The following is a 56805-nucleotide window of genomic DNA, read 5'->3' on the forward strand; positions in this document are numbered from 1 at the left end:
GGCTTTTTCCAGTCAGACGGAGCGGCACGCCCGCACATCACCGCGGGTGCCAAGCGCGTGCTGATTTCAGCGCCTGCAAAGGGTGTTTCCAAGACCATCGTTTACGGTGTGAACCATGAAACGCTGACCGCTGAAGACGATGTGATCTCCAATGCGAGCTGCACCACGAACTGCCTGTCGCCAGTGGCGAAGGTCTTGAATGATCTGGTGGGTATCGAGCGCGGTTTCATGACCACGATCCACTCCTACACCAATGACCAGCGCATGCTTGACCAGATGCATGGCGACATGCGCCGTGCGCGCGGTGGTGCGCAGAACATGATCCCGACGACTACCGGCGCTGCTCGCGCGGTTGGCCTCGTACTGCCGGAACTCGCTGGCAAGCTCGACGGCTCATCGGTCCGTGTGCCAACGCCAAACGTCAGCTTGGTCGATCTTGTATTCACGCCGGGCCGCGACACGTCGGCCGAAGAGCTGAACGCTGCGCTGAAAGCTGCCGCCGAAGGTGCAATGAAGGGCGTACTCGATTACACCGACCAGCCGCTGGTATCTTCGGACTTCAATCATCATCCGGCGAGCTCGACGGTCGACAGCCTTGAGACGTCTGTGATGGAAGGCAAGCTCGCCCGCGTGGTAAGCTGGTACGACAATGAATGGGGCTTCTCCAACCGCATGATCGATACTGCGGGCGTGATGGCGAAGTTCCTGTAAGGAAAACGGTATGGCTGCTTTCAAGACACTCGACGATCTTGGGGATGTAACCGGCAAGGTCGCGTTGGTGCGCGTCGATCTGAACCTTCCGATGAAGGATGGTTCAGCCTCCGATGTGACGCGGGTGGAAGCAGCCAAGCCAACTATTCTCGAATTGAGCGAGAAGGGCGCAAAGGTCCTGCTGCTCGCGCACTTCGGTCGCCCGGGGGGCAAGCGTTCCTCGGTGCTCTCTACCAGCATGGTCGTGGGCGATGTTGAAGGCGTGCTCGGCAAGGAGCTGATGTTCATTCCTGAGGTTGCTGGGCCAGTGGTCGAGCAATCCATCGGCATTTTGCGCAATGGCGATATTGGCTTGCTCGACAATGTCCGCTTCTGGGCAGGCGAGGAAGCCAACGATGCGGAGTTCGCGAAAGCGATTGCGGCCAATGGCGATTTCTACGTCAACGATGCTTTCTCGGCCGCGCACCGTGCGCATGCGACGACTGAAGGGCTTGCGCATCATTTGCCAGCCTATGCCGGGCGCGCAATGGAAGCGGAGCTGAAAGCGCTTGATGCTGCTTTAGGCACACCTGAACCCCCTGTAGCCGCCGTTGTAGGCGGGGCAAAGGTATCGACCAAATTGGCCGTGCTGGAGAATCTGGTCGGACGCGTGCAGCACTTGATCATTGGCGGCGGCATGGCGAACACCTTCCTCGCCGCGCGCGGGGTCGATGTGGGCAAGTCGCTTTGCGAGCATGACCTGACTGAGACTGCCAACCGCATCATGGATGAAGCAGACCATGCGGGGTGCACAGTCCATCTGCCTTACGATGTTGTGGTCGCTAGGGAATTTGCGGAGAATCCGGCGAGCCTACGCACCTGCAACGTCCACGAAGTCGCAGAAGACGAAATGATCCTAGATGTTGGCCCAAGCGCAGTCGAAGCGCTTGCGGACGTGCTCAAGACCTGTCGCACCCTCGTGTGGAATGGCCCAATGGGTGCGTTCGAGACCGAGCCGTTCGATGCAGCGACCGTAGCTTTGGCGAAAACCGCCGCTGCGCTGACGCAGGAAGGCTCGCTTACCTCAGTGGCGGGAGGCGGCGACACTGTTGCGGCGCTCGCCCATACCGGCGTGAAAGACGACTTCACATTTGTTTCAACCGCTGGCGGCGCGTTCCTCGAATGGATGGAAGGTCGCGAGCTTCCCGGCGTGGCTGCGCTCACCACATGAGCGAGACCGGCTATGGCAGTGCAGTGCGCTGTGATGAGGGCGAATTTGCCGGTTGGTATCACTGGAAACATGACCCGTTTGAAACGGGTGCAGGGCCGTTCTTCATGCAGCGCCAGGATGATGGCAGCTATCTGAGCGCCTTTCGTGCTGAGGCGCGCCATATGAACGGCGCAGGCTTCATGCATGGCGGCTGCCTGATGACCTTTGCGGACTTCGCTCTGTTCGCCATCGCGACCGACCATATGCGCGACCAGATGGGCGTCACCATGAACCTTTCGAGCGACTTTCTTGGCGCGGTGCAGCCAAGCGCTCTCGTTGAAGCGCGCGGCGAAGTCACACGCGGTGGCGGTAAAACGCTGTTCGTGCGCGGGCTCGTGACTGCCGATGGTGAACCGGCGCTCAGTTTCGCCGGCATCATCCGCAAGGTTGGCCCCAAGAAGTCATAAATCCGGCAGAGCTGACCCAAATCGTGTCAGGTCTTGGAAAATTGGCCATTTGACGGTGCGGATCGGTTGCCGGAGCAGGGCCGTCTGGCTACACCGCCTCGCAACGCATTCGTATGCAAGAATCGCCATCCAAGAGGCCTGAGACTGATGAATTTCGACCAAATGACCGCTCAAATCGCAACCGGTGCAGGCTTTATCGCTGCGCTTGACCAATCCGGCGGCTCCACGCCCAAGGCGCTGCGTGGCTACGGCGTTGAAGACAATGAGTGGGACGGCGACGAAGAAATGTTCGCTCGCATCCACGAGATGCGCAGCCGTGTGATTACTTCGCCCAGCTTCGGCAATGGCAAGGTCATCGGTGCAATCCTGTTTGAAAAGACCATGGATGGTGAAGTCGACGGTCTTCCGACGCCTGGCGCGCTCAAGAAGCGTGGTGTTGTCCCATTCATCAAGGTCGATCAGGGCTTGGCGGATGAGGAGAACGGCGTCCAGCTGATGAAGCCATTGGACAAGCTGCCAGCGCTGCTGGAGAAGTCAGTCGCCAAGGGCATGTTCGGCACGAAGATGCGTTCTGTCATCAAGTCTGCCAATGCCGAAGGCATCGCCGCGATTGTCGCGCAGCAGTTTGAAGTCGGCAATCAGATCGCCGATGCGGGTCTCGTGCCGATGCTTGAGCCGGAATATGACATCACGGCAAGCGACAGGGCCGAAGGCGAGCAGATCCTGCTAGCCGAGATCATGAAGGGCCTCGATGCGCTGCCTGAAGGCCGTAAGGTCATGCTGAAGCTCTCCATCCCGGTTGAGCCGGGCCTCTATACACCAGCGATCAACCATCCGAACGTATTGCGCGTTGTCGCGCTGTCCGGTGGTTACTCGACCGATGATGCATGCGAGCATCTCGCGAAGAACCCCGGCATGATCGCGAGCTTCAGCCGCGGGCTCCTGCAGGACCTTCGCAAAGGCCAGTCGGATGAGGAATTCGATGGCGCGCTAGGCGGCGCGATCGACAAGATCTGCGCCGCGTCCTGCGCGGGCTAGATCCCTGTCAGTTGAGTAGCGTCAGTTATCCGGCTGGAATTCAAAGTCCAGCCGATAGCGTTTCAACTGGATTGCGCCCTGGCTGCTCGCCGGGGTTGCCGTTCCGGTCAGTGTCAGTGTTCCGCCATTGAGGCGCAGCGGCTCGCCCAGAGCCAACGACACTTCGCGATCCTGCCCGCGGTAATGGACAACCGCGGCGATGACCAAGCGGTCTTCGTCAAAGCAGAACCGTTCCCCAGAACAGCGTGAATCTTCGATAATGCCAAAGCTGGTGACAGCCAGTTCGTCAGTCAGCTGAGCGCGTTCGAAGATCGCGACATTGTCTACCGCTGCCGGAGCGCCCGTATTGGCAATCGCGAGAAGTGCGCTGGTAAAGGCGAGATGGGGCATTGCGGACTCCTTGGACTTCAGCGCGGGTCATAACATGGTTTCGGAAATCCTAACCTCTGAGCTATCCACTGTGCCAATCGGGTACAATTTCTCCTGCTTGGCGAGCGCGCAGACGGGCGCTATCACGCGCGGCCATGAGTGATACCGCGATTGCAACGCAGCTATATCTGATTTCCCCGCTGGACGTGTCCGGCGAATTTCCCGAGCGGCTTGAGCGCGCATTGGAAGCGGGGAAGGGCGTGGTGACAGCTTTCCAGTTCCGCGTGAAAGGCCTCGACAATCATGAGGCCGCACGGCTGGCAGAGCCATTACAGGCAATCTGCGCAGCCCATGATGTGGCGTTCATCGTCAATGACAGCGTCGCGCTCGCCAAACGCCTGAAGGCAGACGGTGTGCATCTGGGGCAGGACGATGGTGACCCGCGCGAGGCTCGCGAGGAGCTGGGCCGTGAAGCGCAGATCGGCGTAACGTGCCATGCAAGCAAGCACATGGCGATGGAAGCAGGCGAATCAGGCGCGGACTATGTCGCTTTCGGCGCGTTCTTCGAGAGCTCCACCAAGGATAAAGGCGATGCGGAGCGGCCTGCGCCCGACATCCTCGAATGGTGGTCTTCGCTATTCGAAATTCCTTGCGTCGCGATTGGCGGGATCACGCCTGACAATTGCGCGCCACTGGTCGCAGCAGGCGCAGACTTTCTCGCGGTATCAGGCGCAGTCTGGAGTGGTGACGAAGCAGCGGCAGTCAAAGCATTCGCAAAGCATTTGGAATGATCGCGTACATCGGGAGGGGAGCAGACATGAGATCAATCTTTCTTCTGACATTGCTGTTTCTGTTGATGCCTGCAGTTCAAGCGCACCCGGGTTGGGGTGTGGCTGAGGATAGCGAAGGCAATTTGTACTACACTGATCTGGAGCATGTCTGGCGAGTGGCGCCCGACGGCACACGCACCATCGCAGTTCGAGACGTCCACACGCATGAGCTCTTCATTGATGCCGATGGCAATCTGCTAGGTGAGAACCTTTGGTACTCAGGCGGAGAGGACGGACAATTCTCGCACCATGTGTGGCAAATGGACTCTGCCGAGAATGTGACGGTCCTGCGGGAATCGCCGGGTTTTCGCACGGACGACAGCTTCGTTCGTGACGCTGCGGGAACTGCGTATTGGCACGACGGCAGCGAGCTGTTCCGCAAGGCATCAACAGGAGAGAACGTTCCGCACGGCGCGCAATCTATTGACGCAATTCAGGCAATGACTGCTGCGCAAGATGGATCGCTGTTTGTGATGAGCAATGGCGATCTCCAGATGTTGGGGCCCGACGGATCTATAAGGCGATCGCTGGAAGGTTTTGCCCAAGGAAGGCTGACACAGCCTATGGTTCCCGAGCAGCACCGGGTGCTGGGGCTTTGGCCAGCATCCGATGGAGGCGTCTATGCAGCGCAATACGGCGCGAGGAGAGCGGACAAAGTCAGCGTTGATGGGACGGTGGAAACCATCGCATCGACCTGGTTACCATGGTCGCCAACTGGGGGAATAGAAACGCGCGATGGCGACGTTTGGTTGCTTGAATATTCGTTGTTCAATCAGGCACGCTTGCGAAAAGTCGGAGAAACGCAACCGATAAGCTGGAGCTTTTGGGGCGGGTTGTTGCTGCCCATTCTCCTCGCTGGATGGGGTGCACTGGCGTTTCTGCGGCGACGCCATGAATCCCGTTAACTTCAACTACCGCGTCGCACGCAGAGCAGCCGCGTCGCATTGCCCGCATTGTCCAGCTTGCGCAGGCGGTTCTCGCCTTCGCGGATAAATCGCTCGCCCTTTTTGGGGCCGCGCGTAAATGTGAAGATATCGCCTTTGAGAAGATAGGTGCCGCGTCCTTCTTCATTGCGGTAACGCGATGCGCTGCTCAGCCGGAAATCCTCCGCTTCTTCGCGTTCAATTGCAGCTCCTGCAGCAGAGCCGGGATACGCGCATTCATAGGTGCCATGCGGCATAGTGCGCAGCATCCCTCCATCCTGCGCAAGCGCTGGCGCGGATAGCGCGATGGCACATCCGGCCGCAAAAATCGAAAGCGTCTTCATCATGTGTTGGCTTAGCATGGTGCGCGTCTTACCTCCACTAGCCTTGCGCTACGCTTTACGTGGGACCAGCCCTCGGCTAAGGGCGCGCGAGATATGTCAGAGCGTGGCTCTGCAGGTTCCTTGAAAAGGTTGGTTCCCATGAAGATCAGCGGCGTCGATATTCGCCCCGGTAACATTCTCGAATATGAGAACGGCATCTGGAAAGTTGCCAAAATCCAGCACACGCAGCCCGGCAAAGGCGGCGCTTATATGCAGGTCGAAATGAAGAACCTGCAGGATGGCCGCAAGACCAATGTCCGTTTCCGCAGCGCTGATACCGTCGAGAAAGTGCGTCTCGATACGCGCGAATACCAGTTCCTCTATGAGGACGGCGACATGCTCGTCTTCATGGATCAGGAAAGCTACGAGCAGATTATGCTGCCGTCTGACTTGCTGGGCGATGCGCGTCCGTTCTTGCAGGACGGCATGCAGGTCCAGCTGGAGCTGTGGGAAGAAAAGCCGATCAGCGTGCAGCTGCCGCAGCAGATCGAAGCCGAGATCGTCGAAGCCGACGCAGTGGTGAAGGGGCAGACTGCCTCTTCCAGCTACAAGCCGGCTGTGCTCGATAATGGCGTTCGCATCATGGTCCCGCCGCATATTGAAAGCGGTACGCGGATCGTGGTTGACGTTTACGAACAAACTTACGTCGGAAAAGCGAGCTAAGCGCGATGTCGATGTTTTCTGGCCTCATTCGCGTGATGGAAAAGGCTGCCCGCAAGGCGGGTAACCGCTTGCGCCGCGACTTTGGCGAAGTCGAACACTTGCAGGTGAGCCGCAAAGGCCCCGCCGACTTTGTGTCGAAAGCCGATATGCGCGCAGAGCGTGCGATTTATGACGAGCTGCTTCACGCACGGCCCGATTGGGGTTTCGTGCTTGAGGAAGCGGGCATCATCGAAGGCGACCCTGCAAAACCGCGCTGGATCATCGATCCTTTGGACGGGACCAGCAATTTCCTCCACGGCATCCCACATTTCGCGATTAGCATCGCTGTGCAGGAGCCCAAGCTCGATGGTTCAGGCTGGGGCGAGGTTACGGCTGGTGTCATCTACCAGCCGATCCACGATGAGACCTATTGGGCAGAGAAGTCGCGCGGTGCATGGCTGATGGATGGCCGCTTGCGGGTTTCATCTCGCTCAAGCCTTTCGGACGCGCTGATTTCGACCGGCATCCCCTTTCAGGGCGCTGGCGATCCCGAGGAATGGATGAAAATTTACGCCGCTATCGGTCCTCAAGTGGCGGGAATCCGCCGATTTGGAGCTGCATCGCTCGATCTCGCTTGGCTCGCTGCAGGCCGCTATGATGGCTTCTGGGAAAGCGGGCTGTCTGACTGGGATACAGCCGCGGGTTGCTTGCTCGTGCGCGAAGCGGGCGGTTTTGTGACCGACTATCGCGGACGCAGCGAGCCGATCCATTCGCGCCAAGTCCTGGCTGCGAATGACGCGTTGCACTCGCGGTTGCACAAATTGCTGGTAAACGCATTGAAGGCTTGAAGCTTCCGATAAGGGCGGCTATCCGCGCCCTCCTATTGCAGTGCCCCTGTGGTGGAATTGGTAGACGCGCTCGACTCAAAATCGAGTTCCTAACGGAGTGCCCGTTCGAGTCGGGCCAGGGGCACCACAACTCTCCTGACATCACAGATTTCGCAGCCGAGCGGAATTCGCTTGTAATTCCGGCTGAGCTTTGGGATTTCCGCATTCACGCATGATTGAAATGCCATCCCTTCACGCAATTGCAGCCATGGGCGTGACGATCTGGATGTTCGTCGCGTTTGCGCGCGGCCGGATGTCGATAGAGATCGTCTCGCTGCTGACCATCGCGGTCATCGCGGTGGGCCTGTATTTCTTTCCGCTCGACGGGACGAGCAAAACAGATGGCTTGGTCCTTGCCTTTGAAGGTTTCGGTCACCCCGCACTGATCACAATTTGCGCGCTCATGGTTATGGGCAGGGGACTTGTTGTCACGGGAGCGCTCGAGCCTGCGGCGCGCTTTCTCGGACGGATGTTCCAGATCAATTTGCAATTGGGCTTGCTCATTTCGCTGCTGATCGCGTTTTCCTTCTCGATGGTCATCAACAACACGCCAGTGCTTGTCCTGATGATCCCGATCTTTGCGGCGCTTGCGCATCGCGGGGCTATGGCCTCTTCCAGAACACTGATGCCTTTGAATGCGGCATCCCTCTTGGGCGGACTAGCGACCACCATCGGCACGTCGACCAACATTCTGGTTGTGTCGATCGCGGTCGATTTGGGCATGCGGCAGATGGGCGTGTTCGACTTCACACCGATTGTGCTGATGGCGTCACTGGTAGCGCTTCCCTATATCTGGCTCGTCATGCCGCGGATGTTGAAGGACAACCGTGTCGCTGCTGAGTATGCGGATCGGCGTTTTCACACACGGTTGCGTATTGGCGGCGAAAGTGAGCTGATCGGTCAGGAATTTGCAGCGATCCAGCCCAAGCTGCCTGACGACATTAAATTTCACGATAAGAACACCGGCCCCGTCCAAGCCCAGCAGCGCTTGCACATATCCGGTACGCATGAAGCGTTGGAAGATGCTGTCCGCGTATTGAAAGGCGAGCTTGCTCCAAGCTGGGTGCTGGATCGCATCCGGCGCGAATCATCGGCCAAGGGGCAGGACATGCTGGCGGTCGAGATGACAGTCACTGCCGATTCCCGCCTCATCAATCGAACGCTGCCGACATCGGGCATCGCAGACCTTTATGGCGTGGCAGTCCTCGGCATTCACCGCCCCGACCGCTTGATGGGCGAGAAGGACCAGTACAGCGAAGGCGGCGACCTGCGCATTTCAGAAGGCGATGTGCTGCTGGTTATGGGCCTGCCCGATGATCTGCAGACATTCTCGCGCAGCGATAGCTTGCTGATGCTTGAAGGCGCGCGCGAACTGCCACGTAAGTCGAAGGCGGTTCTGGCAGCGGTTGTCATGGGCGTTGCCGTTTTCACGGCTTCAATCGGTGTTTTCCCGATTGCAATCTCTGCGCTGGCCGGTGCGATCCTGATGTTTGTCACAGGCTGCGTGAAGTTCGACCGGGTGGGGAGGGCTTTATCCGGTCAGGTAATCGTCTTGATTGCAGCGAGCATCGCGCTTGGGCGCATCATTCTTGAAAGCGGTGCTGCGGGCTGGCTTGGGACCGTGCTATCCGCAGGCCTGCAGTTCCTGCCGCCTGCAGGTGTGATCGCAGCCATCATGCTGTTTGTGACGATCCTTACGAACTTTGCCTCCAACGCGACGGCAGCGACAGTCGGAACGCCTATTGCTTTCGCCATTGCCGCACAGCTCGGTATGCCGGCAGAGCCGCTGGTGCTGGCTGTCCTGTTCGGCTGTAACCTCTGCTATGCGACGCCAATCGCCTATCAGACGAACATGCTGATCATGTCGGAAGGCAGCTACAACTTTGCTGATTATGTCCGCACCGGCGTGCCGCTGGTGCTGATCATGGTTACGACGCTCTCGATCCTGCTCTCGCTGACTTACGGGATGTAGAGTAGGGGCGGGTTCAGGCCCTCGTATCCGCACTTACGACTTGCCGCAGCAGCGTTACGATGGGTGGAAGCGACGCTTTCCTACTTTGCTGACATTTGGCAGCCAAGCGCGATGGATTCTCCGCGCAATTCCCAGGGGTTTGAGAGTGATTGCGGGTGCTTTGAGCCTGCGAAAGTTTTTTGTCCCTGGACTGTGTAACATGCGTATCCAACATGGCAGTGGGACAGGCGGATTCCGCGGCCGAATCAATGACGGCCGCCAGAGCGTTTGGGGTGCTCTGACGGCCGTGCTCTCCTCCCCAGGAGAACTGGTTGTAGCGGCGTTCCGCTTATCCGTAATTGCCGAGGCGGTGGTGAAGCGCGTTGATCTTCGCGAGCTCTTCACGGTCCTCGGTTGCCTTGGCATGGCTTTCCAGCGCGCGCCGAAGCAGCTTGAAGTCTGCTGTCGACAAAAGGGCGCGGGCCCGGCCTGGTTCTCTGGCGGTTGTTTCTTCAGTCATAATCACTCTCCATGGCTGTCTCTAAGACGACTGTTGCCGTCTGGGTTGGTTCCCGGTGAAGCCTGTGTGCTTCACCGGTCTCCTCTCCAATCAGGCAGCCGCAAACTGGTTCATGGTGTTGTCCTTGCCGCCCGCTTTCAGAGCAGCTTCACCAGCGAAGTATTCCTTGTGGTCATCGCCAATGTCCGAACCGGCCATGTTCTGGTGCTTCACACAAGCGATACCCTGACGGATCTCTTCACGCTGGACGTTCTTGACGTAGCCCAGCATGGCCTGCTCGCCGAAGTATTCCTTCGCAAGATTGTCCGTGCTCAGCGCAGCCGTGTGATAGGTCGGCAGCGTGATCAGATGGTGGAAGATACCGGCACGCTTCGCAGCATCAGCCTGGAACGTACGGATCTTCTCATCAGCTTCCTGAGCCAGCTCTGTGCTGTCATAGTCAGCGCTCATCAACAGGTCGCGATCGAATTCAGACACGTCCTTGCCGGCTTCGGCCCATGCGTCATAGACTTGCTGGCGGAAGTTCAGCGTCCAGTTGAACGAAGGTGAGTTGTTGTAAACAAGCTTTGCGTTCGGGATGACTTCGCGCACACGGTCCACCATGCCGGCGATCTGTTCGACGTGAGGCTTTTCGGTTTCGATCCAGAGCAGGTCAGCGCCGTTCTGGAGCGAGGTGATGCAGTCGAGAACGCAGCGGTCTTCACCCGTGCCAGCGCGGAACTGGTAAAGGTTGGACGGCAGACGCTTCGGTGCCATCAGCTTGCCATCGCGGCTGATGAAGACCTGTCCATTAGTGATGTTCGCCGGATCGACTTCGTCGCAATCCAGGAACGCGTTGTACTGGTCGCCCAGATCGCCTGGCTCTTTCGAGAATGCGATCTGCTTGGTGAGGCCTGCGCCGAGCGAGTCCGTGCGCGCAACGATGATTCCGTCTTCAACGCCCATTTCGAGGAAAGCGTGGCGACATGCACGGATCTTCTGCAGGAAGTCCTCGTGCGGAACAGTAACCTTGCCATCCTGGTGGCCGCACTGCTTCTCGTCCGACACCTGGTTTTCAATCTGGAGCGCACAGGCACCGGCTTCGATCATTTTCTTGGCAAGCAGGTATGTCGCTTCTGCGTTACCAAAGCCTGCATCGATGTCAGCGATGATTGGAACAACATGCGTTTCATGTTCGTCGATCATGCGCATCAGGCGGTGGGTGTTGACCGCGTCGCCAGCTGCCTTCGCTTCGTCAAGTTCGCGGAACAAGCCGCCAAGCTCGCGCGCATCGGCTTGCTTGAGGAAAGTGTACAGCTCTTCGATCAGCGCAGGGACGCTGGTTTTCTCATGCATCGACTGGTCAGGCAGCGGACCGAATTCGCTGCGCAGAGCTGCAACCATCCAGCCGGAGAGGTAGAGGTAGCGCTGCTTGGTCGTACCGAAATGCTTCTTGATGGAGATCATCTTCTGCTGCGCGATGAAACCGTGCCAGCAACCCAAGGACTGCGTGTAGTTCGCAGGGTCAGCATCATAGGCTTCCATATCGGCGCGCATGATCTTTGCGGTGTACTTCGCGATATCGAGGCCGGTCGGGAAGCGGTTCTGGATCGCCATGCGAGCAGCGCTCTCTGGATCGATCGCGCCCCAGCTCGGGCCGTTGCCTTCGATGGTCTCGCGGAATTTCTGGATAGTGGCTGTGTACGTCATGTTTTTGGTTCTCCTGTCAGGGCGGGGAGGCGCCCTTTGCTTGACCGTGATGACGTGCAGACGCGCGATTCGACAGGAAATTCACAAAAAAACTTGTCTCAAATGCGCAAAATGGCGAGAATCTCGTGTAATGAAGTAAATAAAGTTACAACTCTGAGGTATTGCTGTTAGAGGTATTGCGCCGCTTGAATGAAAGGACATGCGCATGGCAGACGGCTCAGTCTTTGCAGGACCGGCGATCCGCCGGCTGCGCAAACGCAAGGGTTTGACGCAAGCCTCCATGGCGAGCGCGCTGGGCATCAGCCCCAGTTACCTCAACCTCATTGAACGCAATCAGCGTCCGTTATCCGCACGCGTTCTTGTCCAGGTTATCGAGCAATTCGAATTCGACCCGCGCACACTACGTGAAGACGAAGCGATTGGCGGGCTTGATGGTCTTGCGCGTCGACTGAATGACGAGCGGTTCAGCGACCTTGGCATTGATCGCGAAGAGATCGACGAGTTTCTCGCTACAGCACCGCAAGTGGCCGCCGCTTTTGTCCGTCTATATGACAAGGCCGCGCCCGAGCCAGGCGGGGTCAATTCCTCGCTTGCTGCTTCGCGCCGCGAGATCGAGCGCTGGCAGGGGCACTTCGCTGACCTTGATGCCGAAGCTGAGAAGCTAGCCGATGAATTGCGCTTGTCCCGCGGCGATATTGGTGCGGCTCTGACAGAGCGCTTGCGTGAACGGCACCAACTTTCAGTACGCATCCTGCCCTTGGAGGTGATGCCAGAGGCAATGCGGCGGCTCGATCTGCATGCGCGGCAGCTGCAACTTTCCGAAATGCTCGATCGCTCATCGCGCAGCTTTCAGATCGCGCTTCAGATCGCCCAATTGGAACAGCGCGAAGCGATCACGAACCTCGTCGCTGGTTCACAGCTAACCGATGACGCCTCGAAGCAATTGTTCGAACATCACCTCTACAGCTACTTCGCAGCCGCTATCCTGATGCCGTACGGCCGCTTTCTGAGAGCATGCGATCAGACCGGCTACGATATTACGATCCTGCAGCGACGGTTCGGAGTAGGGTTTGAACAGGTCGCGCACCGCCTCACGACTTTGCAGCGCGTTGGCCAGCGCGGCTTGCCGTTTTTCATGGTGCGGATCGACAAGGCGGGGCAATTCTCCAAGCGCTTTTCCGGCGCAAGCGGCGCGACCTGGCTGGAAAGCGATGCGAGCTGCCCGCTTTGGATCCCGCATCAGGCGTTCGAGCGGCGCGGTCAACTTTGCGTCCAGAACGTCACTGTCGATGGTGCTGACGCCGGACCTTCGCACTGGTTCACTGTGGCACGCACAGTCGAAGCGATTGGCGCTGGAACAACAGCAAGCTTTGTCATCGTGCTGGGTGTCGAAGCGCGGCTGGCTGGCAATCTGGCGTCGGCGCAAGGCGTGCGGCTTGATCCGGATGCGGCGCAGACCATCGGTCAAGGCTGTGCCCGCTGCTTTGTTCAGGCCTGCCGCCAGCGCTCTCTGCCACCACGCGGTGCAGCCTTGCGGATTGACCGAGTTAAGCGCGGAGTAACGCCGTTTGCCTTTGGCGAGCCGCGTCCACCGGGCCAGTAATCTCCTGTTTACCCTCGAAAGTTCATAAAAACAGGCGTTTAATTGCGAGTGTAAAGTTTACCGACAGGTAACTTCTCGGCGTTAATTTACGCAGCCTGTCATGTTGAGTGAGACATTCCTCGTCGGCCTGAGCTTTGCCGGATATTTCGCCAGCGCAATCATATGCGCGTTTGGCGCGATAGTGATCGTCCAGCGCGGCGACCGCAGCAGACCTGACCGCAGCGCGCAGATCGCAACGCTGATCCTGCTGGCGGTGTGGAGCGCGTTGGCCGCGACGTCGGATGCAGCATCAATCCTCGCTCTATTCGCCGAGACGATCCGTATCCTCGCAACCATTTGGTTGCTTCAACGCATGTTCGCCAATGATGGACGCGATGAAAGCGTGAGCCTGGTCAAGCCGGTCGTCGCAGCGCTGGTGTTCGTCGAACTGCTTCAACCCTTGCTTATGCTGATGGCGGTCACGGGCACGGAGTATGCGCTCGCTTTCCAGATGGCGATGGCGCTGCGGATGCTGGGCGCAATGGGCGCGCTGGTCTTGCTGCATAACCTCTATTCAGGCGCTGCCGGTTCGTCGCGATTGCTCCTGCGGTCCAGCGCGATTGCGTTAGCGTGTCTTTGGGCGTTCGATCTGAATTATCATTTGCTTGCCTGGTTGAGTGGCAGTCCACCAGCTCTCCTCAGCGCCTTGCGTGGGTTCGCCGTCGCGCTGATCGCTATTCCATTGGCGCTGGGCGCAAGCAATGCGACACCCGAACTGGAGTTTCGCCCGAGCCGAAAAGTCACCTTCCAGTCGCTCTCTTTGCTGCTGATCAGCTTCTACATCCTCGCCATGCTCATCATGGCGCGCTCGCTCGACAGCGCGGGCGGCGATCTCAGCCGGTTCACGCAAGTCGCTTTCCTTGTGGTCGCGAGCTTGGTGGCACTTCTTTGGCTGCCTTCGCAGCGCTTGCGTTCATGGCTTCGGGTAACTGTCACAAAGCACCTTTTTGCCCATCGCTATGACTATCGCGAGGAGTGGCTACGCTTCACCAATACGATTGGACGCGGCGGCGGTGCCGACGAAACTCTGCATGAGCGCGCGGTAAAGGCGCTTGCAGACATTACCGATAGCAATGCTGGCCTCTTGCTCGCGCCCAATGAAAAGGCAGAGCTGGAGCTTGTTGCTCGCTGGCAATGGCCAAACGTAGAAGTGCCGGCGATTGCTGCGCCTTATCAACTCGCCGCGCTGCTGGAAGAGAACAGTTATATCCTCAATCTGGATGAGCTTCGCCAAGGCGTCGATCGGCATGGCGAGGCGCAACATGCGCCATCGTGGTTGACGGAAGCGGAGGACGCATGGGCGATGGTTCCGCTGCTTCACTATGACCGTCTGGTTGGCGCTGTTGTCCTTGCCCGGCCAAAAGCGCATCGGCCGCTCGATTGGGAAGATTTGGATCTTTTGCGGGTCGTTGGCCAGCAATTGGCGAGCTATTTGGCTGAGCAAAGCGGGCAGGAAGCGTTGATGGAAGCGTCACGCTTTGACGAGTTCAACCGCCGTATCGCGTTTGTGATGCACGACATCAAGAACCTTGCGAGCCAGCTCAGCCTGCTCGCGCGCAATGCGGAAAAGCATAGCGATAATCCGGATTTCCGTGCGGATATGCTGGTGACACTCAAGAACAGCTCGGACAAATTGAACGCACTGATTGCGCGTCTTTCACGCTATGGCTCGGGTCAGGCAGGCGGACGAGAGATGGTCGATCTCAGCCGCATTGCTCGCGCACTCACAGAACAATTCAAGCACGCGCATAAGGTGGAACTTGTCCGCGGCGACGAATGCCCGGTCCATGCTGATCCTGAAGCGCTGGAGCAAGCGCTCATACACGTCGTCCAGAACGCGATTGATGCGACTGATAACGACCAGCCTGTATTCCTTGATGTGACCAATGACGGAATGTTCGGCCGGATCGAGATTGTCGACAGCGGCAAGGGCATGACGCCGGGCTTTGTGCGCAGCGGCCTGTTCAAACCGTTCGTCTCTTCCAAGGAAGGAGGCTTTGGCATCGGCGCATTCGAAGCGCGCGAACTGGTGCGCGCCATGGGCGGCGAGATGGAAGTGGAATCGCGCGAGGGGCTCGGCACACGGTTCTGCGTCAAACTCCCGAAATTCAACACAGAACATCTGACTGGAAGCAGTCAGGACAGCATTCAAAGTGAGGTAGCGTAATGGCCGACAAGAAACCGGCTCTTCTGGTTGTCGAGGACGATCCAGGTCTGCAGGCTCAGCTTAAGTGGGCCTATGAGGATTTCGAGGTTGTGATTGCAGGCGATCGTGATGCGGCGATTACCGCGCTGCGTCAGCTCGAACCTGCTGTTATCACGTTGGATCTGGGCCTGCCGCCTGATCCGGACGGCACAAGCGAAGGCTTTGCGGTGCTTGATGCGATCATGGCGATGAAGCCCGACACGAAGGTTGTGGTCGCTTCCGGCCACGGCGCGCGTGAAAGCACGTTGCAAGCGATCGAACGCGGCGCTTATGACTTTTACCAGAAGCCGGTCGACATCGATGCGCTCGGACTGATCGTTCGCCGGGCTTACAATCTCCATCAGATCGAAGCGGAGAACCGTCGTCTGACCGCCAAAGCAGGCGAAGACAATCGCGTGCTGGGCCGCTTGATCACAGATGCGCCTGAGATGGTTCAGGTGGCGCGCACAATCGAGCGCGTTGCCAAGACCAACGTCTCAGTCATGCTGCTGGGCGCTAGTGGCACAGGCAAGGAATTGCTGGCGCAAGGCCTGCATGATGCGAGCGACCGCAAGGACGGTCCATTTGTGGCGATCAATTGCGCGGCGATCCCGGAAAACCTGCTGGAAAGCGAGCTGTTCGGTCACGAGAAAGGCGCGTTTACCGGCGCTGTCAAAACGACCGAAGGCAAGATCGAAAGCGCCAACGGCGGCACGCTTTTCCTTGACGAGGTCGGCGATATTCCGCTGCCGCTGCAGGTGAAGCTGCTCCGCTTCCTGCAAGAGCGCACGATCGAGCGAATTGGTGGCCGCAAGGAGATTGCGGTCGATACGCGGATCGTTTGCGCAACCCACCAGAACCTGGAAGCGATGATCACAGATGGCGGCTTCCGCGAGGACCTCTATTATCGCCTCGCAGAAATCGTCGTGAAGATCCCGACGCTTGCAGAACGGCATGGCGATGCGACTCTGCTCGCAAAAGCATTCCTCAAACGCTTTGCAAACGAGATGAACCCTGCCGTTCAAGGCTTCGCGCCTGATGCGCTCGCGGCAATTGATGGTCACGGCTGGCCGGGCAATGTGCGCGAGCTTGAGAACCGCGTGAAGCGCGCAGTGATCATGGCGGATGGCAAGCTGGTTTCTGCAGGCGATCTCGACTTGCAGGACAGCGGCGAGGAACGCGATGATGTGCTTAACATCAAGACAGCACGCGAGGAAGCGGACCGTCGGGTCATTCGCCATGCATTGGCGCGGAGCGAAGGCAATATTTCCAGTACCGCCAAAATGCTCGGAATCAGTCGTCCGACGCTCTACGATCTGCTGAAACAATACGACCTGTCAGCGTAAGTCGGGACGCAATCTCTCGACATTGCGGGCGGGCGAGGGCAGGGCGATCGCATAATGCTTCAGCGCTTGGCTCCTCTTGCTGACCCTATGATAGCCGTCTTGCTGGTGGCGACTCTGGCGGGCTTTGTGCTGCCTGCGACAGGCGAGATGCGCGAGCCTGCGCAGCTTGTGACCAATGTGGCGATATTTGTCCTGTTTCTTGTCAACGGGATGCGCGTTGCGCGTTCCGAGATCGCGCGTGGCTTTGTCAATTGGCGCTTCTTCCTGCCCCTAATGCTGTTTGTGTTCGGCGCAATGGCGCTGATGGGGCTTGGGCTTTCATTGGTCGCAGCGGCGGTCTTGCCGCCTATGGTCGCAATCGGGTTCCTCTATCTCGGCACGCTTCCGTCAACGATCCAGTCTGCGATTTCCTACACCACTTTGGCGGAGGGAAATGTCGCGTTGTCGGTCATCGGCGCAGCCCTGATCAATATCGCCGGAGTGTTCGTCACCGCGCCTCTTTTTGCAGCGCTCGGCGGAGGAGAGCTTGCCGAGATCGGTAGCGAAACGATCCTGCGCATTGGCTTGATCCTGATTCTGCCCTTCGCAATCGGTCAGGCAGTGCAAGGCTGGACGCGTGGCTGGGTGCTTAAGCACAAGGCACGCATCGTTTGGCTCGACCGGATTGTGATCGGCATCGCTGTCTATGTCGCGTTTTCCGGTGCAGTCGAGCAAGGACTGATGAGCATGTTTGGCGGGATTGAGTGGGGAGCGCTGCTCGGCCTTGTCGTGGCGTTCCTGTTTGCAGCGAACGTTTCAGCCTGGCTCAGCAGCGGCGTGCTCGGGTTCGCCATGGCTGACCGCAAGGCATTCCTCTTCGCAGCATCACAAAAGAGCGTTGCGATTGGCGCGCCGCTGGCAGCGATCCTGTTCGCGCCTGAGATCGCAGGCTTCGTGATTGCGCCGCTGCTGCTCTATCACTTGCTGCAGCTGATGATTGCCGCGCCGCTTGCTAGCTCACTTTCTGCTCAGACAGATTGATCTCATCCGCGCCGTGCTTGCGGTTGTGCCGCACTGACCACCACAGGCTGAGGCCAATCAGGACAGCGCCGATAAGGCCGGTGATCGTCTCAGGGATGTGCACTTTCGCGCTGACCAGCATGATCACGCCGAGAACGATGATCGCCCAGAACGCGCCGTGCTCAAGATAGCGATACTGCGCGAGCGTGCCTGTCTGCACCAGGTGGATGGTAATCGAACGCACGAAGATCGCTCCGACTGACAGGCCAAGTGCAATGATGACCATATTGTTCGACAGCGCGAAGGCGCCGATGACGCCATCGAAGCTGAAGCTTGCATCAAGCACTTCGAGATAGAGAAAGCCGCCAAGGCCTGAGCGAACCACTTCGCCAGCGGCTTTCTTGCGTGCCTCGCGTTGCTCGATGATCGCGCCAAGCGCATGGACCCCGATGAAGGTTACGAGGCCGAGCACACCCGCGGTAAGGAACGTCAGCGCATCTTCGGGTGAGAGCAGAGTTGAGACGCCATAAATGAGGCTCAATACCAAGCCGATTTCAACTGCAGGGACCGTCGAGAATTTGTTGATCGTCCGCTCCAGCGCCCCGATCCAATGCACTTCCTTGTCTTCCTCAAAGAAGAAAGTGAGGCCGACCATCGCAAGGAATGCGCCGCCAAAACCGGCAATTCCAATATGTGCGCCTGAGACAATCCGCTCATATTCTTGCGGGTCGTTCAAGGAGAGGTTGATCGCTTCCATTGGACCGACACTCGCGGCGATGGAGACAATCGCAATCGGGAAGATGATCCGCATCCCGAAGACGGCAATAAGGATGCCCCAGGTGAGGAAGCGCCGCTGCCACACGGGGTCCATGTCGCGCAGGACCGTCGCGTTCACTACCGCATTGTCGAAGCTCAGCGAGACTTCCAGGATCGAAAGGACGACAACGATCCACAGGATGCCGAGCGTGGCGGTAACCGACCCTGTGCTTGCCCAGCCGTACCACACCGCCAAGGCAAAGCAGGCGAGCGTGAATAGCAGCGAAAATTTGTAGTAACGCAGCAGCGTTTGCATCGAAATGACCCCATTCCCTTTAGCGCGGGGAGCTAGTGCAGAGCTGCGTCAGGCGCAAGCCACGCGTTCATTTCTTCGGTTGGTAGGTCTGCTCTTCACCGGGAAATGCGCGCGAGCGGACTTCTTCCGCGTATGTCGCGACGGTTTTTTCGATAATGCTCGCGATATCTTCGTAGCGCTTCACAAAGCGCGGCACGCGTTCGAACATGCCGAGCATGTCTTCGGTCACAAGCACTTGCCCGTCGCACTGGGCTGAGGCACCGATCCCGATTACCGGTATTTCCAGCGACTGCGTCAGTGATATCGCAATGGGCTCGATAACCCCTTCAGCGACAACAGAAAAAGCGCCAGCGTCTTGCACGGCTTTGCCATCGCGGATGATCTTGTCATGCTCTTCCTGGCTTCGTCCACGCGCGGCATATCCGCCGAGTACGTTGACGGCTTGCGGGGTAAGGCCGACATGGCCCATTACGGGGATTCCGCGATTAGTGAGGAAATGAATCGTCTCGCTCATCGCTTCGCCGCCTTCGAGCTTCACCGCAGCGCAGCCCGTTTCCGCCATGATGCGGCTTGCCACGTCAAAGGCTTGCTCTTTGGATCCCTCGTAGGACCCGAACGGCATGTCGACCACGACAAGGCTGTGATAGCTCCCTCGAACAACTGCTGCGCCATGAGCGATCATCATTTCCGGCGTCACCGGCAGCGTTGAATCCAGCCCGTAAATGACCTGTCCAAGCGAATCTCCGACGAGCAGGATGTCGCAATGCGTATCGAGAAGCTGAGCCTGTCTCGCCGTGTAAGCCGTCAGCATTACCAAGGGTTCTTTGGTCTTGCCATCCTTCTTGTGGTCGCGGATGCGAGGGACTGTCAGACGCTTGCGCGGCTTCGGCGTGGGTGTTGCGCGGCTGGTCGAGGTGTCGAGCTGAAAAGTGGTAGACATGCGGTGCTTTTAGCCCAGTAGGGGATTTGCGCAAATGTTCGCTCGACTATGCGTTTGTTTCAAGGCAGTAAGTGCGGCATGAATATTCGCCCCGGAGAGGGCTGAGGGGATATTTTTCTATGGCAGGTGCAGCAGCGGCGGGCGGAGGCTGGTCTTCGCGTACGGCATTTATCTTGGCAGCGGTGGGGGCTGCAGTCGGATTGGGCAATATCTGGCGCTTCCCGACGCTCGCCGGTGAAAGCGGGGGCGGAGCGTTCGTTCTCGTCTATATCGGTTTTGTTGTGCTGCTGGGGCTGCCCTTAGTGCTGTCTGAAATCACACTCGGGCGTACAGGCGGCGAAGACGCAATTGGTTCGATGCGCAATGTCGCGATTGATTCCGACAGGTCGGAGATGTGGCGCGGTGTTGGTGCGCTACAGATTACAGCGGGTTTCCTGATCCTCAGTTTCTACTGTGTCGTTGCGGGCTGGGTGGTGAATTACATCTTCATCTCCGGTGCCGATTGGCTGAGCGCAATCGGCTCAGGTGCTCCCTTTGCAAATGCTTTTGCGGGCGAGACGCAAGACGAGATTACTGGTCGAATGGGCAGCCTGTTTGGCGATCCGGTCCGGATGATCGCTCTGCACAGCCTGTTCATGGCCATCACGATCTTCATCGTGGCACGCGGTGTAAGCGGCGGGATCGAAAAGGCAGCGACATGGTTGATGCCCGCTTTCTTTGTGCTGCTCGTGATCATCACGATCTACGGCGCGTTCACAGGCGAGTTTGCGAAAGCGGTTTCCTTCCTCTTCACGCCGGACTTTTCAAAGCTCACGCCCGGCGTTTTGAACGAGGCATTGGGGCAGGCGCTGTTCTCGTTGAGCTTGGCAGCAGGCGGCTTGCTTACCTACGGCGCTTATGTCGGCAAGGATGTGAACTTGGCGCCGACCGCAGGCATGATCGCGCTGGCAGATACGACGGTCGCGATCCTTGCAGGTCTGATGATCTTCCCGATTGTGTTTGCGGTCGGCCTTGATCCGGCTGGCGGTCCGGCTCTGATTTTCCAGACATTGCCGGTTGCGTTTAACCAGATGCCCGCCGGTGCACTCGTCAGCTTTGTGTTCTTCATCCTCATTTTCTTTGCGGCACTGACAAGCTCTGTGTCCTTGCTCGAAGGTCCAACGGCCTGGGTGATCGACGCTTTTGGTCTTGGCCGTGTGCCAGCCTCGATTATCGTTGGCTTGACGGCTTGGACCATCGGCGCTGCTTGTGCCTTGGGTTACAGCGTGTGGGCCGATGTTCGTTTGCTCGGTTTCTGGGATATCTTCGAGAATACTGACATTCTCGACACGCTTGATGGCTTTACCGGCAAGATCATGCTGCCATTGGCTGCATTGCTGGTGGCGGTGTTTATCGGCTGGAAGGCTGATCGCAATCTGATCAAGCGCGAGACAGGTTTGTCTGACGCGATGTTCCCGGTCTGGCGGTTCCTTGTGGCGTGGCTCTGCCCGATCGCAGTGTCGCTGGTGCTGCTGTTCGGGCTGTTCCCTGAGTTGTTGGGATAAGCACAAAAAAGGCCGCTCCTGTCGGGAGCGGCCTCTTGCGACCTTATTAGTCTTTCTTGGACCGTATCGACTTAGAGCGTCGTTTCGACCTTCTTGTCTGCGACATCTTCGCGGATGTTCTTACCCAGCGCCATTTTCGCTGTGGTCATGAGGCTGAGATCGCCGCTCCAGATTTCTGCGTCTGACAAATCCATGCGCAGGAACAGGATTTCAGGATCGTCCTTGCCGCCGTCGAACCATGCCTTCACAAAGTTGTTCCAGAACTGTTCGAAACGGCCTTGGTCGCTTTCAATCGCGAGCGTACCCTTGAAACGTGCAAATACGTCGTGGTCCTTGCCTTCGAATGTTGCCGTGACCGGGCCGAGCTTCGCGAAGTCGCTGGTCTTTTCAGTGAAGAACCAGATCGCGCGATCGGCGTCTTTATCCAGCTGCGCGGTCATCGGTACGGCGGTTTCGGGATCGGCATCGCGCTGGAGGAACAGGAATGGCGAGTCCGCCAGTGCGTTCCAGAATTTTTTCTTCAGTTCGTTTGCGTTGCCTTGGTCATATTTCATATAAGCTATGTGCTCCTTTCGAATAATAAACCAATGAATATAAAAGATATTTGTTCCGATGGCTCGCTGAGGAGTGCCTCTCGGGCGATGAGGCGTGCTGATGGATTGCGAATCATAACAAGTTGGAACATAATAGGAACAAATAACCCTCCAACGAGTCGTTTCGATTATGTCTCTCGCGCAGTTGTCTGCTTCTTGTGATCTGCAACCCTTGTCCGCTCTGGCGGCTGATGCTGCTTCTGCGCAGCGTTGGCGGCCCGGGCTTGCTGCGCCTCAACACAGCGAGGTTTTTGCAAAGTCCGGCGATGCGAGCGGGGCAGGGCTTGCGCTTGCTCTGGCGTGCGATGCTCTGGCTCTGCAAGAACAGGCCGCGAAGTCTGATCCGCTTGCGCCAAGCGAAGATACGCGCAGTGTCCTGTGGGTGCAGGACCGTGCAGCCATTCGTCTTAATGGGCGGCCTTATCGGGCAGGCTTGCCGGACAATCTGCAGCGGCGGATCATCCATGTTGATGCTGAAACGCCTGAAGATGCGCTCTTCGCGCTGGAGGAAGGGCTGCGTTGCCGCGACCTCATGTTCGTGATCGGAGAGATTGCGGGCAATCCGCGCGCGCTCGACTTTACGGCATCGCGCCGCCTGTCGTTGACCGCAGAGCAGCACGGCGTGCCTCTGTGGCTAGTCCGGCTTGATGCGCAAAGCGATCTCTCCTCCGCCCGCATGCGCTGGCGAGCAGCTGCGCATCCCTCTTCATCGCCGCGCTGGAATAGTGCGGCTCCTGGCGCGCCGGCTTGGCAGGCAGAGCTGTTCCGCGCGCGCTCTCACCCACCTGGTCAATGGATACTGCGTAATGACGAAGGACGTCTCGTCGCAGATCGACCCGACAACGCAAACGACGAAGCCGAACCTGTCTCCGCCCCGCCGTATCATGGCGATCTGGCTCGCCCGACTGTCGGTCGATCGCTGGCGGCTCTGTGAAGGCCTGAAACCGGGCGAAGGCGCAGATGGCGCGCCGCTCGCGCTGATTACGGAAACCGCGCATGGACCGCGGATCGATGCGATCAATACCGCCGGAGCTGAGGCCGGGGCGCGGGTCGGCATGATGCTGGCGGATGCGCGTACGCTGTGCCCGCAGATACAAGTCGCGCCAGCAGATCCGGCAAGCGATCTGGAGTTTCTTGAAAAGACCGCGCTTTGGGCGCGGCGCTGGGGGCCGTGGAGTGCGGTCGATGCGCCCGATGGTGTGCTGGTTGACGTCAGCGCAGTCGCGCATCTGTTCGGCGGGGAACAGCGCTTGCTGGATGATGTCGAGGCGCGGTTTGCAGCGCGTGAGCTTACTGTGCGGGTTGCGATTGCGCCGACCGCAGGGGCTGCATGGGCGCTCGCACATTATGGCGGCGCGTGTAGGATTATCGGCTCGGACGAGAATCCTACAACCCGGCTTGTAGGATTGCCGATTGAAGCTCTGCGCCTTGATACGCATGTACTTACTGTACTTAGACGGCTCGGTTTGAAGCAATTGGGCGATCTTGCAGGGGTCGGACGCGATGCTTTGCAGCGTCGCTTTCGCAACCGCAAATCGCCCGCTTCCAGTCCGCTTTTGCGGATGGACCAATTGCTTGGCCGCTTGCCGGAGCCGCTGCTCCCGGTTGTTCCGCACAATATACCCTTGGTGCAGCGCCGCTTGATGGAGCCAATTCGCCACCGCGATCTGCTCGATCAAGTGCTGAGCGATCTTGCAGCCGATATGGCACGGGTTCTGGAAGGGCGAGAGCAAGGCGCAAGGCGGCTGGAGCTAGGGCTATGGCGCGTTGATGGCGAGACGCTGGTGCGTAATCTCGAACTGGCGGCAGCAACGCGCGATGCAGCGCATATCACGCGTCTGTTTGCAAACCGTCTGGACGATGTCGAAGCGGGCTTCGGAATAGAAACCGTGCGGCTGCGCGCGAGCTGGTCTGAGCCGCTGGCGCTCGAGCAAGGGGATATTGAAGCAAGCGCTGAAGCACACGGGACATCGCTTGCAGCCTGTATCGACCGGCTGACAGTCCGCTTGGGAGACAAGGCTATCAGGCGGCCAGTGCCTTATGCCAGCCATTTGCCGGAACGCGCGCAACGCTGGCAGCCTCCGCTTGTTGCTGAGCCTAGCTCGCAAGGCGAGCTGGTCTTTCATGCCCGACCGCTCAAACTGCTGGATCGTGCAGAGAAGATCGCAGTGCTTTACGCCTCGCCTGATGGCCACCCGCGCGCTTTTCGCTGGCGCGGGGAAGTGCATGAAGTGGCGCGGGTGGAGGGCCCTGAACGGATTGCACCGGAATGGTGGCGGCAGCGCTCGACCACGAGGTTGCGCGATTACTATCGCATCGAAGATGGCGAGGGACGTAGATACTGGATGTATCGCCACGGGCTGTCAGGTGATGGCCGCGGAGGAATGCCTGACTGGTTTCTGCACGGTCTGTATGCCTGAGCGTGCAGTGCTGGCTCGCCACAGAAGAGCGTAAGCCAAGGTTAACTGGCTGATTACCTTTCCCCGCTAAAGCTCGCCTCATTACTATAACGGGGTCATATACATGGACAATTCCTCGCACGGCAGACAGTCACTGCGCCGGCCGCTCGACATTCTTGTCGATGGGCGCATGCGGTCGCGCCCGATCTGTGTGGAATTGCTCGATATGTCGGAAGGCGGCTGCAAGATCAAAGGGCGCCATGGCTTTGCTGAAGTCGGCGAGCACTTGTCGCTCAACATCAATGGCGTACGCACTCCGCTGGGAAAAGTCGTCTGGGTTGACGACCAATTTGCGGGCGTCGCTTTCGAAGGCAAGATGCACGAAGCCATCGTCGATCATCTTAGCCGTGAAACGCTCGCAAAGAAGCAGGACAGCGAGCGTCGCGCCAACGGCTGATTTGTCTATTTGAGCGGGGAAGCAAATATCCTGTTGCGAATGATGGATTGGAACATATAGTGAACATAGCGATTCAACTGTGTTACCTGTCATGTCTCAACCAACGATTCTTCAAAAACTCGAAATCCTCGCAGATGCTGCGAAATATGATGCGTCCTGCGCTTCGTCAGGAACGGCCAAAAAGAACTCGCTTGGCGGAAAGGGCGTAGGCTCAACCGAAGGCATGGGCATTTGCCATGCCTATGCACCCGATGGGCGATGTATCTCGCTGCTGAAGATCCTGCTGACCAATCACTGTATCTTCGATTGCCATTACTGCATCAATCGCAAGAGCTCGAATGTGCGGCGTGCGCGGTTCACGCCGCAGGAAGTCGCGGACCTCACCCTCAATTTCTATCGCCGCAATTATATCGAAGGACTGTTCCTCTCTTCCGGCATTATCAAGAGCTCCAATCACACGATGGAGCTGATTGTCGAGGCGGCGCGCATCCTGCGCGAAGAGCACGATTTTCGTGGCTATATTCATTTAAAGACAATTCCGGAGGCTGATCCTGAGCTGGTCCATCAGGCGGGTCTTTATGCGGACCGTGTCTCGATCAATGTGGAGCTGCCAACCGATCACGGGCTAACGCGCCTCGCCCCGGACAAGAACAGCCGCCAGATTGAAGGCGCACTGGCTAAGACAACCTCCGATATCGCTGAAGCGAAAGATGCGCGCAGGCGTTTTCGCCACGCGCCACGCTTTGCACCTGCGGGGCAATCAACGCAGATGATCGTGGGGGCTGACAAGGCTTCGGATGCTGATATCGTCGGCAAGGCAAGCCGGCTCTATGACAGTTTCAAGCTGCGGCGGGTTTATTACTCGGCGTTCTCGCCCATTCCCGATGCGAGCGCGGTTCTGCCCTTGAAGCGCCCGCCCTTGATCCGCGAGCACCGGCTCTATCAGTCCGACTGGCTGATGCGGTTCTATGGCTATCAGCCCGGTGAGATCATGCAGGCGACTGACAGCGACGGCATGTTGCCGCTCGATATCGATCCCAAGCTCGCCTGGGCACTGAAGTTTCGCGAGCAGTTTCCTGTTGATGTGAACCGCGCTTCGAAAGAGCAATTGCTGCGTGTACCAGGGTTGGGGACGACGGCGGTCAAGCGCATTCTGGCTGCACGGCGACATCGGACCTTGCGGCTGGACGACGTTGCGCGTCTGATAGTCTCTATCAGCAAGGTGCGGCCATTCCTTGTCGCGCTGGACTGGCGACCGACCATGCTAACCGACCGTGCGGATTTGCGCAGTCTGCTTGCCCCTAAACAGGAGCAGCTGGAGCTGTTCGCCGCATGACAGCGCTCGCGTCGCCTTTGAACGCTCAGCATTATGAAGTGCGTTTGGCGCGCCCGGATGACTTTGACTTCTGGCGCGATCACGCGCGAGGGCTGATCCAGTGCAATGTCACCCCTGACCGAGTAAGCTGGGTTGAACCGGGCGGGGCAGGGGATCTGTTTGCAGGCGGCGATATTGCTTTGCCGCAACCTCCGCTTGAAGCACTCGCTGTGCGCACGAGCAAACGCTTCATGAGCCTTGCGAAGAACGCGTCGCTTCATTCCGATCCGCAGCGATTTGCACTGCTCTACAGGCTCTTATGGCGTTTGCAGAGCAATCCGCGCGCGATGGAGGACAAGGCCGATCCTGACGTGCGTCAGTTTGAAATGCTGGACAAGTCTGTCCGGCGTGACAGCCACAAGATGCACGCTTTCGTACGTTTTCGCCTGGTTGAAGAGGCGGATGAGAATGACGACCCACGCGAGCACTATGTCGCCTGGTTTGAACCTGACCATCACATCGTGCGCGCCAATGCGGGGTTCTTCATGCGCCGCTTTGCCAATATGCGATGGTCGATCCTGACACCGCGCGGCTCGATCCATTGGGATGGCAAAGTGATGCGCGAAGGCCCTCCGGCTGAGCGCTCCGATGCCCCGCAAGGCGACCCTGTCGAAGAGTTATGGCGTAGTTATTACTCTTCGATCTTTAATCCGGCGCGGTTGAAAATCGGCGCGATGTTATCGGAGATGCCGAAGAAATACTGGAAGAATATGCCTGAGGCGGCGCTGATCCCTGACCTTATCGCAGGGGCGCAATCGCGCGAGGCCAAGATGGTGCGAGATGGCGGGCGTAACCTTGCAGATATGCCGCAGACCTTGCCGGATATCGCTCAAGCAGTGACAGACTGCCGGGATTGCCCGATCGCTGAATGCGGGACGCGTGCTGTGATGGGTGAGGGGCCGTCTGATGCCGCGCTTATGATCGTTGGCGAACAGCCGGGCGATCAAGAGGATCTGGCTGGCAAACCGTTTGTGGGGCCGGCGGGCCAGTTGCTCGACACGCATTTGCAAGCCACCGGAATTGCGCGCGAGGACGCTTACGTCACCAATGCGATCAAGCATTTCAAATTTGTTCAGCGGGGGAAACGACGCATTCACCAGACCCCGCAAGCGAAAGAGATCGATACCTGCCGTTGGTGGCTGGAAGCTGAGCGCAAGGCTGTGAGACCCAAGCTTGTGCTCGCTTTGGGGGCTTCGGCTGCGCGCGGGCTGCTAGGCAAGACTGTCAGTCTGAAACAGGTGCGCGGGGCTCCTATCACACTGGAGGATGGATCAGAACTGTGGGTGACAGCGCATCCGTCTTATTTGCTGCGATTGGATGGGGCCGCCAAGGCAGAGCAAGAGGCGCTTTTCGCGCGTGATCTGTCAGCAGTGAAAGCGCGGTTGGGGGGGCTTGTTCCAGGCTCAAAGGCGTAAGTGCATGCCTGAGAACGACCTCCAGATACCCAAACGAACAATCGAGCTTGATCCCGACCTGATCGAAGCGCCGCCGCGCGCGAGTTTCGTTGAACTGGGGCTTGTGAGCTGTTTCAGTTTCCTGCGCGGAGCCTCGGATGCGGTCGATCTTGTCATGCGCGCTCGCGAGCTGGGTTATGACGCGATTGGCATAGCGGATGCGAACTCCTTCGCCGGTGTGGTGCGGGTTCACAGCGAAGCGAAGACATTGAAGCTGCGACCCGTCATCGGGACGCGGATCGAGACTGTCGAAGGTCTTGCGTTCCTTGCTTATCCCAAGGATCGCGCAGCTTACGGGCGGTTGTGTAAGCTTATCAGTGCAGGGCGGATGCAGACGCTTTCCGGTGAGTGGCAGCAGAAGGGCGTGTGCGAGATCAATCTCGCCATGCTCGCTGAACATAGCGAAGATGTGCAGCTCATCCTGTTGCCGCCCGATGATCTCGATGCGGTGTTCACTGTGCCTGCATGGGCGAGCAATGTTGTCGCTCTCGACGGCGAAGCCTTGTCCGACAATGTGACAGGGCGCTTTGTAGAGCTTCTCCCACATCTGGCTGCGGGCCTCTCAACCCTCCGCCATCTCGCCGCGAACTATCTCTATCGGGGCGATGACGTGGCACGGATCGACCGTCTGGATGAGCATGCGAAGGCTCACGGACTAAGTCTGCTCGCGAGCAATGACGTGCATTATCATGTCCCGAAGCGACGTCCTTTGCAGGACGTCATGACAGCGATCCGCCACAAAACGACGGTCGCTGAGGCCGGACATCTGCTTCATCCCAATGCCGAGCGGCATCTCAAAAGCCCTGAGGAAATGGAGCGACTGTTCGCGCGCTGGCCGCATGCGATTGCGGCTGCCCGAGAGGTGGCTGACGCATGCCAATTCTCGCTTGAAGAGCTGCGCTATGAATACCCTGAAGAGATCTATCCCGCAGGCATGGGGCCGCAGGAATATCTCGAGACGGAAACGTGGTGGGGCGCGCAGGATCGCTATCCTGGCGGTGTTCCTGAGAGCGTGTTTCAAACGCTTGAGCGCGAACTGGCTTTGATCGGCAAGCTCGACCTTGCGCGCTACTTCCTCACTATCAAGGATATCGTCGATTACGCGCGCTCGGTTGAGCCACCAATCCTGTGCCAGGGGCGGGGGAGCGCGGCCAATTCAGCGGTGTGTTATTGTCTTGGTATTACGTCCGTTGATCCCTCCAAGCATGCTCTTTTGTTTGATCGCTTCATTTCCGAGGAGCGCAAAGAGCCGCCTGATATCGATGTCGATTTCGAGCATGAGCGGCGCGAAGAGGTGATCCAGTATCTCTACCGCAAATATGGTCGCGACCGGGCGGGTTTAACCGCGACAGTCATCCATTACCGCCCGCGCATGGCGATCCGCGAAGTCGGCAAGGCGATGGGCCTGTCAGAAGATGTGACCTCCGCGCTTGCTCGCACAGTGTGGGGTTCGATGGGGCGTGAGATCAATGAGCGCCATGCGGCGGAGACAGGCATGGATCTGGCTGATCCGCATCTGAAACGGGTACTGGCACTGACCGAGCAGATGATTGGCATGCCGCGCCATCTAAGCCAGCATGTCGGCGGCTTTATCCTGACGCAAGGCGCGCTGACGGAGACTGTCCCGATCGGCAATGGCGCGATGCCCGATCGCAGTTTTATCGAGTGGGACAAGGATGACATCGAGGAGCTAGGTATCCTCAAAGTCGATGTGCTCGCGCTCGGCATGCTCACTTGCATCAAGAAGTGCTTGGACCTGTTGGAAAATCACCATGATCGCGCGCTAACGCTCGCCACAGTTCCGCGCGAAGATCCGGAAACCTATGCGATGCTGCGCAAGGGCGACTCGCTCGGCGTGTTCCAGGTCGAAAGCCGGGCGCAGATGAACATGCTCCCGCGTCTGCGTCCGCGCGAATTTTATGACCTCGTCATTCAGGTCGCGATTGTAAGGCCGGGCCCGATCCAGGGCGATATGGTGCATCCCTATCTGAAGCGGAGACGCGGCGCTGAGCCAGTGCGTATTCCCGCACCAAGCCCTGAGCATGGGCCCCCGGACGAGCTTTCCAGCATTCTCGAGCGCACGCTGGGTGTCCCGATCTTTCAGGAGCAAGCGATGAAGATCGCGCTCGATGCGGCCAAGTTCTCCTCGCTCGAAGCCAACCGGCTAAGGAAGGCGATGGCGACTTTCCGTTCGCGCGGCATGGTGCATGAGCTGGAAGACATGATGGTCGGACGCATGGTTGAGCGCGGCTATGACCCTGATTTTGCTGAGCGCTGTTTCAATCAGATCAAGGGCTTTGGCGAATACGGCTTTCCGGAAAGCCACGCGGCGAGCTTTGCGCATCTGGTCTATGTGTCGAGCTGGCTTAAATGCCATTTTCCTGCGGCCTTTGCGGCAGCCTTGCTCAATTCGCAGCCCATGGGCTTTTATGCTCCAGCCCAGATCGTGCGCGACGCACGCGAGCACGGTGTTGAAGTGCGCCCCGCTGATGTGAATGAGAGCGATTGGGATTGTACTCTCGAGAGTGCAGACGGCAAGGCACATAATCGCAAACAAGAAAATATCGCCATGCGTTTGGGGCTACGCCAGGTTGACGGGCTGCCTGAACATATCGCTGCCCGCCTGATCGCCGCACGCGCAGAGGGCGGGCCGTTCAAGGATGTGGAAGAGCTGCGCGAGCGGGCAGGGCTTTCGCCAGCACATATCGAGCGGCTTGCCAGTGCGGATTGCTTTACGTCGCTGGACCTTTCGCGTCGCCAGGCCTTGTGGGACGCGCGCAGCCTGATCGCTTCGCCTGATTTACCATTGTTCAAGGCAGCAGAGGAGCGTGACGAAGGGGCTGAGAAGGCTCTTACCAAGCTTCCGCAAATGCCTTTGTCGGAAGAGGTCGTGGCGGATTATCAGACCACGCGATTGAGCCTCAAAGCGCATCCGATGTCGTTCCTGCGCGCCAGCCTTGCAGAGCGGGGTTTCATCCGTGCATCCGATTTAAGACATCGCAGATATCGCAGCATGGTGCAGGTCGCAGGTGTCGTACTGATCCGTCAGCGACCGGGCAGCGCGAAAGGCGTATGTTTTATTACACTTGAAGATGAAACCGGAGTGGTTAATCTCGTTGTCTGGCCGGACTTAAAAGAAAAACAGCGCCGGGTCGTCATGGGTGCGCGCCTTATGGAGGTGCGCGGAAGAGTGGAATATGACGACGAGGTGATTCACGTGATCGCGCATCACATGACAGACGCAACCGCTTCGCTTCACGCGCTGTCAGATGATTTGCTGAATGCACCGGTTGCAAGGGCCGATCATGTCACCAGTCCGCTTCCAGCCCATGCGAACAAACTGTCCCAACCACTTACGCAGGTACAATCCGGCTTACGGCCACGGGATTTGATTGATGAGCTTCCGCAACAACAGGGACATCCGCGCAACATACGCATTATTCCCAAGTCGCGTGATTTTCACTAAGGGAAGATTATGAATTTGGGGGTAACATCATGAAGGTGTGGAGCATTTCGCGTGCAGTCGGCCTGTTTACAGGCGACAGCCGCGCACTCCTGATCATGATATCGGGCGCTGTATTGCTCGCCGGTTGGGTCTGGCTAGCGCAGAACCCTCAACACGATCCGCTCGCGCCGCTTGATCTTAACGATCCGCCGGGCTGGGCAACCGCAAGCAAGCTTTCCGACTTGCCGGGCAATCAAGCGCTGTGCCGCGAAGTGCTTACGCGCAGCAATGTGCAATTCACAGCCTTGCCAGGTGAAGGCGACGGCCCTTGCGGTCTGCCTGATCGCACTCGGATCGATAATCCGCTGATCGTTCCGGGCAGCACTGTCGCAACTTGCCCGGTAAATGCAGGTCTTGCGCTGTGGCTGAACCATGGCGTTCAGAAGGCGGCCGCTGAACATCTCGATAGCGAAGTCACCCGAATTCTTCACCTTGGCACGATCAATTGCCGGCGCGTGAACTCAAGCCAGACCGCGCCGTGGAGCGAGCATGCGCGCGGCAACGCCATCGACATCAGCGGCTTTGTCTTGGCCAATGGCGAATATGTTAGCGTCCTGCAGCATTGGGGTCAGGGCAAAAAAGGCGATTTTCTGGAAGCTGTTCGGGACAGCGCCTGCACGAGTTTCCGGACCGTTCTTTCACCGGAATATAATGCGGAGCACGCCGATCACTTCCATTTGGATCAAGGCACGCGTTGGGCGAGGGTTTGTCGGTAATGATCGGTTGAGCGACCGCTCGATCGCGGCCTTAGACAGCTTCAAACGAATAGCCCGCTGAGCGGACGGTACGGATCGGATCTCTCGATCCGTTGACTTCAAGCGCTTTGCGCAAGCGCCGGATGTGCACATCGACAGTGCGAAGCTCGATATCGCTTTGCGTGCCCCATACTCCGTCGAGCAATTGTCCGCGGCTGAATACCCGCCCAGGGCTCTCCATGAAGAATTTCAGCAAGCGATACTCGGTGGGCCCGAGCTGGAGGGCTTGGCCATGGCGCGTCACACGGTGCGCAACGGGATCGAGCGTGATATCGCCTACTTCAAGCGACTCGCCGGCAAGGGCTGGGCGGATACGCCGCATGACAGCCGCGACTCTCGCAAGCAGTTCGCGCGGTGAGAAAGGCTTGGTGAGGTAGTCGTCTGCACCTGTGTCCAGCCCGCGTACTCTGTCATCTTCAGCTTCACGCGCTGTCAGCATGATGATGGGAACATGCGCTGTCGATTTGTCACGGCGCAGACGGCGGCACACTTCAATTCCGCTTGTCCCTTCGATCATCCAGTCAAGGATGATCAGGTCTGGCGTTTCCTCAGCGGCAAGCATCAGCGCTTCATCGCCGTCTGGCGTCGAGCGAACCTGATAGCCTTCATTCTGGAAGCGAAACTCCAGCAACTCTGCCAGCGCCGGATCGTCTTCAACAAGGAGCAGCCTTGCAGCGGTCATCGGTGATTCCTCTAAGTCCACCAAAGACCTCGCACGGGTTTTGTTTCAATTTCGCGACTTGTTTGTGAGCGACTGACCGCTTTGTTGCAGAGCCCTTCAGGCGCTCCGCAAAAGGAGGCAAAATCAGTCGGTTTCATCGTCCGGATATGTGCCAGTCGCGGCGAAATGGACCATCTCAGCAACGTTCGTTGCATGATCTCCGATCCGCTCGATATTCCGCGCCACAAACAACAACTGCGCGGCGCTGGAAATCGTCGCAGGGTTCTCGACCATGTAGCTGACCAGATTGCGGAAGATCGAGTTGTAGAACGCGTCCACTTTTTCGTCGGCCGCGATCACTTCCTTGGCAAGCTCGGGATCGCGCGCCGCATAAGCTGTCAGCACGTCGTGGACCATCTCGCTTGCAAGCTCGCCCATTGCAGGGAGCAAAGTGAGCGGCTCAAACCGGCTGCGGCCTTCGATCTCGCCCACGCGTTTGGCGATGTTCTTTGAATAGTCACCGATCCGTTCGACCACGCCGCTGATCTTCAGTGCTGCGATGACTTCGCGCAAATCGTCTGCCATCGGCGCGCGCAAAGCGATCAGGCGAACCGCCAGCTTGTCGACCTGCATTTCGAGATCGTCGAGCTTCTTGTCTCGCTCAACCACTTTGGCAGCAAGCTCTTCATCTCCGCGAACCATCGCGTCGAGCGATTCCTGGATAGCGACCTCGGCGAGGCCTCCCATCTCTCCAATGAGCCCGCGAAGACGCGTAATGTCTTCGTCGAATGCCTTTACTGTATGCTCAGCCATAACGTCCCGTAATGTAGTCTTTGGTCCGGTCCTCGATCGGATTGGTGAAAATATCAGACGTGCGACCATACTCCACAATCTTCCCGAGGTGGAAGAAGGCCGTGCGCTGCGACACGCGAGCGGCCTGTTGCATGGAGTGCGTAACGATGACGATAGCATATCGTCCGGCAAGTTCGGCAATAAGCTCTTCGATTTTGGCGGTAGCGATCGGGTCAAGCGCGGAACACGGCTCGTCCATCAGGATCACTTCAGGATCAACTGCGATGGCGCGCGCGATGCAGAGGCGCTGCTGCTGCCCGCCAGAAAGCGCTGTACCGCTATCGTCCAACCGGTCTTTGACTTCGTCCCAAAGGCCTGCACGCTTTAGCGATGTCTCAACGACCGCGTCCAGATCATCCTTGGTTGGCGCAAGACCGTGGATCTTCGGGCCGTAGGCTATGTTGTCGTAAATCGACTTGGGAAAGGGGTTGGGCTTTTGGAACACCATTCCAACACGCGCACGCAATTGCACCACGTCCATGCCGGAGTTGTAGATGTCTTCCCCGTCGAGCGTGATTTCGCCTTCCACTCGCGCGGTAGGGATCGTGTCATTCATACGGTTCAAAGCGCGCAGGAAAGTCGACTTCCCGCAGCCTGACGGACCGATAAAAGCTGTCACATATTCGGTCGGAATATCGATCGAGACAGAGTCGATCGCTTTCTTATCCGAGTAATAGACGGAGACATCGCGCGCGCCCATTTTGGCGACGGAGTCTTCAAGATTGGGATGGATGACTGTCACCAAGTTTTCTCGAATTTGTTGCGCAGATAAATGGCAAGGCCGTTCATGACGAGCAGGAACAGCAGCAGAATAATAATCGCAGCGCTGGTGCGCTCGACAAAGCCGCGGTCGATCTCGTCCGACCACAGGAAGATCTGGACGGGCAATACCGTAGCGGGCGAAGTAAATCCATCTGGCGGCGTCGCGACAAATGCGCGCATACCGATCATGAGCAGCGGTGCGGTCTCACCCAGCGCGCGCGCCATGCCGATGATGGTGCCCGTTAGAATGCCCGGAAGAGCAAGCGGCAGCACGTGATGGAAGACCACTTGGACAGGTGACGCGCCAATCGCGAGCGCGCCATCGCGGATACTCGGCGGAACGGCCTTGATTGCATTGCGGCCAGAAATAACCACAACCGGCATAGTCATCAGTGCGAGGGTCATTCCACCAATGAGCGGCGCGGAGCGGTAACTCGGGAAGATCCACAAGAAAACAGCGAGACCGAGCAAGCCGAAGATGATCGAAGGGACCGCCGCGAGATTGTTGATCGACACCTCGATCAAGTCGGTCCAGCGGTTTTTCGGTGCGTATTCTTCCAAGTAAAGCGCAGCCAGAACGCCAATCGGAAACGCCAGTAAAAGCGTAATGATCATTGTCAGCAATGAGCCTTTCAGCGCACCCCAGATGCCGACTTTCTGCGGATTGGTCGCGTCGGAACGTGTCAGGAACCCTGGATCAAAGTTCTTCGATAGGACTCCGGCGCTCTTTAGCTCAGACGCCAGCGCTTGCTTCTCCGCCGAACCTTCACCTTCAAATCCCGCTGCAAGGTCGGGCGTGGCTGCGAGTTCGAACGCTGTTTCGCTGCGCAAAATGCTGGGGTCAGCGATGATTTCCTGAGCAACTTCGCGCCAGGCGTTCGGATCGAGTTCTTCGGCTCCCTCTGCGCCAAGCGCTTGTTCAGCATAGAAATCGACCACGGCAGGAAGGCCTTGCGCCTCCAGCGATTGCACTGCGCCCGGTTGCTGCATGGCGAACGGGTCCGCAGCAAGACCTGCCTCAGTAAAGTCGACGGGAACTGAAAGTTCGACACGCTGGAAGCCGCCGATGCCATTCAAGGTCATCGAGCCAAGCAAGAAAACGAGGACCGCGACTGAAAAAACGATGGCGCTGAGTCCAACGATGCGGAAACGGCGCTCTGCCTTGTATCGCTTCGCGAGCCGAGCTTCGAATTCCGGCGTGCGGGTAGGGCGGATGCGCTCCGCATCGCTGCTCATCGCAGGTGCTGAAGATGCGATGTCATTCATAGGCTTCGCGGAACCTCTTCACGACGCGTAGAGCAATGAAGTTCAATCCAAGGGTGACCATGAATAGCACGAAACCAAGCGCGAACGCGCTAAGCGTCGCTGGGTGATCAAAACTGCCTTCGCCCGTGAGCATCTTTACGATCTGCACCGTTACTGTCGTCATTCGATCTAGCGGATTGGCGCTCAGATTGGCTGCAGTGGATGCTGCCATCACCACGATCATGGTCTCACCGATTGCGCGGCTTATAGCCAGCATGATCCCTGCGACAATCCCGGGCAGAGCTGCAGGAACGAGAACGCGGCGGATTGTTTCGCTGGTGGTCGCTCCCATAGCCAAGCTGCCATCGCGCATGGCTTGCGGAACTGCGGCGATGGAATCGTCCGCCATGGACGATACGAAGGGTATGATCATGACGCCCATCACGACGCCAGCGGCCAGCGCGCTTTCGCTTGAAGCGCCGGTTATGCCGACCTGCTGCGCAAGATCACGGATCGCTGGTGCAACCGTGAGTGCTGCGAAATAGCCGTAGACGACCGTCGGAACCCCAGCGAGGATCTCGAGTGCCGGCTTCACCCATGCACGCAGTTTCGGGTTTGCATATTGCGTTAGGTAGATTGCGCTCATCAATCCGAGTGGGATCGCAACGATCATAGCAATGATCGCACCGATGAAGATTGTGCCCCAGAACAGCGGGATCGCACCGTAGCGCGTGGGGTCAGGGTTGTCCGGATTGGCCATCGGATCAGGCGCCCAATGCGTTCCGAACAGGAAGTCGAACGGCCCAATCATGGTAAAGAAGCGTGCGGTCTCGAAAACCAGACTGGCGAGAATGCCAATGGTCGTGAGGATCGCAACGAGCGATGCGATCAACAGGATCATCATCACAGTCCGCTCGACGCGGGTGCGGGCGGCAAAATCAGGTTTCAGTCGAAGGAAGGCAAACGCACCTCCCAGAAAGCCGATGACACAGGTCGCAGCGAAGCCAACCCAGCCATAAAAGCTCTGCGCTTCGCGGAAGAGTTCGACGTAATCGCGGGCAGCCGGATTGAAGACCGCTTGCGTTGAGCCACTGGCCACCGCGCGGGCCTCGGACAGTATGGCCTGTCGCTGCAGGTCAAAATCGGGAAGATTGGCTGCTTCGGGGCTGGCTAGCACTGCCTGCATGACCAAGCCGGGTGCGAACAGGCTCCATAGCCCAATAAAGAGAAGGATCGGTATCCCGATCCAAAGCGCTACATACCAGCCGTGATAGGTGGGCAGGCTGGGCAATCGCCCGGTCTCGCTCTCGCGGGCGAATGTCCAGGCGCGCGCACGAGCCGCCAACCATCCAGCAAGCCCGAGGCCTAAGGCCAAGAGTAACAGGATAGTTGGCGACATGCGTATGCGTTACCTTACTTCAGCTCAGAACCGTCAATGGTCGTGAACTCGGTTGCAGCTTTCATATTCGCTTCCATCACATCAGCAGGTGATGCGATGAGGCCGATGTCGGTCAGCGGGCCGTCAACGTTCCACATTTTGGTCCACTGAGTGAGATATTCCTTGAGACCAGGGATCGCATCGACGTGTGCCTTCTTCACATAGACGTAAAGCGGGCGTGCACCGGGGTAGGCGAAGCTCGAGATGTTCTCATAAGTGGGCTCAACACCGTTCATAGGCAGCCCCTGCACTTTGTCGGCGTTTTCCTCAAGATAAGAATATCCGAAAACCCCAACTGCTTTCGGGTTGCTTTCGATTTTCTGCACAATCAGGTTGTCTTGCTCACCCTGATCAACATAAGCGCCGTCAGAACGCACTTCCGTGCAGACCTGATCGTAGCGATCTTCGTCTGACTCCTTCAGAGCCTTCATGTCTTCATTGGTTTTGCAGCCAACTTCGAGCACGAGTTCCTTCAGCGCGTCGCGCGTACCCGATGTGCTTGGCGGGCCATAAACAAGGATCGGCTCGTTCGGCAGCGACGGGTCAACGTCTGACCAATTTGTGTTGGTCTGCTCTCCGCCATAGGGGCTTGCCGCGATGGCTTCGTAGACCTGCTTAGGCGTCAAACTCATCATGATGCCGCCTTGTGCGGATGCAAATGCGATACCATCGAGGCCGACTTTCAGCTCGATGATGTCGGTCACGCCATTAGCCTGGCAGTCGGCAAATTCACTCGCTTTCATGCGGCGCGACGCGTTCGACATATCAGGCGTCGCAGCGCCTACACCTTCACAGAACAGCTTCATGCCGCCGCCGGTGCCGGTCGATTCGATGATCGGTGATTTAATCTCTGGGTTCTCGCGAGCTAGCGCTTCCGCCACCGCCTTAGCGAATGGGAAGACAGTAGAAGAGCCGACGGCACGGACAGAGTCGCGGGCAGCGCCATCACCACCGCCGCTGCCGCCACAGGCGGTCAGAGCGAGGGCAGAAGCGGCCGCGAAGATAAAGGATTTTGTCTTAGTCATGGTTTCTCTCACTTTGCTGATGAGAAGCGCAAAAGCGCGCAATTATTACAGGGTCGAGACGATGTGTCTTTTGCTTGTGGATATCCGCGATCAGAAATCGATCTGCGCGCGCATGCCGAATACGTCGACTGAATAGTCGACATCACCGGTTCCGGTCGGGAATACAGCGTCGGAGTATTTCAGCTTGCCGTAGTTGGCGAGCAACATCGTGTAATCCGTCGGCTTCCAGACCAGTGACAGGAAATAGCCATCCTGCGTGCCGCCAATGACGCCGGAGTCGGTCAGATCGAGACGGTCATAGCGGGCATTGAGCTGGATCGAGCCGATGCCACCTTCACCAACCGGATTGACCGGTTTCGTGCGGTCGAACTTGCCGCCCTTATAGCCGCGTGTGTCACCTTTGGTGAGGAAGTAGCCCACTTCAGCATAGCCACCGAAGAATGTCGGGTTCTCGAACATATTGGGGCGCGAGACCTTGTTCCAGTGACCTTCTACAACCGCGTGGAACGGGCCAGAAATGATTGCTGATTCAAGACCGTACATCGTCTCACTGTTGGCTGAGAAACGGTCGGTGTTGATGAAGCGCTCGTCAGTGAATGCGACTAGCGGACGCTGGCGATAGCGAGTCGTCGCGCCTTCTTCGAGCTCGCGATAGTGAAGCGAACCGCCGAGGTGCAGCTGGGCGTTGCCGAGCTTCGGCATGTAGACAACGCGGCCATCGACGCTCCACTCATCGTTCGAGAGCTCGTCCATATTGTCTGTGAAGACGCCGGCCTGAACGAGCACATCGCCCTTGCCGTAGGTTGCGCCAATGCCGACGCGGCGCACAAAGCCGAATGCGTCTGTAAACGCGGCGCGCTCAATAAAACTGGTGTGAAGCGAGCTGGTCAGCTCGGCGAGCGATTGGAAGTTGTTGAATTGACCAACGCTGATTTCAACATCGCCTGCCTCGTAAGAAATGATCGCGTCTGTGACTGCCAGATCGCTGTTTGCGACATCAACTTCGAATTTGAAGCCGAAGCCGCCCGGCATGTCGCCTGCCATCCCAAGACGTGCGCGGCGGATATCAGTGCCCCATCCATCGTCTACGCCGGTTGAGGAAGGCGCGTTTACAAAGCCGGTGTCATACTGCAGGCGTCCGCGCGGTTTGAACTTCCAGCCACCTGAAGTGCTGATCTCTGGTGTGCCTTTGAACGCGATTTTCGGCGCTTCGTCCGCCTTTTTCTGCGCGGCGATGGCTGTTTCGCTTGCGGCAACAGCTGCTGCGTTGGCTTCTGCGGCCGCTGTATTGGCGGCTTCAGCTTGCGCTTCTGCTTGTTCGAGCTCGCCTTCAAGTTGGTCAACACGTGCCATCAGCGCAGCCATTTGTTCACGCAATTCAGCAATTTGGTCCGCAGAAGTTGCCTCGTGGTCCTTAGCGTGAGCGGGGACCGCGGCGAGGGTGCTCAGCGCGGTCGCCGCGAGAAGAAGAGTGTGCGTTTTCATGAGAATCGGTTTCCGGATCTGTTGTGTCCGGAGCTGCGCCTATGGCCGCAGCGTTACAGTTCTGTGACACCGAGCTTCGTCTGCTAGATGCATCTGTGGACAAGCAGTGGAGAACCCTCAGAACGACAATTTCACAACCCGCTTACTGAGGAATTAGGCGCTTTCTTGAAGAAGTGGAAAGCGGACTGTGACCTTTGTACCTTCGCCAGGGGTGCTGGAGATATCGAGCTTGCCGCGATGCCGTTCTACGATGTGCTTCACGATCGCCAAGCCAAGGCCTGTGCCGCCTGACGCGCGGCTACGTCCGGGGTCCGTGCGATAGAATCGGCGTGTGAGATGCGGCAAATGCTCAGCAGGGATGCCTTCGCCTTTGTCTTGGACGGCAAAGCGTGCATGGCCGCCAATACCCTTTTCTAACGAGACTGTGACCGGAGAACTCTCGCCGCCGTATTTGAGTGCATTGTCGACCAGATTGCGCACCAACTGCTCAAGCTGCTGCGTATCGCCCCGAATAGTTAGCTCCGTTTCCAGCTCAAGCGCGATGCGATCCTTTCGCTCCGAGCCCGCCGCATCATTAGCCGCACGCTTGATCAACCCTGCAAGCGCGATGGTTTCGTCTGGCTCGTCGTGCTTTTCAGCCTCTACTCGTGACAATGACATCAAGTCAGACACCAGATTGCGCATGCGCTGCGCTTCACGAAGGATCGTATCGAGAAACTTCTGCGCGGTGTCCGTACCAAGGTGGTCAGGCGTATCGCTGAGTGTTTCAACATAGCCGATGATCGCTGCGAGAGGCGTGCGCAGCTCATGGCTGGCGTTCGCGACAAAGTCGGTATGGGCACGGCTAATATCGGCTTCGGCAGTCTTGTTCGTAAGCTCAATGATGGCCATGTCGCCGTCAATGGTCTGACGGTTGATCCGCCAAATATCCCGCCTGCGGGCCAGACCTCTAACAACGGCGCTACCGTCTCTGCTGGAGCTGAATAGCGCAACGGCTTGCGGCTGGCGGAAGATGACGCGGGTGTCCTGACCCACTACATGACCGCCTAGGACGCGGCGCGCACTGTGGTTAGCAATACTGACCTTATTGCGATTCGTGATGAGCAGTGGTGACTGGGCGTTCTCGATGAGCGCACCTATGGTTTCCAGATCAAGGCTGCTCTTTTGTCGCTTCGACCGCGTGTCTGGCGGCTTCTCCGATGTCAGAAACAGTGAGCCGATCCAGACAATTAGCACCGCGACCGCTGCTACCGGATGCAATCCGAAGAACGCCAGCGCGATGCAACTGACAAGCGCCAAGATCATGCCGGTGTAAGGGGGCGTTGTGCGCGACTCCATCACATCAGCGCCCATAGCGAGCAGTGGTAAGTCCGCAAAGCGAAAAGCGGCTGCAATATGCCGCGCTGCTTCATTTCCTGAATTTGTTGGGATTTGCTCGCAAGGATCGTGGTGAAGTGGTGGTGACCCGTACGGGAATCGAACCCGTGTTTCAGCCGTGAAAGGGCCGCGTCCTAACCGCTAGACGAACGGGCCACGCTCGCTTGCGAGAGCGCGCAAATAGGGGCGCTATGCCTAGCGGTCAACCCTTGTTTCGCATCAATCTGCAAAGGCAGCATCTTCAAGGTGTAATTCAGCTTGCGGACGGCTTCCCCAATCATCGATTTTCGCGCGGCCCGCGAGGTGAAAACGGCGGCCTTGTGCGCGATGAAGCAAGGTTTGCCCCATCTCGCTATCGGCCGCTCTGAATGCGATGGCTTTGAAGGATCCGCCCTCTGGCCCTGCTGCGATGACGCGAACGTGGTCTTGCCCGACTATGTCGGCCTTGACGATTCGTACCGGGCCCACTGCAATGCGCGGTGCGGGCCATCCGACGCCGTAAGGGCCTGCCTGTTCCAGCGTTTCAACGAGCTGCGTAGTCAGTCCGCCTGCTGATACCGAAAGATCGAGCTTCATGACCTGTGCGGCGCGAGCGCGCGTCACGTCGCGCGACAAGCGTTCGTCGAGAAAGTCAGCAAGCGCGTTCAGCTTGTCACTCTCGACAGTCAGTCCGGCTGCCATGGCATGTCCACCGCCTGCGACGAGCAGGCCTTCGTCACGCGCTGCAATAATCGCCGCGCCGAGGTCAACGCCAGAGATCGAGCGCCCCGAACCTTTGCCGGTTCCGTCAGCTTCATCCATTGCAATGACAATCGACGGCTTGCCGGTCTTTTCCTTGATGCGCCCGGCAACAATCCCGATGACACCGGGATGCCAGCCTCTGCCAGAGAGAGTGAGCACTGCGCGATTGTCCAGCCCGGCGATCATTTCTTCCGCTGCGGCCTGTACTTCGCGTTCAATAGCTCTGCGGTCCTCATTGAGGTCGGATAGCTGAGCCGCGATTGCGCGCGCTTCCTCAGGATCCTCTGTGGTCAGCAAACGCACGCCAAGCGTCGATTCCCCGACTCTGCCGCCTGCATTGATGCGCGGACCCAGCGCAAAGCCCAAATCGCTGCATTTCGGGGCGCGGTTGAGTCTGCTCGCGTCGATCAAGGCGGCCATGCCAATGCGCTCACGCCGGGCCATGACTTTGAGCCCTTGGGTCACAAAGGCCCGGTTCAATCCATGCAGAGCCGCGACATCGGCCACCGTGCCCAGCGCCACCAGATCAAGCAATTCCATTAGATTGGGCTCATCGCGCTGCTCGAAATAACCTTGCACTCGCAAGGTTCGAACGATTGCAATGGCAAGAAGGAACGCAACGCCGACGGCAGCCAGATGACCGTGCGATGCCGCAAGATCAGTTTCATCAAGCCGATTGGGATTGACTAGAGCAGCGGCACGCGGAAGCTCGGCTGCACATTTGTGATGATCGACGACAATAACATCGACGCCGGCTTCATGCGCCTGGGCCAAGGCATCATGTGCCATCGCGCCGCAATCGACTGTAACAATTAAGCTGGACCCGCCCTGCGCCAGCTTGACCAAGGCTTTGCCGCTTGGGCCGTATCCTTCGAGAAGCCGGTCGGGGATGTAGTAATCAGCGTCCAGCTCTAGCTCGCGCAGCAATTGCACAAGCAAGGCAGCACTGGTTGCCCCATCCACGTCATAGTCGCCATAAATCGTGATGCGCTCTTGCCCTAGAATGGCTTGCGCAATCCGCTCGGCAGCGGCTTCCATGTCTTTGAACTCGCCAGGATCAGGCAGAAACTCGCGCATGGTCGGATTGGCATGACGCGCTACATCGTCGGGCGAGACGCCGCGTGTCATCAGCAATTGCGTGGTGAGGTCCTGTTCGAGGCTGGAAGTCAATTCCATTGCGCCGCCGCGCCACTGCCAGGCCTGACCGGACAGTGACTGTTTTACGCCAAGGACAAGGGAGAGTGGTGTCGTAGCCATGCACTTGCTTTAGCTTAGGTCAAGAAAGAGCAACAGCCTTGCGCCGCTGCAATCGACAGTGATTGACATGGAGGCGTGGGATGCGAAGCTTACGCCGATGGTAAACGCACCGCTTCTTATTGTCTGGCACAGCCGAACTGGTGCAAGCGAAGCTATGGCGCGAGCGGCTGCCGAAGGCGCGGGGGATCACGCAGTTCTCATGCGCGCTGACGAGGTTGAGCCAGAGCATTTGCTGGACGCCGAAGGTTATCTCTTCGTTTGCCCCGAGAATCTCGCGAGTATGAGCGGGCTCATCAAAGAAATGTTTGACCGGTGTTACTACCCGGTGCTCGATCAATTACAGGGTCGGCCATATGCAACGATTATTGCAGCCGGATCGGATGGCGAAGGTGCGGAGCGTCAGATCGATCGCATCGCGACCGGGTGGCGATTGAAGCGTGTTGCTGAGGGCATGATCGTCAACCTGGATGCGCAGTCTCCGGAAGCAATTTTGGCCCCAAAATCGGTGCCTGACGACCAGCTCGCACAATGTCGCGACATTGGAGAAGCGATTGTCGAAGGGCTGGTGTCGGGAATATTTTGAGAGCTTCAAGTCACAAGTTTTTACTACTTTCAGCAATTTAATGACTCGACCTTGTTAGCGTTTCCTTGCAGGTTGTCTGGACTAACGACGGACAATTGGTGGGGATCGACCAATCGGGTTCGAGGAAACTGGGGATCGGTCGCAAGTAGCGGCCAGCCACAGCGTTTGTTTGCTCTTTACGGCAGGCAAGCGTCCAGACCGTCTTGCCATGAGCGAATTCATCCGCTCCGCGCCGCAGCTCGCGATTTCGCACGATCCTTGCACAGAGCCGAGTGATATTCGTCTTGTAGAAGCTGACGCGCGCCCTGATGCGAATGGCACGCAGCAGTTGGCGGGGCAGCCGGTCTGGCTCGAACTCCTGCGCGAAGGCCTGACATTTGATTGTGTCGGTTTGGCTCCGCGCGAAGCAAGCGAAGCTCCCAAGGTGAATTATCGCTTTGATATTGAACCACATACACCTTTGGAGAGTTTTGAATCTATCATTCTTACGCCCGGCAAGCACCTCTCTGGTGGAGGCCGCAGTGTGCCGGTTCTGCGAGGATTACTGGGCCTTGCCCGCGATTTTGTGCACCATTTCAAAGAGGCAAAAGTGGCCTGCTGGCCTCCTTCGCAATCGGCGATAGGGCGCCGCTTTTTTGAGTCTACTGTGACCTCATGGCTTGATGGTGGACCGTTTCCCGCGCTCGGCCTTACGGCTTTCGCTGATGAAGCTGATGGCAGTATTCTCAGCGTTGGCCTCAGCCACTTTATCGATCAGGAATTGCGAATTGATCCTGAGCTTGCGATCGACAAACTGGCTGCCACGCGGCTTGGGCTGAGGCTTATAAATCAGCTCGTTCTGGTTGGCGGCATCGACAAGAGCGAGACAATAATCGGGCCTGACGGTAGTCGTCTGCTCCTCAGCCCTTCACGAAATGGAAAGTTTGTGAGGGTCTCTCGAGAGTAACAGAGGTTACTCGGGGGGACCAATGTTACAGCTTCAGGCCGACACGCGAGCTCGGCTGCCATTTCGCGCGGTTAACCGTCGTGGTGCGCCGGATTACGATCCAAGTTTCCAGCGTCATCATCTTTTGCCGCGACAGTTGCTCTCTCGCAGTTGCTTTCGGCATATGTTTGATTGGATCGAGCCAGGTCGGGTTGGCTTTGACGATTTTCGCGCTAACGGGCTGCTTCTGCCTGCGAACGAAAATACAGCTCAACGAGTGGGGCTTCCAATGCATCGCGGGCCGCACAGGCGCTACAATCAAATGGTCATCGAGCGCGTTGGGAGTATCGAACGTGATTGGTCAAGGACACGGATTGCAGACCCACGTAAAGCGATTGAATCGGCTTCCATGCGGATGCGCTTGCTTCAAACTGCGCTACGCAAACGTTTGCTACAGCAAGAAAATCGCTTCGTTCTCAATCGCAAAGATCCGCTCGGCTACGGCTTTGATTTCACTGACCTCGATGCAATGGCTGAAGTGCTTTACGGCGCTACCTAATCACTAGATCCAGCTAGTGTAGTCGGTCTTGGCGAGGAGTTCGGCCTTGGCTTTGTGATATTCGCGCTCGAAGCGGGCAACCATCTCTTCGACTGTGCCAACCTCTTTAACTGCGCCCACGCCTTGGCCTGAGCCCCAGATGTCCTTCCATGCCTTTGCCTTGGTGTTGCCGCCGCTGCCGAAGTTCATCTTGCTCGGATCGCTTTCCGGCAGATTGTCGGGGTCCAGTCCTGCGGCTTCAATCGAATTGCGCAAATAGTTGCCGTGTACACCAGTGAAGAGGTTCGAATAGACAATTCCTTCAGCAGAGCTCTCAACAATACTGTCCTTATAGCCTTGGACCGCATTGGCTTCCTTGGTGGCGATGAACGCGCTGCCGCAATAGCCAAAGTCTGCGCCCATCGCTTGTGCTGCAAGAATGGAATAGCCATTCGCGATCGAACCGGACAGCGCGACAAGTCCATCAAACCACTCGCGGATTTCCTGCATCAGCGCGAAGGGCGACTGCGTGCCCGCATGGCCGCCAGCGCCTGCAGCAACGGGTATAAGCCCGTCGGCACCTTTCTCGATCGCCTTGTTGGCAAAGCGATTGTTGATCACGTCGTGCATGCTGATGCCGCCCCAATTGCGGATCGCATCGAAAATTTCCGTGCGCGCGCCCAATGAAGTGATGACCATCGGCACTTGCCACTTCTCGCATGTCGCCATGTCGGCTTCGACCCGGTCATTGGTGCGGTGTACGATCTGATTGACGGCGAAGGGTGCTGCCGGCTTGTCCGGGTTCTCGCGATTGTGCTTGGCCAGCTCCTCAGTGATCTGGTGCAGCCATTCGTCAAGCATGCTCTGCGGTCTTGCATTGAGTGCAGGAAAGCTTCCGATGACGCCAGCCTTGCATTGCGCGATGACCAGTTCCGGTCCGGACACGATAAACAGCGGAGAGCCGATCAGCGGCAGGCGAAGGCGATCAAACGGAGCAGGCAAAGACATGCGCGAAAAGTTCCTTGTGACAATCTGTTTGGTTGACCGCCTATGGTGCGCATAGCGGCTTGTCGAGACTGACGTTACGTAAACGTCAATGCTGAGGCCGGATTAGCTCAGCACATGCTCAATGCGATAGAAGCGTGCTGCGTTCCCGGAATAGAGATTTGATTTTTCCTCGGCGCTCGCGCTGCGGGTCAGGCGTTTGAACGCGTTCCACAGCACAGGGTAAGACCCGCCCCAGCGATCGACCGGGTAATTGCTTTCAAACATCGCGCGCTTTGTACCGAAGGCATCGATGCAGGTTTCGATATAGGGCCGCCACAAGGCGGCGAGCGTTTCAGAACCTACGCCAGCAGCAGGACCTTCCTCCGGCATTGCGCAATTGTGCATCGCAAGCCCGCCGAGCTTGATCGAGACGTTCTCGCACTTGGCAAGCTCATGGATGTTGTGCCGCCAAGTATCGAAACGCTGATGCAGCTTGCCAGTGTAAGACGCCATCCCGAGCGGTGTGCCGCAATGGTCAAGGCAGATCGGCTGGTCAGGAAAGGCTCGCGCAAGATCGATCAGGTCGGGCAGCTGAGGCTCAAGCATCCACGCGTCAAAGCTCAGGCCGGCTTTTCCAAGCTCTGCAAAGCCTTCGCGAAACTTCGTGTCGAGCAGTAGGCCTTCTGGCGCGCTGAAGGGTGGCCCAAGCACTTCAGGGTCCGCATCCCAGGCCGACGAATGACGAATGCCGCTAAACCGGTCAGGCGCAGCTGCCTGTAGCCGTTCGAGCACAAGCGCTACACCGCTACCCAAGGTGAGATCCGCATGACCAACTATCCCGGCACATGCTCGCACATTTCCATAAAGCCCGCTGGCAGACTGCGCAGCTACGCCATTCACATATTCGACTTCGCCCACGACTTTCATCGCTTCGCTTGTCCCGGCCCGGTAGAATGCGCTGCATTCCATGAAGACAGTCGCGACAATATTGTGGCCAGTCTGCAAATCAGCGAGGAACTGGTCGAACGTGTAATGCGCTACCGGAACCAGCGTTTCGATGAAGCGGTGACGGGGCTCGGGGAACATCGGCATGAGGGGCCGCAAATCCCATAGATGATGATGCGGATCGATGATCGCAAGATCAGGTTCGAGTATCTCTTCGGTCATGTCCGCACTCCCAGGTGTTTTGCGTTAGAAATTCGCCAAGCTCAGTCCCATTATGGGGCCAAAGCCGTTGGCTTGTTGGTTACGCATGTTACACAGTCCATAGGACAATATCTCGCAAGGGGGAAACAGGGGGCAAATTTGTGCTATCTCCATGATTTCGCCTTATGATTTTGCGAAACTGTAGGAAATAGAAAGCTGAAGACTGCGGATGGTCAAAACTCTTCTGAAAAACGTCTACAAGACGATTGAACCGCAGAGCGTCTGGCGCTGGCGCATGCATGCGGCATTTCGCGAAGAGGTTGAAGGGGGAGGGGACCCTGAACTGACTTGGCTGGATCGCATTGTTCCTGCTGGCGGCATTGCGCTCGATATCGGTGCGAACCGCGGTGTCTATTCTTACAAGCTTGCAGAGATCTGCTCTCGTGTGATCGCATTCGAGCCCAATCCGCGTATCGCAGGCGCGCTGAAAGCGCTCAAGCGCGAGAATGTCGAAGTGCGCGAGATTGCGCTGTCCAATGCACCTGGTGAAGCGCAACTCACTATTCCCGCATCCGAGCACGATCACGGCTTCGCGACTATGCGCAGCGATGCCTTCCAGCAGGTCGAGCATGATACGATCACGATCCCGACCGCGCGGCTGGACGATTTGGAGCTGCCGAAAGTCGATTTTGTAAAGATCGATGTCGAAGGCTTTGAAGAACAGGTGCTTGAGGGCGCGATGGCTAAGCTCGCAGGGGACAAACCCGCAATCTTTATCGAGATCGAGCAGCGTCACTGCAATGGTGTGTTCGAACGCTTGCCACAAAGTCTCGCAGCTATCGGCTATGCCGGGTACTTTCTTCAGGATGATGCCTGGCATTCGATGGAGAAGTTCGACGTCCACACGCATCAGCTTGCAGCGATTGATGAAAGCGGACGCATTCGGGCGGGCACAACAGTCTATGTGAACAACTTCCTGTTTCTTGCCGACGGGCAGCAGCCTCCGGTCCGCTGATCGATGAAAAGAGGCAAAGCCTCTCAGCCAAGCAAACGCGTTTTGGTGCTGGGCGCGAGCGGTACGATCGGCCAAGCAGTAATGAGGGCGCTGGTCGAAGCCGAGTTCACGACTGTCGGGATGATGCGCCGTTCTTCGAGCAATGAAGCGCTGGCAGAGACATTGGAGCGCGATGGCTGCAGCGTTCATTTCGGCCTTGTGACAGATCGCGCTGCAATCGCGGATGCAATGACGGCTGCAAAGCCTGATACAGTGATATCCTGCCTAGCGTCGCGTTCGGGTGCACCTGAAGACGCTCAAAGAATTGATTTCCAAGCTAATTTGGATGCGCTGGATGAGGCAGTGGCGAATGAAGTGAGGCACTTCATCTTGCTCTCAGCGATCTGTGTGCAAAAGCCGCGCCTTGCTTTCCAGCATGCCAAATTGCGGTTCGAACGCCGCTTGCAGGTCTCTGGGCTCACATGGTCGATTGTCCGTCCTACGGCCTTCTTCAAGTCTCTGTCGGGACAAGTCAAGCAGGTGAGGGCGGGTAAGTCGTTCCTGCTTTTCGGCGATGGTGAGCTGACCCGGTGCAAACCGATCAGCGATGCTGACTTGGCGCGCTACATCGTGCGCTGTCTGGACGATCCAGCGAAACAGAACGCGATTCTGCCGATTGGTGGTCCCGGACCTTCCATCTCCCCGCGCGAACAAGGGGAAATGCTGTTCAAGCTCGTTGGCAAGCCGCCGCGTTACAAAAGCGTGCCGGTGGGCATGTTTAGCTTCTTCTCGGGCATACTGGCGCCGTTTGCAAAGCTCTCTTCCTGGGTTGCGGAGAAGCGCGAATACGCGCGGATTGCGCGATACTATGCGACGGAAAGCATGCTGGCGTGGGACGCCGAAGCCGGTGCGTATTCCGAAAGTCTCACGCCCGAGTTTGGGAGCGAAACTCTCGAGATCCACTACCGCGCGTTGCTCAAGCTTTGACGACGGAATTTGCCGCGCTCAGCACCGCGCGAACGCTTGCTGTCGAGACGTCTTCGTCAATCCCGCAGCCCCATATGATATCATCGCCTGACTGGCACATGAGATAGGCGGCCGCGCGCGCGTCGCGTCCTGAACCCATGGCGTGTTCTGTGTAATCGAGCACGCGGATATCCAAGCCAAAGCTCTCTTCCAGCGTACCGAGCACTGACGAGATCAAGCCATTGCCGCGGCCTGAGACCCGCTGCTCTTCTCCTTTGACCATGACTGTGCCTGAGAAAATGCGCGTTCCATCCGAAGCGCGACTTTCCTCGTAGTCGACCAGCTGGAAGTGCTTGTCGGGTGTCTGGACGTGGTAAGCGGCTTTGAATGCTTGCAAAATGTCAGGGGCGTTGAGTTCGCGGCCAAGCGCGTCTGCCATGCGTTGGACATGCTTGGAGAAGTCGGCTTGCATTTTCTTGGGCAGCTTGAGGCCCTGATCCTGCTCCAGCACCCACGCGAATCCGCCTTTGCCGGATTGCGAATTGACACGGATGACGGCTTCATAATCTCGGCCAAGGTCAGCGGGATCGATAGGCAAGTAAGGCACGCGCCATTGCTCGTCATTCTGCTGCTCGTTGGCTTCAAAGCCTTTCTTGATCGCGTCCTGATGGCTGCCTGAGAATGCCGTAAAGACCAGCTCGCCGCCATAGGGGTGACGCTGGTGGACGGGCAGTTCGTTGCAATACTCGACGGTCTCGATGACCCGGTCGATGTCGGAGAAATCTAGTCCTGGATCAACGCCTTGCGTGTACATATTGAGAGCAACTGTCACCAAGCAGCAATTGCCGGTGCGCTCACCATTGCCGAACAGGCAACCTTCGACCCGGTCCGCGCCTGCCATCAGGCCAAGCTCTGCCGCAGCCACGCCTGTTCCGCGATCATTATGCGTGTGCAGGCTGATCACCGCACTCTCGCGATTGGGCAGGTTCTTGCAGAAATACTCGATCTGATCGGCGTAGATATTGGGGGTTGCCGCTTCGACAGTCGCAGGCAGATTGAGGATAATCGGATGCTCGGGCGTTGGCGCGAGCACACGCATCACCTCTTCGCAAACCTCGATGCTGAAATCGATTTCGGCGGTTGAAAAGGTCTCCGGCGAATACTGAAAGTGCCATTGCGTATCGGGTCGCTTGGCCGCTTCATCGCGCATCACTTTCGCGCCTTGTGAAGCGATTTCGCATACTTCGTCTTTCGACATACGGAAGACGATATCGCGCCATGCGGGGCTGACAGCGTTGTAGAGGTGGACGATTGCCTGCTTTGCGCCTTCGAGGCTTTCAAAGCTTGTCCGGATGAGATCTTCGCGGCTCTGGGTGAGGACCTGGACGATCACATCTTCAGGAATGCGGCCTGACGTGACCAGGCCAGAAATGAAGTCAAATTCGGTAGCGCCTGCGCTCGGGAAACCGACTTCGATCTCCTTCACGCCGATCTCGACAAGCAGGTCGAAGAAGCGGTTCTTCTTCACCGCATCCATCGGGTCAATGATCGACTGGTTGCCATCGCGCAGGTCGGTCGAAAGCCAGCGCGGCGGCGACGTGATCGTGCGGCTCGGCCATTGCCGGTCGGGCAGGTTGATTTGCGGGAAGGGCCGGTATTTGCGGCCAGGATCGGAAAGCATTGGCATGAATTGGGCTCGTAACGGTAAATCTGGGAAGCTGTTGCGGGTCTCTATCCCCTTGGACGCGCCCCGCGCGCCTCAGGCACGCAGCAGCTTACGCCCAAGGGCGCGTAAGTCGTAGTAGCAGCGTTCCGTTACGTGTCATGCGATGCGTCTTTGCCGATTGATGCGTGAAAGGCAAGTTAAGACTGCTGAAAATTGCGCAGTTTAGCGCCAACGAAGCCGTTCATCGGTCAATTGATCGACCGATGTGACGCCCATCAAGCGCATTCCGCGCTCGATTTCGTCTTTGAGAATGCCAAGCGCGCGTTCAACGCCGTCCTGTCCCGCTGCGGCAAGGGCATAGAGATAGAGCCGACCACCGCTGGCTGCTGTCGCGCCCGTGCACAAAGCTTTCAATGCATGCGTGCCTCGGCGCACACCGCCATCGCAGATGATCTCGATCTCGCCGCCGACCGCATCGACGATCTCGCGCAGCTGATCGAACGGCGCGCGGCTGCCATCCAACTGCCTGCCGCCATGATTGGAGATCATGATGCCATCCGCTCCGATTTCGACAGCGCGGCGGGCATCGTTAGCGCTCATCACGCCTTTCAAGACGAATGTACCGCCCCAGTCCTGCCGGATCTTCGCCGCTGTGTCCCAATCCATCGACGTGTCGAGCATGGTGTTGAAGTATTCCGCGATGCTGACAGCCTTGCCCGTCCCTTCGTCAACATGCGTATCGAGATTGGGCAAACGGAACTTCTCGCGGAAGAGATAGTCGAGCGTCCAGCGCGGACGTGTCGCGTAGGACCACACGGAAGCGGGCGTAAACTTGGGCGGGGTGGTGAAGCCAGAGCGCAAGCATCGCTCGCGCTTGCCGGAAACGATCGTGTCCACCGTCAGCGCAATGCAGTCGAAATTCGCCGCCTGGCACCGCTCGATCATACTTCGGTTGAGGCCCTTGTCCTTGTGGACGTAGAGCTGGAACATCTTCGGGCCCGAAGTCAGCGCAGAGATCTCTTCTATGCTCCGCGTCGCGAGGCTCGAAATGCCGAACCACAGGCCAAACTTCTCAGCCGCTTTCGCAACCGCAGCCTCGCCCTGATGATGGAAGGCGCGCTGTACCGCGGTCGGGCTGAGCAACAGGGGCAACGCGCTCTTGCGGCCGAGGATCGTGCAACTGGCGTCAATCTCGGCAACGCCCGCGAGCACATCGGGCACAAGATCGCAGCTCGCATAGGCATCGATGTTGCGTGCCTTGGTGAGTTCGTCGTCCGCCGCGCCATCGATATAGTCGAATACAGGGAAAGGCAGCCGCGCTTTCGCAAGCCGTCTGAAGTCATCAATATTGTGGCAATCAGAAAGGCGCATCAGCAGCGCTCCGTACCGCGCTCGAAACGGGCGCGCAATGAAGTGACAGAGTACTCCGGCTTCGGCTCGGCAGCAGGGCAGGGGCGGTAAGCCGGGTCGCGCGGCAAACAGCCTGGCCCGCAGACCAGTATGGATTTGCCCGCCTCAGCATCATTGCGCCAGAACCGACCGCCGGGTGTCGAGACATAACCATCCATTCGGCTGGCGATATCGCTTTTCAGATCGATGGTTGAAGGTACCTCGCTGTCAAACTCTTCACCAAACCCGCCATGGGTGTGAAAGCTCGCGAGTGGCGCCATGCCGGGCTCGTCAAAGTAAGCGATGTCACAGCTCGCGCGCTCGCCGGTCAGGATACGTCCCGCTCCCAGATCGCCATTGCTGTCTTCGAAGATGATGCCGCAGTATTCGGTATCTTCTGCAAATGACCGCTCCTGCAAAGCAGCGAGCTGCTCACGAGCGAAGGCCTGCACTTCCTCTGTGGTGGCTGTGACCACGAAATCCTCCGGTCCTTTGACACTGGATATCGCGCGCGCAACGATCACCACAAACGCAATGGCGCAAAGTAGATATATGATCTGGGTTGTGCGGACGTTCTGCATGACGCCCGCACGCTTGCCGTTAGTTTTTCGCTTTGTCGACCAGCTTGTTGGCGCTGATCCACGGCATCATCGCTCGAAGCTCGGCACCGGTCTTTTCAATCGGATGCGCTTCAGCAGCCTTACGGCTGGCCTTGAGTTCTGGCTGACCTGCGCGGTTGTCGAGCACAAAGTCCTTCACGAAACGGCCCGACTGAATGTCAGCGAGAACGCGCTTCATCTCGGCCTTGGTCTCTTCGGTGATGATGCGAGGGCCGGTCTTAATGTCGCCATATTCCGCAGTGTTCGAGATCGAATACCGCATGTTTGCGATCCCGCCTTCATAGAGCAGGTCAACGATCAGCTTGGTCTCGTGCAAGCACTCGAAATAGGCCATTTCCGGCGCATATCCAGCTTCAGTGAGCGTCTCGAAGCCCGCCTGAATCAGGTGCGTGATACCGCCGCACAGCACGGCCTGCTCGCCGAATAGGTCCGTTTCGCACTCTTCCTTGAAATTGGTCTCGATAATGCCGGAGCGGCCACCGCCAACGCCGGATGCATATGCAAGTGCAACGTCATGTGCTGCACCGCTAGCGTCCTGATGGATCGCAATGAGGCACGGCACCCCGCCGCCACGCTGATATTCGCTGCGCACGGTGTGACCCGGACCCTTCGGCGCGATCATGATAACGTCGATATCTTCTGGCGCTTCGATCAAGCCGAAATGGATGTTGAGACCATGCGCGAAGGCAAGCGCGCTGCCGGGCTTCATATTGCCTTTAAGATCATTCTCCCAGATCGCGGCCTGATGCTCGTCCGGCGCAAGGATCATAAGAATGTCTGCCCAAGCCGCCGCTTCGCTGTTCGTCATAACCTTGAATCCGGCGCCCTCGGCCTTCTTCGCTGTGGCAGAGCCTTCGCGCAGTGCAATGGCAACGTCCTTCACGCCGCTATCACGCAGGTTCTGCGCGTGTGCATGGCCCTGGCTGCCATAGCCAAGGACAGCGATCTTCTTGTCCGTGATCAAGCCCAGATCGGCGTCGGCGTCGTAATAAACTTTCATTATCTTCCCTTCGCTTTGTCGCGCAGTTCCTGAATTGGGACCCACTCCCGTGTTCCCGGTAATTTTGCTCGCCAGTAAATCCATCCGTTCAAAGTTGGCGTTTTCCCGTCTTTTGTTGTCGCAACGGCCGCTGCAGCAGGCGAGGGACCATTAAAGATACCTCTGGGCGTTTTCCATTTGCCCTTGCTTATAAAAGCGCGCTTTACAGATCCATTGTATTCCATTCGAAGACTGGTTTCTTCGGGAAGCGTGACGCCTTTTGATGACCAAGCGCCATCGTCGAGGCTTGCGAAGCTTTCGTCGTCATCTGAGTATCCAGATTCGATCCCGATCAGTCTTCGTAGAGCGGCATTTGCTGGCTCTGAGAAGCTTCTCCTTTCAGCTTCGATCGCTTGATAAACTTCAAAGTCGATTTCGATTTGTTTCATTTCCATAGGCACTCTCCTTTGTTTGAGTGACTATATATTTAATAGTAGTAATAGTAGAGTCAATAGTGATTTTCAGATTCCTTCAGCTCCACGCATCATGCCGACGACACCGGAGCGCCCGACTTCGACAAGGCCGAGCCCGCGCATAAGTGCGATAAAACTGTCGATCTTGTCAGGCGCGCCCGTGAGTTCGAACACAAAACTCTCTGTCGTTGTGTCGACAACGCTCGCGCGGAAAACCTCAGCAATCCGCAAAGCCTCAACGCGCTTTTCGCCGGTTCCGGTGACTTTGATAAGTGCCAGCTCGCGTTCGACATGCGGGCCTGCTGTTGTCAGGTCGACCACCTTGTGCACGGGCACGAGCCGCTCAAGCTGAGCTTCGATCTGATCGATTACTTGTGGTGGGCCATTGGTGACGATGGTGATGCGACTGACGGCATGGTCGTCCGAGATATCGGCTACGGTCAGGCTATCAATGTTGTAGCCGCGCGCGGTGAACATGCCGGAGATTTTCGCGAGAATACCGGCCTCGTTATCGACGGTGACGGCAAGCACGTGCCGTTCGCTGGCTTCCTTGTGAATTTTCATGTCGGCGCCCTTACACCAAAGCCTTAGCTTCATCGTCCATCGTGCCTTCGACATGATCGCCGTAAAGCAGCATGTCGGTATGCGCAGCGCCTGACGGGATCATCGGGAAGCAGTTTGCGTCTTTCGACACGAGGCAATCGACAATGACCGGTCCGTCATAGTCGAGCATCGCTTCAATACCGGCATCAAGCCCTGCTTCGCCTTCAATACGGATGCCTTTCCAACCGTATGCCTCGGCCAGTGCTACGAAATCGGGCAGACTGTCCGAATAGCTATTCGAATATCGCCCCTCATAGGTCAGTTCCTGCCACTGGCGGACCATTCCCATATATTCATTATTCAGGATGAAAATCTTGACCGGCAGACGGTACTGGCTGGCGGTGCCGAGCTCCTGAATGTTCATCTGGATCGAAGCTTCACCCGCAATATCGATCACCAGCGTATCGGGATTGCCAAGCTGCGCGCCAATCGCCGCGGGCAAGCCATAGCCCATCGTGCCAAGACCGCCCGAGGTGAGCCATTTGTTCGGATCGTTGAAGCCGAAATACTGCGCCGCCCACATCTGGTGCTGACCGACTTCGGTTGTGATGATCGGATTGCGATCCTTGGTCAGCGCGAAGAGACGTTCGACTGCCTTTTGCGGCATGATCATCTCGGATTTTTCGGGATAGGCGAGGCAATCGCGCGCGCGCCAGCCCATGATGCGCGCTTTCCATTCGCCCAGATCTTGCGGTTTGCGTTTGCCCCATGCTTCGATCAGCTGGCCGAGCACTGTCGCGCAGTCGCCGACTATGCCGAGATCGACAGGAACGGTCTTGTTGATCGAGCTACGGTCGATATCGATGTGGATCTTCTTGGAACTCGGGCTGAAAGCGTCGAGACGCCCGGTTACGCGGTCATCAAAGCGTGCACCAACACAGACCATTACGTCGCACTGGTTCATCGCCATATTGGCTTCATAAGTACCGTGCATGCCGAGCATACCGAGCCAGTCTGGGTGATCGCTCGGGAATGAACCAAGTCCCATCAGTGTGCTCGTAAGCGGCGCGCCGGTGATGTCCTGCAACTGGCGTAGCAAGCGGCTCGCTTCAGGCCCTGAGTTGATGACACCCCCGCCTGTGTAAAGGATCGGGCGTTCGGCCATCGCCATCAGTTCAACCGCTTCAATGATTTCTTCAGGCGCGGCGGCCATGCGCGGTGCATAGCGATGCGATGCAGGCTCTTCGCGTTCATCCTTGGGGATCGAAGGCACTGCGATCTGAACGTCCTTGGGGATATCGACGACTACCGGTCCCGGACGGCCCGTTGTCGCGATCCGGAACGCTTCTCGCAGGGTAGGGCCGAGCTCGGCGGGTTCCTTCACCAGGTAATTGTGTTTGGTGCAATGGCGTGTGATGCCAACCGTGTCTGCTTCCTGGAACGCATCTGTGCCGATTAGCGCTGTTGGAACCTGCCCGGTGATAACGACCATCGGGATCGAATCCATGAACGCATCGGCGATGCCGGTGACAGCATTGGTTGCGCCCGGGCCGGAAGTGACGAGAACAACTCCAGGCTTGCCGGTCGAGCGCGCATAGCCTTCCGCTGCATGCGCAGCGCCAGCTTCGTGCCGCACAAGGATATGGCGAATACGTTCGTCTGCGAAGAGTTCGTCATAGATCGGCAGCACCGCGCCGCCGGGATATCCGAAAACGAACTCTACGCCCTGTTCGACCAGACAATCGACCAAGATGGCCGCGCCGCTGCGCTCGGCTGTCACAACTCTACCTTTCCGTCCGCCAATTGAATTTGCGGGGCTTTAACAAAAAATGCGGCCCGGTGCATGAGGGTGCACACCGGGCCTTCGATGGCTTCGCTATGAGCATGAATATGTCATGTCAACCTTTAATGTTGTAATAATCGTGCGAAATAATACTCAATATCGACAGATTCAGATTCATTTCGTGGCCAGTCTTCAGGCGGCTGGCGGCGGAACCAGGTGTATTGCCGCTTGGCATAGTTGCGGGTGGCTTGCTGTCCTGCCGCGATCATCTCATCGCGTGCAAGCTCATCCTGCAGGAAGGTTGCGATTTCTGGAACACCAATCGCGCGCATGACAGGCAGGTCGGGTGACAGGTCGCGGGCAAGCAAGGCCTTCACCTCATCGATCGCGCCATGCTCAAGCATGATCTCAAAGCGTCGGTCACATCTTTCATAAAGCCATTCGCGTGGTGGAAGCATGATCAACGAATGCAAGTCGACCCTCTCGCCAATACCGCCGGATTTTT

At 57.8% G+C, this 56805-nt stretch carries 52 protein-coding genes and 2 tRNA genes (2 of these 54 running past the window's edge); 27 read left to right on the forward strand and 27 right to left on the reverse strand.

Features of this window, described 5'->3' with window-relative positions; translation table 11 throughout:
- From gap to HUO12_RS01935, 4 genes are all read left to right on the forward strand, one after another.
- Positions 1-711: the 3' portion of a type I glyceraldehyde-3-phosphate dehydrogenase gene (gene gap / locus HUO12_RS01920; RefSeq protein WP_176272002.1), read on the forward strand. 297 nt of this gene lie to the left of the window's left edge; only the last 711 of its 1008 coding nucleotides appear in the window; its start codon lies beyond the left edge, outside the window; the stop codon is at positions 709-711.
- Between the two features lie 10 nt (positions 712-721).
- Positions 722-1921 (forward strand): phosphoglycerate kinase, encoded by a 1200-nt coding sequence (locus HUO12_RS01925; RefSeq protein ID WP_176272003.1) that lies wholly within the window; start codon positions 722-724, stop codon positions 1919-1921.
- Complete coding sequence (locus HUO12_RS01930; protein WP_176272004.1) at positions 1918-2367, forward strand: PaaI family thioesterase; 450 nt, start codon at positions 1918-1920, stop codon at positions 2365-2367. Before HUO12_RS01925 ends, HUO12_RS01930 begins: the two co-directional genes overlap by 4 nt.
- Positions 2368-2514: 147 nt before the next feature.
- Positions 2515-3405, forward strand: coding sequence for a fructose bisphosphate aldolase (locus HUO12_RS01935; protein ID WP_176272005.1), 891 nt, complete (start codon positions 2515-2517; stop codon positions 3403-3405).
- Between the two features lie 21 nt (positions 3406-3426).
- On the opposite strand, the gene HUO12_RS01940 is transcribed toward HUO12_RS01935, so the two are convergent.
- Positions 3427-3795 (reverse strand): hypothetical protein, encoded by a 369-nt coding sequence (locus HUO12_RS01940; RefSeq protein WP_176272006.1) that lies wholly within the window; start codon positions 3793-3795, stop codon positions 3427-3429.
- A gap of 134 nt (positions 3796-3929) precedes the next feature.
- On the opposite strand from HUO12_RS01940, the gene thiE reads away from it, so the two are divergent.
- Both thiE and HUO12_RS01950 read left to right on the forward strand, forming a co-directional pair.
- Positions 3930-4565: a thiamine phosphate synthase gene (thiE, locus tag HUO12_RS01945; protein WP_176272007.1), complete on the forward strand. Its 636-nt coding sequence runs from the start codon at positions 3930-3932 to the stop codon at positions 4563-4565.
- Between the two features lie 26 nt (positions 4566-4591).
- Positions 4592-5509 (forward strand): NHL repeat-containing protein, encoded by a 918-nt coding sequence (locus tag HUO12_RS01950; protein WP_176272008.1) that lies wholly within the window; start codon positions 4592-4594, stop codon positions 5507-5509.
- Positions 5510-5511: 2 nt separating this feature from the next.
- Here HUO12_RS01950 and HUO12_RS01955 read toward each other — a convergent pair whose 3' ends face one another.
- A complete protein-coding gene (locus HUO12_RS01955) occupies positions 5512-5874 on the reverse strand; it encodes an elongation factor P (protein ID WP_176272009.1) in 363 nt (120 codons plus the stop codon).
- A 135-nt stretch (positions 5875-6009) separates the two neighbouring features.
- Here HUO12_RS01955 and efp point away from each other — a divergent pair, with 135 nt between their 5' ends.
- The 4 genes from efp to HUO12_RS01975 all read left to right on the forward strand — a co-directional run bounded on the left by efp (position 6010) and on the right by HUO12_RS01975 (position 9411).
- The gene (efp, locus tag HUO12_RS01960; protein WP_176272010.1) at positions 6010-6573 is read left to right on the forward strand and encodes an elongation factor P; all 564 of its coding nucleotides are present in this window, start codon (positions 6010-6012) and stop codon (positions 6571-6573) included.
- Between the two features lie 5 nt (positions 6574-6578).
- Complete coding sequence (locus HUO12_RS01965) at positions 6579-7400, forward strand: inositol monophosphatase family protein (protein ID WP_176272011.1); 822 nt, start codon at positions 6579-6581, stop codon at positions 7398-7400.
- 42 nt (positions 7401-7442) lie between these two features.
- A tRNA-Leu gene (locus HUO12_RS01970) sits at positions 7443-7527 on the forward strand.
- Positions 7528-7611: 84 nt separating this feature from the next.
- Positions 7612-9411, forward strand: a complete 1800-nt coding sequence (locus tag HUO12_RS01975) for an SLC13 family permease (RefSeq protein ID WP_176272012.1) — start codon at positions 7612-7614, stop codon at positions 9409-9411.
- A gap of 328 nt (positions 9412-9739) precedes the next feature.
- Here the strand turns inward: HUO12_RS01975 and HUO12_RS01980 are convergent, their stop codons facing one another.
- Both HUO12_RS01980 and HUO12_RS01985 read right to left on the reverse strand, forming a co-directional pair.
- Complete coding sequence (locus HUO12_RS01980; RefSeq protein ID WP_176272013.1) at positions 9740-9910, reverse strand: hypothetical protein; 171 nt, start codon at positions 9908-9910, stop codon at positions 9740-9742.
- 90 nt (positions 9911-10000) lie between these two features.
- A complete protein-coding gene (locus tag HUO12_RS01985) occupies positions 10001-11599 on the reverse strand; it encodes an isocitrate lyase (RefSeq protein WP_176272014.1) in 1599 nt (532 codons plus the stop codon).
- Positions 11600-11804: 205 nt separating this feature from the next.
- Here HUO12_RS01985 and HUO12_RS01990 point away from each other — a divergent pair, with 205 nt between their 5' ends.
- From HUO12_RS01990 to HUO12_RS02005, 4 genes are all read left to right on the forward strand, one after another.
- Entirely contained in the window at positions 11805-13202 is a 1398-nt protein-coding gene (locus HUO12_RS01990) for a helix-turn-helix domain-containing protein (protein ID WP_176272015.1), read from the forward strand.
- Between the two features lie 100 nt (positions 13203-13302).
- A complete protein-coding gene (prsK, locus tag HUO12_RS01995; RefSeq protein WP_176272016.1) occupies positions 13303-15408 on the forward strand; it encodes an XrtA/PEP-CTERM system histidine kinase PrsK in 2106 nt (701 codons plus the stop codon).
- Positions 15408-16772, forward strand: a complete 1365-nt coding sequence (prsR, locus tag HUO12_RS02000; protein WP_176272017.1) for a PEP-CTERM-box response regulator transcription factor — start codon at positions 15408-15410, stop codon at positions 16770-16772. The genes prsK and prsR overlap by 1 nt, the downstream gene beginning before the upstream one ends.
- Before the next feature lie 54 nt (positions 16773-16826).
- On the forward strand, positions 16827-17792 hold the full coding sequence (locus HUO12_RS02005; protein ID WP_176272018.1) for a bile acid:sodium symporter: 966 nt from the start codon (positions 16827-16829) through the stop codon (positions 17790-17792).
- On the opposite strand, the gene HUO12_RS02010 is transcribed toward HUO12_RS02005, so the two are convergent.
- Positions 17764-18843, reverse strand: coding sequence for a DUF475 domain-containing protein (locus HUO12_RS02010; RefSeq protein WP_176272019.1), 1080 nt, complete (start codon positions 18841-18843; stop codon positions 17764-17766). The genes HUO12_RS02005 and HUO12_RS02010 overlap by 29 nt on opposite strands.
- 67 nt (positions 18844-18910) lie before the next feature.
- On the reverse strand, positions 18911-19783 hold the full coding sequence (gene panB, locus HUO12_RS02015) for a 3-methyl-2-oxobutanoate hydroxymethyltransferase (protein WP_176272020.1): 873 nt from the start codon (positions 19781-19783) through the stop codon (positions 18911-18913).
- Between the two features lie 119 nt (positions 19784-19902).
- Between panB and HUO12_RS02020 the strand changes: the two genes are divergently transcribed.
- Positions 19903-21327, forward strand: a complete 1425-nt coding sequence (locus HUO12_RS02020; protein WP_176272021.1) for a sodium-dependent transporter — start codon at positions 19903-19905, stop codon at positions 21325-21327.
- 71 nt (positions 21328-21398) lie between these two features.
- Here HUO12_RS02020 and HUO12_RS02025 read toward each other — a convergent pair whose 3' ends face one another.
- A complete protein-coding gene (locus tag HUO12_RS02025; protein WP_176272022.1) occupies positions 21399-21881 on the reverse strand; it encodes a pyridoxamine 5'-phosphate oxidase family protein in 483 nt (160 codons plus the stop codon).
- A 169-nt stretch (positions 21882-22050) separates the two neighbouring features.
- On the opposite strand from HUO12_RS02025, the gene HUO12_RS02030 reads away from it, so the two are divergent.
- The 7 genes from HUO12_RS02030 to HUO12_RS02060 all read left to right on the forward strand — a co-directional run bounded on the left by HUO12_RS02030 (position 22051) and on the right by HUO12_RS02060 (position 31826).
- Complete coding sequence (locus HUO12_RS02030; protein WP_232367282.1) at positions 22051-22854, forward strand: recA-like protein; 804 nt, start codon at positions 22051-22053, stop codon at positions 22852-22854.
- Positions 22805-24340 carry a DUF6504 family protein gene (locus HUO12_RS02035; RefSeq protein WP_176274242.1) on the forward strand — a complete coding sequence of 512 codons (1536 nt, stop codon included), beginning with the start codon at positions 22805-22807 and terminating at the stop codon, positions 24338-24340. Before HUO12_RS02030 ends, HUO12_RS02035 begins: the two co-directional genes overlap by 50 nt.
- Before the next feature lie 103 nt (positions 24341-24443).
- Positions 24444-24776, forward strand: a complete 333-nt coding sequence (locus HUO12_RS02040; RefSeq protein ID WP_176272023.1) for a PilZ domain-containing protein — start codon at positions 24444-24446, stop codon at positions 24774-24776.
- Between the two features lie 91 nt (positions 24777-24867).
- On the forward strand, positions 24868-26112 hold the full coding sequence (locus tag HUO12_RS02045; protein ID WP_176272024.1) for a putative DNA modification/repair radical SAM protein: 1245 nt from the start codon (positions 24868-24870) through the stop codon (positions 26110-26112).
- A complete protein-coding gene (locus HUO12_RS02050; RefSeq protein ID WP_176272025.1) occupies positions 26109-27566 on the forward strand; it encodes a UdgX family uracil-DNA binding protein in 1458 nt (485 codons plus the stop codon). The genes HUO12_RS02045 and HUO12_RS02050 overlap by 4 nt, the downstream gene beginning before the upstream one ends.
- Before the next feature lie 4 nt (positions 27567-27570).
- Positions 27571-31071, forward strand: coding sequence for an error-prone DNA polymerase (locus tag HUO12_RS02055; protein WP_176272026.1), 3501 nt, complete (start codon positions 27571-27573; stop codon positions 31069-31071).
- 29 nt (positions 31072-31100) lie between these two features.
- On the forward strand, positions 31101-31826 hold the full coding sequence (locus HUO12_RS02060; protein ID WP_176272027.1) for an extensin-like domain-containing protein: 726 nt from the start codon (positions 31101-31103) through the stop codon (positions 31824-31826).
- Between the two features lie 31 nt (positions 31827-31857).
- Here the strand turns inward: HUO12_RS02060 and phoB are convergent, their stop codons facing one another.
- The 10 genes from phoB to recJ form a co-directional block, all read right to left on the reverse strand.
- Positions 31858-32547 (reverse strand): phosphate regulon transcriptional regulator PhoB, encoded by a 690-nt coding sequence (gene phoB, locus HUO12_RS02065; RefSeq protein WP_176272028.1) that lies wholly within the window; start codon positions 32545-32547, stop codon positions 31858-31860.
- Between the two features lie 123 nt (positions 32548-32670).
- Positions 32671-33339, reverse strand: coding sequence for a phosphate signaling complex protein PhoU (gene phoU / locus HUO12_RS02070; protein WP_176272029.1), 669 nt, complete (start codon positions 33337-33339; stop codon positions 32671-32673).
- Entirely contained in the window at positions 33332-34078 is a 747-nt protein-coding gene (gene pstB, locus HUO12_RS02075) for a phosphate ABC transporter ATP-binding protein PstB (RefSeq protein WP_217905215.1), read from the reverse strand. Before pstB ends, phoU begins: the two co-directional genes overlap by 8 nt.
- A gap of 38 nt (positions 34079-34116) precedes the next feature.
- Positions 34117-35406, reverse strand: coding sequence for a phosphate ABC transporter permease PstA (pstA, locus tag HUO12_RS02080; RefSeq protein WP_408609438.1), 1290 nt, complete (start codon positions 35404-35406; stop codon positions 34117-34119).
- Positions 35399-36784 (reverse strand): phosphate ABC transporter permease subunit PstC, encoded by a 1386-nt coding sequence (pstC, locus tag HUO12_RS02085; protein ID WP_176272031.1) that lies wholly within the window; start codon positions 36782-36784, stop codon positions 35399-35401. Before pstC ends, pstA begins: the two co-directional genes overlap by 8 nt.
- A 14-nt stretch (positions 36785-36798) precedes the next feature.
- The gene (locus tag HUO12_RS02090) at positions 36799-37848 is read right to left on the reverse strand and encodes a substrate-binding domain-containing protein (protein WP_176272032.1); all 1050 of its coding nucleotides are present in this window, start codon (positions 37846-37848) and stop codon (positions 36799-36801) included.
- A gap of 90 nt (positions 37849-37938) precedes the next feature.
- Positions 37939-39213, reverse strand: coding sequence for an OprO/OprP family phosphate-selective porin (locus tag HUO12_RS02095; RefSeq protein WP_232367283.1), 1275 nt, complete (start codon positions 39211-39213; stop codon positions 37939-37941).
- 273 nt (positions 39214-39486) lie between these two features.
- Complete coding sequence (locus tag HUO12_RS02100; protein WP_176272034.1) at positions 39487-40671, reverse strand: sensor histidine kinase; 1185 nt, start codon at positions 40669-40671, stop codon at positions 39487-39489.
- Between the two features lie 120 nt (positions 40672-40791).
- Positions 40792-40866, reverse strand: a tRNA-Glu gene (locus HUO12_RS02105).
- 63 nt (positions 40867-40929) lie between these two features.
- On the reverse strand, positions 40930-42708 hold the full coding sequence (gene recJ, locus HUO12_RS02110) for a single-stranded-DNA-specific exonuclease RecJ (RefSeq protein ID WP_176272035.1): 1779 nt from the start codon (positions 42706-42708) through the stop codon (positions 40930-40932).
- A 97-nt stretch (positions 42709-42805) separates the two neighbouring features.
- On the opposite strand from recJ, the gene HUO12_RS02115 reads away from it, so the two are divergent.
- From HUO12_RS02115 to HUO12_RS02125, 3 genes are all read left to right on the forward strand, one after another.
- Positions 42806-43291, forward strand: a complete 486-nt coding sequence (locus tag HUO12_RS02115; protein ID WP_176274245.1) for a flavodoxin family protein — start codon at positions 42806-42808, stop codon at positions 43289-43291.
- Positions 43292-43499: 208 nt separating this feature from the next.
- On the forward strand, positions 43500-44237 hold the full coding sequence (locus HUO12_RS02120; RefSeq protein ID WP_176272036.1) for a hypothetical protein: 738 nt from the start codon (positions 43500-43502) through the stop codon (positions 44235-44237).
- A gap of 124 nt (positions 44238-44361) precedes the next feature.
- Complete coding sequence (locus HUO12_RS02125) at positions 44362-44775, forward strand: AHH domain-containing protein (RefSeq protein WP_232367432.1); 414 nt, start codon at positions 44362-44364, stop codon at positions 44773-44775.
- Positions 44776-44778: 3 nt separating this feature from the next.
- Here HUO12_RS02125 and HUO12_RS02130 read toward each other — a convergent pair whose 3' ends face one another.
- Positions 44779-45762, reverse strand: a complete 984-nt coding sequence (locus HUO12_RS02130) for an NAD(P)H-dependent flavin oxidoreductase (protein ID WP_176272038.1) — start codon at positions 45760-45762, stop codon at positions 44779-44781.
- Between the two features lie 102 nt (positions 45763-45864).
- Positions 45865-46908: an amidohydrolase family protein gene (locus HUO12_RS02135; protein ID WP_176272039.1), complete on the reverse strand. Its 1044-nt coding sequence runs from the start codon at positions 46906-46908 to the stop codon at positions 45865-45867.
- A 208-nt stretch (positions 46909-47116) separates the two neighbouring features.
- On the opposite strand from HUO12_RS02135, the gene HUO12_RS02140 reads away from it, so the two are divergent.
- Positions 47117-47902, forward strand: coding sequence for an FkbM family methyltransferase (locus tag HUO12_RS02140; RefSeq protein ID WP_176272040.1), 786 nt, complete (start codon positions 47117-47119; stop codon positions 47900-47902).
- 3 nt (positions 47903-47905) lie between these two features.
- Positions 47906-48868 (forward strand): NAD(P)H-binding protein, encoded by a 963-nt coding sequence (locus HUO12_RS02145; RefSeq protein WP_176272041.1) that lies wholly within the window; start codon positions 47906-47908, stop codon positions 48866-48868.
- Here the strand turns inward: HUO12_RS02145 and leuA are convergent.
- The 8 genes from leuA to miaA form a co-directional block, all read right to left on the reverse strand.
- Positions 48858-50534: a 2-isopropylmalate synthase gene (gene leuA / locus HUO12_RS02150; protein ID WP_176272042.1), complete on the reverse strand. Its 1677-nt coding sequence runs from the start codon at positions 50532-50534 to the stop codon at positions 48858-48860. The two genes, HUO12_RS02145 and leuA, sit on opposite strands and share 11 nt — an antisense overlap.
- 201 nt (positions 50535-50735) lie before the next feature.
- Complete coding sequence (locus HUO12_RS02155; protein ID WP_176272043.1) at positions 50736-51884, reverse strand: alpha-hydroxy acid oxidase; 1149 nt, start codon at positions 51882-51884, stop codon at positions 50736-50738.
- Positions 51884-52483 (reverse strand): DUF4329 domain-containing protein, encoded by a 600-nt coding sequence (locus tag HUO12_RS02160; protein WP_217905162.1) that lies wholly within the window; start codon positions 52481-52483, stop codon positions 51884-51886. Before HUO12_RS02160 ends, HUO12_RS02155 begins: the two co-directional genes overlap by 1 nt.
- A 19-nt stretch (positions 52484-52502) precedes the next feature.
- Positions 52503-53522, reverse strand: a complete 1020-nt coding sequence (gene ilvC, locus HUO12_RS02165; protein WP_176272045.1) for a ketol-acid reductoisomerase — start codon at positions 53520-53522, stop codon at positions 52503-52505.
- Positions 53522-53956: a hypothetical protein gene (locus HUO12_RS02170; RefSeq protein WP_176272046.1), complete on the reverse strand. Its 435-nt coding sequence runs from the start codon at positions 53954-53956 to the stop codon at positions 53522-53524. The genes ilvC and HUO12_RS02170 overlap by 1 nt, the downstream gene beginning before the upstream one ends.
- 66 nt (positions 53957-54022) lie before the next feature.
- Positions 54023-54538 carry an acetolactate synthase small subunit gene (gene ilvN / locus HUO12_RS02175; RefSeq protein WP_176272047.1) on the reverse strand — a complete coding sequence of 172 codons (516 nt, stop codon included), beginning with the start codon at positions 54536-54538 and terminating at the stop codon, positions 54023-54025.
- 10 nt (positions 54539-54548) lie between these two features.
- On the reverse strand, positions 54549-56297 hold the full coding sequence (gene ilvB, locus HUO12_RS02180; RefSeq protein ID WP_176272048.1) for a biosynthetic-type acetolactate synthase large subunit: 1749 nt from the start codon (positions 56295-56297) through the stop codon (positions 54549-54551).
- Between the two features lie 125 nt (positions 56298-56422).
- Positions 56423-56805 carry the final stretch of a tRNA (adenosine(37)-N6)-dimethylallyltransferase MiaA gene (gene miaA, locus HUO12_RS02185; RefSeq protein WP_176272049.1) on the reverse strand. Its footprint extends 574 nt past the window's final position, so the window shows 383 of its 957 coding nt (coding positions 575-957); the start codon falls outside the window, past its right edge; its stop codon occupies positions 56423-56425.

Origin of the sequence: Altererythrobacter lutimaris (genome assembly GCF_013371495.1) — a bacterium.
GTDB lineage: Bacteria > Pseudomonadota > Alphaproteobacteria > Sphingomonadales > Sphingomonadaceae > Erythrobacter > Erythrobacter lutimaris_A.

Excerpts from the sequence above, each read along its gene's own strand:
- HUO12_RS01925 (WP_176272003.1), top strand. The coding sequence starts at position 722 with ATGGCTGCTTTCAAGACACTCGACGATCTTGGGGATGTAACCGGCAAG.
- HUO12_RS01930 (WP_176272004.1), top strand. The coding sequence starts at position 1,918 with ATGAGCGAGACCGGCTATGGCAGTGCAGTGCGCTGTGATGAGGGCGAA.
- HUO12_RS01935 (WP_176272005.1), top strand. The coding sequence starts at position 2,515 with ATGAATTTCGACCAAATGACCGCTCAAATCGCAACCGGTGCAGGCTTT.
- HUO12_RS01940 (WP_176272006.1), bottom strand. The coding sequence starts at position 3,795 with ATGCCCCATCTCGCCTTTACCAGCGCACTTCTCGCGATTGCCAATACG.
- thiE (WP_176272007.1), top strand. The coding sequence starts at position 3,930 with ATGAGTGATACCGCGATTGCAACGCAGCTATATCTGATTTCCCCGCTG.
- HUO12_RS01950 (WP_176272008.1), top strand. The coding sequence starts at position 4,592 with ATGAGATCAATCTTTCTTCTGACATTGCTGTTTCTGTTGATGCCTGCA.
- HUO12_RS01955 (WP_176272009.1), bottom strand. The coding sequence starts at position 5,874 with ATGATGAAGACGCTTTCGATTTTTGCGGCCGGATGTGCCATCGCGCTA.
- efp (WP_176272010.1), top strand. The coding sequence starts at position 6,010 with ATGAAGATCAGCGGCGTCGATATTCGCCCCGGTAACATTCTCGAATAT.
- HUO12_RS01965 (WP_176272011.1), top strand. The coding sequence starts at position 6,579 with ATGTCGATGTTTTCTGGCCTCATTCGCGTGATGGAAAAGGCTGCCCGC.
- HUO12_RS01975 (WP_176272012.1), top strand. The coding sequence starts at position 7,612 with ATGATTGAAATGCCATCCCTTCACGCAATTGCAGCCATGGGCGTGACG.
- HUO12_RS01980 (WP_176272013.1), bottom strand. The coding sequence starts at position 9,910 with ATGACTGAAGAAACAACCGCCAGAGAACCAGGCCGGGCCCGCGCCCTT.
- HUO12_RS01985 (WP_176272014.1), bottom strand. The coding sequence starts at position 11,599 with ATGACGTACACAGCCACTATCCAGAAATTCCGCGAGACCATCGAAGGC.
- HUO12_RS01990 (WP_176272015.1), top strand. The coding sequence starts at position 11,805 with ATGGCAGACGGCTCAGTCTTTGCAGGACCGGCGATCCGCCGGCTGCGC.
- prsK (WP_176272016.1), top strand. The coding sequence starts at position 13,303 with ATGTTGAGTGAGACATTCCTCGTCGGCCTGAGCTTTGCCGGATATTTC.
- prsR (WP_176272017.1), top strand. The coding sequence starts at position 15,408 with ATGGCCGACAAGAAACCGGCTCTTCTGGTTGTCGAGGACGATCCAGGT.
- HUO12_RS02005 (WP_176272018.1), top strand. The coding sequence starts at position 16,827 with ATGCTTCAGCGCTTGGCTCCTCTTGCTGACCCTATGATAGCCGTCTTG.
- HUO12_RS02010 (WP_176272019.1), bottom strand. The coding sequence starts at position 18,843 with ATGCAAACGCTGCTGCGTTACTACAAATTTTCGCTGCTATTCACGCTC.
- panB (WP_176272020.1), bottom strand. The coding sequence starts at position 19,783 with ATGTCTACCACTTTTCAGCTCGACACCTCGACCAGCCGCGCAACACCC.
- HUO12_RS02020 (WP_176272021.1), top strand. The coding sequence starts at position 19,903 with ATGGCAGGTGCAGCAGCGGCGGGCGGAGGCTGGTCTTCGCGTACGGCA.
- HUO12_RS02025 (WP_176272022.1), bottom strand. The coding sequence starts at position 21,881 with ATGAAATATGACCAAGGCAACGCAAACGAACTGAAGAAAAAATTCTGG.
- HUO12_RS02030 (WP_232367282.1), top strand. The coding sequence starts at position 22,051 with ATGTCTCTCGCGCAGTTGTCTGCTTCTTGTGATCTGCAACCCTTGTCC.
- HUO12_RS02035 (WP_176274242.1), top strand. The coding sequence starts at position 22,805 with ATGGCGATCTGGCTCGCCCGACTGTCGGTCGATCGCTGGCGGCTCTGT.
- HUO12_RS02040 (WP_176272023.1), top strand. The coding sequence starts at position 24,444 with ATGGACAATTCCTCGCACGGCAGACAGTCACTGCGCCGGCCGCTCGAC.
- HUO12_RS02045 (WP_176272024.1), top strand. The coding sequence starts at position 24,868 with ATGTCTCAACCAACGATTCTTCAAAAACTCGAAATCCTCGCAGATGCT.
- HUO12_RS02050 (WP_176272025.1), top strand. The coding sequence starts at position 26,109 with ATGACAGCGCTCGCGTCGCCTTTGAACGCTCAGCATTATGAAGTGCGT.
- HUO12_RS02055 (WP_176272026.1), top strand. The coding sequence starts at position 27,571 with ATGCCTGAGAACGACCTCCAGATACCCAAACGAACAATCGAGCTTGAT.
- HUO12_RS02060 (WP_176272027.1), top strand. The coding sequence starts at position 31,101 with ATGAAGGTGTGGAGCATTTCGCGTGCAGTCGGCCTGTTTACAGGCGAC.
- phoB (WP_176272028.1), bottom strand. The coding sequence starts at position 32,547 with ATGACCGCTGCAAGGCTGCTCCTTGTTGAAGACGATCCGGCGCTGGCA.
- phoU (WP_176272029.1), bottom strand. The coding sequence starts at position 33,339 with ATGGCTGAGCATACAGTAAAGGCATTCGACGAAGACATTACGCGTCTT.
- pstB (WP_217905215.1), bottom strand. The coding sequence starts at position 34,078 with ATGGGCGCGCGCGATGTCTCCGTCTATTACTCGGATAAGAAAGCGATC.
- pstA (WP_408609438.1), bottom strand. The coding sequence starts at position 35,406 with ATGAATGACATCGCATCTTCAGCACCTGCGATGAGCAGCGATGCGGAG.
- pstC (WP_176272031.1), bottom strand. The coding sequence starts at position 36,784 with ATGTCGCCAACTATCCTGTTACTCTTGGCCTTAGGCCTCGGGCTTGCT.
- HUO12_RS02090 (WP_176272032.1), bottom strand. The coding sequence starts at position 37,848 with ATGACTAAGACAAAATCCTTTATCTTCGCGGCCGCTTCTGCCCTCGCT.
- HUO12_RS02095 (WP_232367283.1), bottom strand. The coding sequence starts at position 39,213 with ATGGCTGCGCTGATGGCACGTGTTGACCAACTTGAAGGCGAGCTCGAA.
- HUO12_RS02100 (WP_176272034.1), bottom strand. The coding sequence starts at position 40,671 with ATGGAGTCGCGCACAACGCCCCCTTACACCGGCATGATCTTGGCGCTT.
- recJ (WP_176272035.1), bottom strand. The coding sequence starts at position 42,708 with ATGGCTACGACACCACTCTCCCTTGTCCTTGGCGTAAAACAGTCACTG.
- HUO12_RS02115 (WP_176274245.1), top strand. The coding sequence starts at position 42,806 with ATGGTAAACGCACCGCTTCTTATTGTCTGGCACAGCCGAACTGGTGCA.
- HUO12_RS02120 (WP_176272036.1), top strand. The coding sequence starts at position 43,500 with ATGAGCGAATTCATCCGCTCCGCGCCGCAGCTCGCGATTTCGCACGAT.
- HUO12_RS02130 (WP_176272038.1), bottom strand. The coding sequence starts at position 45,762 with ATGTCTTTGCCTGCTCCGTTTGATCGCCTTCGCCTGCCGCTGATCGGC.
- HUO12_RS02135 (WP_176272039.1), bottom strand. The coding sequence starts at position 46,908 with ATGACCGAAGAGATACTCGAACCTGATCTTGCGATCATCGATCCGCAT.
- HUO12_RS02140 (WP_176272040.1), top strand. The coding sequence starts at position 47,117 with ATGGTCAAAACTCTTCTGAAAAACGTCTACAAGACGATTGAACCGCAG.
- HUO12_RS02145 (WP_176272041.1), top strand. The coding sequence starts at position 47,906 with ATGAAAAGAGGCAAAGCCTCTCAGCCAAGCAAACGCGTTTTGGTGCTG.
- leuA (WP_176272042.1), bottom strand. The coding sequence starts at position 50,534 with ATGCCAATGCTTTCCGATCCTGGCCGCAAATACCGGCCCTTCCCGCAA.
- HUO12_RS02155 (WP_176272043.1), bottom strand. The coding sequence starts at position 51,884 with ATGCGCCTTTCTGATTGCCACAATATTGATGACTTCAGACGGCTTGCG.
- HUO12_RS02160 (WP_217905162.1), bottom strand. The coding sequence starts at position 52,483 with ATGCAGAACGTCCGCACAACCCAGATCATATATCTACTTTGCGCCATT.
- ilvC (WP_176272045.1), bottom strand. The coding sequence starts at position 53,522 with ATGAAAGTTTATTACGACGCCGACGCCGATCTGGGCTTGATCACGGAC.
- HUO12_RS02170 (WP_176272046.1), bottom strand. The coding sequence starts at position 53,956 with ATGGAAATGAAACAAATCGAAATCGACTTTGAAGTTTATCAAGCGATC.
- ilvN (WP_176272047.1), bottom strand. The coding sequence starts at position 54,538 with ATGAAAATTCACAAGGAAGCCAGCGAACGGCACGTGCTTGCCGTCACC.